This is a genomic window from Ruegeria sp. N10 (assembly GCF_056531545.1).
In genome coordinates this window covers 55147-111583 of record NZ_JBQFLY010000007.1, presented here as the reverse complement: position 1 = coordinate 111583, position 56437 = coordinate 55147, and the positions used below count along the sequence as shown (strand labels likewise).

The following is a 56437-nucleotide window of genomic DNA, read 5'->3' as shown; positions in this document are numbered from 1 at the left end:
GCGCACCCAGGGCCAGCAGACCGAAGATAACCGAGATGGTGATCTGGGCCGTAATCCGCATCAGCGGCAGAACCGTCGCCAGACGAGAGCCCCCGGCACCGCCGCCTTCACCGCTTGCTTCCTCGTCGACCGCTTCAGCCGCGGTCTGCTCTTTGGCCAGCCTGCGGTTGATCCATAGTGAGACGACCTCGTTCAGGATGTAGCCGACTGCGATGATCAGAAGGAATTCAATGACAGCGCCGCCAACTTCGGCACTGACACCGGCCGAGGCGACATTGCGTAGGTCAAGATGCCAGGTGCGGGCGATCATGAAGACAATGATCAGCCCGGCAATGACCCGCCCAATCCGGATGTAGCTGCGCTTGGCCGCGCGATGAGCGCGTTCGGCCAGCGGGCCTTCGCCAGACATCGGCGGCTGCAAATGGCGTACCAGCCCGCGGATCAACGTGTCGAGAGCAGGGGCAATCAGCAACCAGAACATTGTTGTGAAATGCGCACCACGACCCAACAATCTCAGCGTCGATGGATCGCGTTGCGCGACCAGGAATTCGACCAGCAGCCAGATTGTCACCGAAACGCCAATGGCGAAGTAGGGATAATAATGCGCAACTTCTTCATCGAATTTCGTGTGATCCGGATCTGTTCCCAGCATCATCTGAGACAGCCCTTCGCGCGCGGTCCATGCGATGATAGCGATATAGACATGGGTTGCCGCGTTCAGCCAGAAGCCAATGCGTGTATCGTCGCCTGTCACGCCATTAAGAGCGTTGAAGCGCACAACAAACAGCGTGAACCCGATCAGGATCAACAGCCCGATCAGATTGCGATGCAGATACTTTGCCCAATGATCGTCAATACTCACCAACCGATATTTGGGCTTCTCCGGTGCCAGAACAAAACGTGAGGCCGCAGCCCCCAGGCGCGGGATCCAGATCAGATAGAACACAAACGGACCGGCATAGGTGATCTGTTCGGGTGTCAGAATCCCGCGACCAATCGCGCGAATGACGACATAGAACACGATCAGCCCGGCAATTTCGCGACAGAACCTGCGGAACAGATAACTGACAGCTCCCTTGAGATCAGCCTCCTCCCCAACTTCGGTCGCTTCATGCCAGCGACGGGTCAGGAAAATGAACAGCTTCTCGGCTATTAAACCAGCAATCAACACAGAAAGAATAAGCCCAAACAGGGTAAAGACACCGTTCGTTCCAAACGTGTCGCTGAAATTGCCAAACGCAGTTATCTGTGCTGTGACGATATTTGGAAGCGTGGTCAGAACGTGTGTCCAGGACGACACCATCTCGGCCCATATTTCGCTTATTTCGGTTAGCGGGTCTTCCACGTTCGCCTTCTCGGCAGCCTGTTTTTCGGCAACCGCATCTAGGCGTTCCAAAAGAATTGCGCGCACCTGATCATCTGACATGCGGGCAACAAGACCGTCGACCTGTTCAGGCGTCAAATCGTCTGGAATGGTCACTGTGGATGTTGAGCCGGTGTCTTGCGCATATAGCGGAACCGCCAAAAATAGAGCGGAGACAATCGCCAACACAAGGCGGAATGGGTGGAACATGGATTTTCCCTCGAACACGAAATTGTTTCGTTTTTTTGGGATCATATGCTTATGCGTGTATTTTTCCCAGAGCTTTCGCTGACTTGATGCAACACCTTGAGCAAAAAAAAGGCCGAGCAATAAGCTCGGCCATAGTCCAACAGGGAGGTATGAAGATGATGAGCGTTTCAGCATCACCGTCTTCGAGTGCTCATTTAGGGGTCAGTTTGTGAACGTTCAAGGAAATTAACCCTGAAATGACCTCATGCCCGCTATGCTGTGTGTGCATAGCTATAGTTTCCCCATCTTTTTCAGCTGTTTGCGCTGTGCGATAATCTCGTCCTGCACAAAGTCACGGAACGCCCCGACACGTTTTGAATGTCGAAGTTCTTCGGGATAGGCCAGATACACCGGCACGTCAGCGGTTTCGATATCCGACAGAACCGGCACAAGATGCGGGAAATCCTGTGTGACGTAATCTGGCAGAACCCCAATCCCGAGATTGTGCAACACACCTTGAAGAACGCCAAAGTAGTTGTTCACCGTCAACAGCGAAGCAGGATTGTAGGTCATAAGATGGCGTACCATGGCCGCACTGGCACCTACTTGGGGTGCCGCGGGTGTCTGACAGATCAGCCGGTGATTTTGGATATCCTCCAGTGATTTCAGCATTCCACCATGGGCTTCGATATAGTTTTGCGTAGCGTAAAGCGCCATCTGAACCGTCATCAGGCGTTTGCGCACCAGATCTGCCTGACTGGGTTCCTTCATGCGAATGGCGACATCCGCTTCTCGCATGGGGAGGTCCAGAACACGTTCTTCCAGCATCAGGTCGATGTTGAGATCAGGGAATTGTTCATAAAGCTTGGGCAGGCGCGGGGCGAGCCAAAGCGTGCCAAATCCAAAGGTCGTCGTGACCCGAAGAACGCCAAAAACCTCTTCCTCGCTGTCGCGAATGCGCGCGGCTGCTGCGTCCAGCCGTTTTGACATGGCGGATGTGGCGTCGAACAACAGTTCACCCTGCTCGGTGAGAATCAACCCCCGGGCGTGACGGTGAAAAAGGGTGGCATCCAATGACTCTTCCAGCGCGCGGATCTGTCTGCTCACTGCGGATTGAGACAAATTGAGCTTGTCCCCGGCATGTGTGAGGCTGCCCGCATCGGCCACCGCGTGAAATATTCTAAGCTTGTCCCAATCCATCGCCGCAACTTTCGTTATCTTTTCGAACGCCTATATGAAACAGGTAACAAGTTCTACAATCAAAGGCCGAAATCGTTACGGTTCAGTGCATAAAACCTATACAGGTCAGAAATTATGACCTAAAATGCGCTGAGTACATGCACACTGATCTGGCGAGGGGAGACGTCTGATGAGTCAGCCACAGATTACGTTAAACGACCGGTTCGATCTTGAGAAAAGCCCCGTTCTTCTGAACGGAACACAGGCGCTTGTCCGGTTGATGCTGATGCAAAAGGCCAGAGACCGGCAGGCGGGACTGAACACTGCGGGGCTGGTGACTGGATATCGTGGCTCGCCACTGGGCGCTGTTGATCAGCAGATGATGCGGGCGCAAAAGCAGTTGTCCCAAAGCGATGTTACGTTTCAGTTTGGATTGAACGAAGATCTGGCGGCAACAGCGCTGTGGGGCAGCCAACAGGCCGGCTTGCGCGGCGACGGTAAGTTCGATGGGGTTTTCGGTCTTTGGTACGGCAAGGGGCCGGGCGTAGATCGGTCCGGTGACGTCATGCGCCACGCGAATATGGCCGGTACCGCCAAGCATGGCGGTGTGCTTATGGCGATGGGTGATGACCATACTGGCGAAAGCTCGACCGTGTTGCATCAGTCCGAATGGTCACTGGTGGATATGTATATGCCTGTCGTCAGCCCGGCGGGCGTGCAGGAAATCCTCGACTACGGAATTTACGGCTATGCCCTCAGCCGTTTTGCCGGGGTTTGGGTTGGGCTAAAGACCATGAAGGACACAATCGAGGTTACTTCGGTTGTGGATGGTCGCCCCGACCGAATGCAGGTTGTCGTACCTGATTTCGATATGCCGGAAGGCGGTTTGAATATCCGCCTTGGGGACACGCCGCACCTGCAAGAAACGCGCGTCATCGATTACAAGAGGTTTGCTGCCGAGACGTTTTCACATGCCAACAAGCTGGACAAGCGGATATGGGGCAAACCGGGTGCAAAGATCGGGTTTGTTGCGGCCGGTAAGAACTGGCTGGACCTGACCCATGCGCTCTCGCTTTTGAACATCGACGAGTCCGAAGCCGAGCGGCTGGGGATCACGACCTACAAGGTGGGACAAACCTTCCCGCTGGACATGGTCGGGTTCCACGACTGGGCCGAAGGACTGGACCTGATCGTGATCGTCGAGGAAAAGCGCAAGCTGATCGAAGTTCAGGTCAAAGAAGCTATCTTTGACGACCGTCGCGGCCGCCGGGTTTATGGGTGGTACAAGGGCGGCGCCGGTACGTTGCATCGCGACGAACTGTTCCCGACCCGCGGCGCGCTGGACCCGATCATGATTGCCGAAAAGCTGGGTGAGATCCTGATCGAAGAAGGGCGCGAAACCGATGGTATTCGTGTGGGTCTGGCCTCATTATCCGAAGCACGCCGGGCTGACAACGCACAGGAAATTGCAACGCGGCTTCCGTATTTCTGCTCGGGCTGCCCGCATAACAGTTCGACCAAAGTCCCCGATGGCAGCCGTGCCTATGCAGGGATCGGTTGTCATTACATGGTTCAGTGGATGGACCGGAACACCACCGGCTTTACCCAGATGGGCGGTGAAGGCGCGAACTGGATCGGTGAGGCACCGTTTTCGACCACCAAACACGTGTTCCAGAACCTTGGCGATGGCACCTATAACCACTCGGGCGTTCAGGCGATCCGCGCGGCGTTGTCAGCGGGCACGAACATCACCTTCAAGATCCTGTTCAACGATGCCGTCGCCATGACGGGCGGGCAGGAGAATGAAGGCGATCTGACCGCGGAACGGATCGTTGCCGAGGTCAAGGCCATGGGTGTCCGTGAGGTTGCTCTGGTCTATGACGAAAAGGAAGACGTGAACTTCAAGGCTTTGCCGTCGAGTGTTCAGACGTTCGAGCGTGCGGAACTGATGCAGGTGCAGGAGAAATTTCGCGAGATCGAGGGCGTCTCGGTCATCGTTTATGTTCAGACCTGTGCGGCCGAAAAACGCCGTCGCCGCAAACGCGGCACGTTCCCGGACCCGGACAAGCGTGTGTTTATCAATACCGATGTGTGCGAAGGCTGCGGCGATTGCGGGGTGCAGTCGAACTGTGTGTCGATTGTGCCCAAGGAAACAGAACTTGGGCGTAAGCGCGCCATCGATCAGTCAAGCTGCAACAAGGACTATTCCTGCCTGAACGGCTTTTGCCCATCCTTTGTCACGCTTGAGGGGGCGAAGATCCGTAAAGAGGCAACGACCGAAATCGACTTGCCGGACCTGCCGATGCCGGTGTTGCCCAAGATCAGCGGCACCCATAACGTGGTGATCACGGGTGTCGGGGGAACCGGTGTTGTCACGCTGGGCGCGATTCTTGCGCAGGCTGCCCAGATTGACGGCAAAGGCGCGGGCATGATGGAAATGGCGGGCTTGGCGCAGAAGGGCGGCGCGGTTCACATCCATTGCCGTCTGGCCAACGCACCCGAAGACATCAGCGCCATCCGTGTCGCAACCGGCGAAGCCCATGCGCTGATCGGCGGTGATCTGGTGGTGTCCGCTGGAGCCAAAACTTTGGGCCTGACGCGCACAGGCCGTACAGGCGCCGTTGTGAACAGCCATGAGACGGTAACAGGCGACTTTACGCGCAATACCGAGTTCCGCATTCCTGCCGATCAGCTGGAACTGGCCCTCCAGGCACGGTTAAAAGAAGGTGTCTCGCTGTTTGACGCGACCGAGTTGGCACGCGCCGTGATGGGCGACTCGATCTATTCCAACATGATGATCTTTGGCGCGGCGTGGCAGCGGGGGTTGTTGCCCGTCAGCCATCAGGCGATCTTTGATGCCATCGAATTGAACGGAACTACGATTGAACGGAACAAGCGTGCGTTCGATATCGGGCGTTGGGCGGTTCTGCATCCCGCTGAAGTGCAGTCCATTCTGTCCCCGACCGTGACCGAGATGCCCAGATCGCTGGATCAGAAGATCGAATTCCGCGCAAGCCATCTGACCGATTACCAAAGTGCGCGGCTGGCCAAACGGTATCGCAAGCTGGTCGACAGTGTTGAGGATGCGGATATCCGCGAGGCGGTGGCAAAAGGCTATCACAAGCTTTTGTCCTACAAGGATGAATACGAAGTCGCGCGCCTTCTTCTGACAAGCCGTGACAAAGCCGCTGCCGAGTTCGATGGCGATTTCAAGATGACGTTCCATCTGGCCCCACCTTTTTTGGGGGGATCGGGCAACAACGGCAGACCCCGCAAACGTGCGTTTGGCGAAGCCATCCTTGGCCCACTGAAGCTTTTGACCCGGTTGAAGGCACTGCGCGGTACGCCACTGGATATCTTCGGCTATTCGTCGGAACGCAGGATGGAACGTGCGTTGATCCGTCAATATGAAAAGGACATGCGCGAGGTTCTGCCGCTTGTATCGCAGACAACACGCGATGCGATTGCCGCCCTGGCTCGTTTGCCGCTGGATATCCGTGGGTTTGGCTCCGTATTGCGCGAGAACGAGGCCCAAGCAGCCAAACGGCGCGAGGAGTTGCTGGCCGTCATTCGCGGCGGAGGGACAGGGTTGCAGGCTGCGGCGGAATAAAACGTCACAAGCGTGTCACGATAGCTAGGCAAAATTGTTACTTGCACTTATTTTGCAGGCAGCAAACCGGAGACCCATATGCCTTCCCGTCATCATGCCGTTCGCGACATTTCCTATGCGCATTCCGCCGAAACCAAAGGTGGGCGGATGGTTATCAAGCTGATGGAGAACACGACGGGCCGTATGCGCCTGATCAAACGCGCGGACGGGTACGAGAAAGACGTTGCCAATGGGCGCGACTTTTGGGCTGTGATGGTCGAACGCTATGGGCTGACACTGGACGTGGCGGGGGGATCGCTTTCGAATATCCCGAAAGACGGTCCTCTGATCCTGATTGCCAATCATCCCTACGGAATTCTGGATGGCCTGATGATGGGACATATCCTGTCCGAGACGCGGGGTGATTTCCGCATTCTGGCCCATCGGGTGTTTCGCAAGGCCGAAGACCTGAATCGCATCATTCTGCCAATTTCGTTTGATGAAACGAAAGAGGCGATGCAGCTGAACCTTGAGACCCGCAAAACCGCACTCACATATCTGGGCGAAGGCGGGGCGATCGGCATTTTTCCCGGTGGGACGGTCAGCACCGGGGTTAAGCCGTTTTCCCACCCCATGGATCCGGGTTGGCGCGGGTTTACCGCGCGGATGGTTGCAAAATCGAATGCCACAGTTGTTCCGGTTTTCTTTGATGGCCACACCTCTCGTCTGTTTCAGATCGCTAGCCATCTGCACAGTACTTTGCGGATGGGCCTGCTGATCAAAGAGTTCAAGAAACGCGTTGATACACCGGTGAAGGTCGTAGTCGGAGAGCCGATCAGGCGCGACATTCTGGACCCGCTCAGCAAGGATACGCGCAAGATGATGGATTTCCTGCGCAAAGCCACGTATGAGCTGTCTCCAACGCCGTTGAAGTCTTATGACTACGGCTATGAGTTTGAGGAACGGCATCGCGCCTGAAGGATCTAATGGCAGTAGGTATCTTCGATTCCGGTTTGGGCGGTCTGACCGTCCTGAGTGCCGCACAGCAACGTCTGCCGGACGTTGATTTCCTGTATTTTGCAGACAGTGCACACGCGCCATACGGTGTGCGTGATGCCGAGGATATCTATCAGCTGACCCGCAAGGCGGTTCAAGATCTGTGGTCGCGTGGCTGCAATCTGGTGATTCTGGCCTGCAACACGGCCAGCGCCGCAGCGTTGCGGCGGATGCAGGAAGAAGGCGTGCCCAGCGGCAAACGCGTTCTTGGCGTTTTTGTCCCGTTGATCGAAGCACTGACCGAACGGCAATGGGGCGACAATTCTCCGCCGCGCGAAGTGGCCGTCAAACATGTGGCGTTGTTTGCAACGCCTGCCACCGTGTCCAGCAGGGCCTTTCAGCGGGAACTGGCATTTCGGGCCATCGGAGTAGATGTCGAGGCACAGGCATGTGGCGGCGTTGTGGATGCCATAGAAGACGGTGACATGATCCTGGCCGAAGCCTTGGTGCGCAGCCATGTGGATGCGCTGAAACGCAAAATGCCAGAACCTCAGGCTGCTATTCTGGGCTGCACGCATTACCCGTTGATGGCCGAAGCATTCCAGGCGGCGTTGGGTGACGATGTGCAGGTTTACAGCCAGGGTGCGCTTGTTGCTGACAGTCTGGCAGATTACCTGCAACGTCACCCCAACATGTTGGGCGAGGGCCCGAGTGGTTTTCTGACAACTGGCAAACCCAATGTAGTCAGCGACCGGGCGACGCAGTTCCTCCGACGACAAATCACGTTCCAGGCTGCCTGACTTAGGTCAAGGACGCAGCCACTTTGCTTCCCTTATTTCAAGGCCGTCACATCGGCGGTCGAAACATGTGACACTCAAGTGAAAGAGGTCTGACATGACCCATAAAATCGCAATTTTGGGCGCTTCGGGCTATACCGGCGCTGAACTGGTGCGGCTGATCGCCGAGCACCCGAACATGGATATCGTCGCGCTGGCCGCCGAACGTAAGGCTGGCATGACCATGGCGCAGGTTTTCCCGCATCTGCGCCACATGGATCTGCCTGATCTGTGCAAAATCTCCGAGATCGACTTTTCGCAGGTTGACCTGTGTTTTTGCGCTTTGCCGCACAAAACCAGTCAGGAAGTGATCCGGAACTTGCCGAAAGATCTGAAAATCATTGACCTGTCTGCCGACTTCCGGCTGGCCGACCCCGACGAGTACGAAAAATGGTACGGCAATCCGCATACCGCGCTAAAACAGCAGGAAGAGGCGATCTATGGTCTGACCGAGTTCTACCGCGAAGACATCAAGGGGGCACGGCTTGTTGCGGGCACCGGGTGCAATGCGGCGACCGGGCAATATGTTCTGCGGCCGCTGATATCTGCCGGGGTCATTGATCTGGACGATATCGTTCTGGACCTGAAATGCGCTGTGTCAGGGGCAGGGCGGTCATTGAAGGAAAACCTGCTGCACGCTGAACTGAGCGAAGGCAGCAACGCCTATTCCGTCGGAGGGACACACAGGCATCTTGGCGAGTTTGATCAGGAGTTTTCGAAACTTGCCAGTCGGGCTGTGCATGTGCAGTTCACGCCCCACCTTATCCCTGCAAACAGGGGTATTCTGGCCACAACCTATGTGAAGGGCGACCCGCACAGCATCTACGAAACGCTTGCCAAAGCCTACGCGGACGAGCCGTTCATCCAGATGCTGCCGATGGGTGAGACTCCTTCAACCCACCATGTGCGGGGGTCGAATTTCTGTCATATCGGTGTTGTGGCGGATAGGATTGAGCGGCGCGCAATTGTGATTGCGGCGCTGGATAACCTGACAAAAGGTAGCAGTGGGCAAGCCTTGCAGAACGCGAACCTGATGTTAGGTGAAGATGAAACTCTGGGCCTGATGATGGCCCCGCTTTTCCCGTGAGGATGGTATGAAAACGCTCAAGAAACGTCGGCGCGTACAAGTCATTCTGGTGGCAGTTGTTGCCTTGGTGGCGGCAACTGCGTTGATTGGTTGGGCATTGCAGGACGGGATCAACTTTTTCCGCTCGCCCAGCGAGGTGATTGCAGAGCCGCCGAAACCGACCGAAGTGTTTCGGATTGGCGGCTTGGTCGAAGAAGGCTCGATCATCCGCGGACAGGGCGAAACCATCCGTTTTGTTGTAACGGATGGCGGCGAAAGCGTTCCGGTCTCGTTCACAGGTGTTCTACCTGACCTTTTCTCGGAAAATCAGGGAATGATCGGCACGGGAAGTTACGTGAACGGCGTCTTTGAAGCGACTGAAATTCTTGCCAAACATGATGAGACCTACATGCCGAAAGAGGTCATGGACGCTCTGAAAGAGCAAGGTGTCTACAAAGGCGCGGAAGAAAGCTGAAGCCGTTTGACTCTGTTACGGAGCGTTGCGTGCATGGTGCATGCAGCGCTCCGTTTCGTCTTAAATCATTAATTTCTGTCGGAAACGGTGTGGCCACCTAACGTTACGAGGGTGGTATGCAAACGGTTCGGCAAATTGCCAAAGAGATTGTGGCCCGTGAAGGGGGCTTTGTTGATGACCCCGACGATCCGGGCGGGGCAACCAAGTTCGGGGTCACGATTCACACCCTGCGCAGGCTGGGTTTGGATCTGACTGGCGACGGTCGGGTTGACGAGGCGGATGTGCGCGCAGTGTCCGCTCGACAAGCGGTCGACATCTTTGTGCAGCACTATTTCGACAAGCCGCACATTGCGGAGCTTCCCGAAACCCTGCATGCTTCGGTTTTCGACATGTATGTGAATGCCGGTGCGCAGGCGGTGAAGATCCTTCAGCGGCTGCTACAGGAAATGGGGTTTAACGTCACCGCCGACGGCGTGATAGGCCCGCAAACCGTGGCGGCCTGCCAAAGCGCGGCGCAGCCAGAGCCCGATGTCCTGCGCGACGCCTACGGGATTGCGCGGCGAAACTACTATTTTCGCCTTGCTGATCAGCGGCCTGCATCCAGAAAATACGCGCGTAGCCGATCAGGCGGCAAAGGTGGCTGGATAAAACGGGCCGAAGAATTTCTTTCGCCGCGTTATCATCTTTCGGACAGCGAATTTACCAGAAGGATCGCGGCATGGGGCTGATTTCAGGTGTGCTGGCGCTTTTGTTTGGTAACGGGCGCAACGTCTTACAGGAAACCGCAGAACTCTATCGTGAAAACACCGAAGCAGGCGCAGTACGCGCCAATGAGATTCAAACTCAGGCCATGGTGCAGTTCGGTAGCGAATTTCAGGCACCTCAGAAGGGTCTTTTTGACCGTGTCATGGACGGCGTGAACAGGTTACCGCGCCCGGCGCTGGCATTGGGAACGCTTGGCTTGTTTGTTGCCGCCATGGTCGACCCAATATGGTTTGCCGCACGGATGCAGGGCATAGCCTTGGTCCCAGAGCCGCTGTGGTGGTTGCTGGGCGTGATCGTATCGTTTTACTTTGGCGCGCGTCACCAAAGTAAAATGCAGGATTTTCAGCGGGATATCCGCTCAACCATGACGCAACTGCCAACGGTCTTGAGCAATATCGAGGCCTTGCGCACCATGCAGAGCGACAGCCCCGGTGCTGCCGATCCCGGTCCGGATGCTGTACTGACCCGCGATGTCGTACTTCCCGAAGAAAACCAGGCTCTGAACGATTGGCGAAAGCTTCGCGGTATCTGACCCGCGACACTTTGTGCGTGCAGAACTAGCTAAAGGTCATGGCCCCCGGTTCCGCACCGGCGTATATTCCGGGGCATGATTACAGAACTTGGCCACTTCACCCTGATCCTCGCGTTCTTTGTCGCCATAGTGCAAAGCGTTGTTCCACTTATCGGCGCCTCAAAACGCTGGACCGGCTGGATGGCCTTTGCAGAGCCCGCCGCGATCGTCCAGTTCCTGCTGACGGCGTTTGCATTTGGTGCTTTGATCTGGGCGTTTGTAACGTCTGACTTTTCCCTCAGGATTGTGGTCGAGAACAGCCACACGGCAAAGCCGATGCTGTACAAGATCAGCGGAACATGGGGCAACCACGAAGGATCCATGCTGCTGTGGGTGCTGATCGTCACCCTGTTTGGAGCGATGGCGGCTTTCTTTGGTGGCGGCTTGCCACCGACACTCAAAGCCCGTGTTCTGGCCGTTCAGTCGGCCATTGCCGTGGCGTTTTTCGGTTTCATCCTGTTCACGTCGAACCCGTTTGACAGGCTTGCCATCGCTCCGTTTGACGGGCGTGACCTGAACCCACTGCTGCAAGATCCCGGGCTGGCCTTCCACCCGCCGTTTTTGTACCTCGGCTATGTCGGGCTGAGCATGGCATTCAGCTTTGCGATTGCTGCCCTGATCGAAGGGCGTATCGATGCAGCATGGGGCCGGTGGGTGCGCCCCTGGACGCTGGCGGCATGGGTTTTCCTGACTATCGGAATCGCGTTGGGATCCTGGTGGGCTTATTACGAACTGGGCTGGGGCGGTTTCTGGTTCTGGGACCCGGTGGAAAACGCATCCTTCATGCCCTGGCTGCTAGCGGCGGCGCTGTTGCACTCGGCAATTGTCGTGGAAAAGCGCGAAGCATTGAAAAGCTGGACCATTCTGCTGGCAATTATTGCGTTTGGATTTTCCCTGATCGGCACGTTTATCGTGCGTTCAGGTCTGCTGACCTCGGTACATGCTTTTGCCAATGATCCTGAACGCGGTGTGTTCATCCTGATCATTCTGGTCTTCTTCATCGGTGGCGCGCTTACCTTGTTTGCCGCGCGGGCGCAGGCGATGGAGGCCAAGGGCGTTTTTGGCATGGTCAGCCGCGAAAGCGCGCTGATCGTGAACAATGTCCTTCTTGCGGTCAGTTGTTTCGTTGTCTTTGTCGGGACGATGTGGCCGATGGTGGCCGAGATGATGTTCGACCGCAAACTCTCGGTCGGGGCGCCGTTTTTCAACGCGGCCTTTTCACCGTTCATGGTTTTGCTGGGTCTGATCCTGCCGATCGGGGCCATGCTGCCGTGGAAACGCGGTCGGTTGGGCAAAACGGCCTGGTCCCTGCGCTATGCCTTTGGTCTGGCGCTGGCGATTGCGTTGTTGGTTTGGGCAATGCAGACCGGTCGCAGCGCGCTAGGGCCCGTAGGCCTGTTTCTGGGGGCATGGATCACTTTCGGTGCCGCCATTGATTTGTGGAGCCGGACAGGCCGCAATGGCAGCTTCAAACGTCTGATCCGACTTCCGGGCGCCGATTGGGGTAAGGCAGTTGCCCATACCGGCCTTGGCGTGACGATCTTTGCGATTGCCGGTCTGACCGCGTGGGAGGCAGAAGATATCCGTGTGGCGCAGCTGAACCAGCCGTTCGAAGTAGGTCAGTTTACACTGACGTTGCAGGACGTGCGACGGGTACAGGGTCCGAACTATTTTTCAACCACGGCTGATGTTTTGGTGGAAAAGGGCGGTCGCGCCATCGGAACGCTGCATCCCGAGAAACGGGATTATCCCGTCGCACGCATGCCGACGACCGAGGCCGCGATTGACTATCGTTTTCTTGGTGACCTTTACGTCGTCATCGGGGATCAGCAGGCAGACGGTGGCTGGGTCATGAGAACCTATATCAAACCGCTGGCGAACTGGATCTGGGGTGGATGTATCCTGATGGCGCTCGGCGGTGTCCTCAGCCTGAGCGACAGGCGCTTCCGCGTCGCCGCAGGCGCGCGTAAATCCCCCGCTGGCGGAGTACCCGCAGAATGAAGCGCCTTGTTCTGATCCTGCTGCTGCTTGCAGCACCCGTGTTTGCGGTACAACCTGATGAAGTTCTGGACGACCCGGTTCTGGAGCAGCGGGCGCGCGACCTGAGTGTTGGATTGCGGTGCCTGGTGTGTCGCAATGAAAGCATTGACGAAAGCAACGCCGATCTGGCGCGCGATCTGCGTCTGCTTTTGCGCGAACGTTTGGTTGCGGGTGACAGCGACGAAGAGGCCATCTCGTTTATCGTTGACCGCTACGGCGAATATGTCCTGCTCAAGCCCACCACCAGTGGTTCGAACCTGCTGTTGTGGCTTGCCGGGCCGATCATGCTGCTGATCGCTGCCGCAGTCGGGCTGAACTTTCTTCGCACACGCGCAAGGGCGCAGGTTTCGGGTGAAACCGAAGCTCTAAGTGCGGAAGAACAGGAACGCCTTCGCCAAATTCTTGAAGACTGACGTTTGGTTCTGCTTTTCCCATCCTGCCCGGACAAGTAAGTGTGCTGAAACACGTGGCGCGAGGGAAAAGTTTTCATGAATTACGAAACGGTTCTATTGGACATATCGGATGGTCTGGCGGTTTTGACCCTGAACAGACCGGACAAGATGAACGCGCTGACCACTCGGATGCGGGCAGAGATTACCCACGCGATGAAAGATGCCGCGGTTAAAGCGCGCTGTATCGTTATCACCGGCGCGGGGCCGGCGTTTTGTTCCGGGCAGGATCTGGGAGATGCATCATCGACCGGCAAGATCGATCTGGAACGATCATTGCGCGACGAGTACGAGCCGATGCTGGAAGCCATCCACAGCTGTCCTGTTCCGACGATCGCGGCTGTAAACGGACCTGCTGCGGGGGCAGGGGCCAACCTTGCGCTGTGTGCGGACGTGGTTATTGCAACGGAGAGTGCGTATTTCCTGCAGGCTTTTGCACGTATCGGCTTGCTGCCCGATGCCGGGGGCACTTGGTTCATGCCGCGTCAGATGGGCTTGGCCAAAGCAATGGGGGCCGCCTTGTTTGCTGACAAGATCAGCGCCCGGCAGGCCGAAGAATGGGGCATGATCTGGGAAGCTGTCCCCGATGATGCGTTTGCCGCACATTGGCACAAAAGGGCAGAATATCTGGCCAAAGGTCCAACCGCCGCCTATGGCGCGATCAAGCGTGCCATCCGCGGGACCTACGAAAACACATTGCAGCAGCAGCTTGCAACCGAGGCGCATCTTCAAGGTGAATGTGGCCGGTCGCGGGATTTTGCAGAAGGTGTGGTGGCGTTCATGGAAAAACGCCCTCCGAAATTCGAAGGGCGTTGATAAGCGTTAGGCGCGGCGACGGCGACGCGTGCGGCGTTCCGGGCCTGCGTTGTCCTCGGTTCCGTCCGAAGCCGACGAAAACGGCCCCAGTGCCTGGGTGATCTGATCCAGTGTCGGGCGCTCGCCGCGCGAAGTGGTATCCAGCGCTTCGCGCATTTTGCGCAGATGATCAGGCATGGTCCCGCAGCACCCGCCGATGATTGTTGCGCCCGAATCCCGTGCCATGGCAGCATACCGACCCATCAGTTCGGGTGTCCCGTCATAATGGATATGGCCATCCACGTATTTCGGGATGCCCGCATTGCCCTTTGAGATCAGCGGACGCTCGGTGCCTTGCGCTGCAAAACCCAGAACCGTGCGCAGGATATCCGACGCGCCGGTTCCACAATTGGCTCCAAAAGCGATCGGTGGGTTTGGCAAGGTTTCGACCAAAAGCGCAAGATCGGCCGAGGTGACACCCATCATCGTGCGCCCGGCCGTGTCAAAGCTCATCGTGCCGCACCAGGGCATGTCGGCCAGCGCAAAGGCCTCGGCTGCCGCGCGGAATTCCTCTGGCGCGCTGATGGTTTCCACCCAAAGAACGTCAACTCCGCCCGCTTTCAAAGCCTCGGCCTGTTCATGGAACATTTCAACCGCGTCGGAATGCGACAGGCTGCCGACCGGTTCCATAATCTCGCCGGTGGGTCCAACCGATCCGGCCACGACGATAGGGCGCACGGCTTTGTCCGCGATTTCACGTCCAAGTTCTGCGCCGATACGGTTCAGCTCGCCCACGCGGTTCTGCGCATCATGCAGTTTCAGACGCGCCGCAGTGCCTCCAAACGTGTTGGTCAGAAACAGGTCGCTGCCCGCATCGACCGACCCCTGATACAGCGCCCTGATCTTGTCCGGAGCATCCACGTTCCACAGCTCAGGCGCGTCACCTGATTGCAGACCCATGTTAAATAAATTGGTCCCCGTTGCACCGTCCGCAAGGATGGCGTCTTTGGTGTCCAGAAGTTTGCTCAGCGCGTTTGTCATAGGGTTATTCCAGAAAAAGCGTATAAACGCTGCAAAAAAAACAGAGACGCCCCGTGTCTCATGACCAGGGCGTCAAATCAATTTCATAAAACTCATGAAGATCATGAATTCTGCATTTCAGGCAATCAGTGCTCGCCTTCCACCATCACCTGTTCTTTGGCTTCAACCAGAAGCTCGGCCATTTTCGAACGGATCGTGGCTTCATCCGCAAGATCACCCAAGTAGGCTTTGACCGCCTCGACAACATCGTCTTCGCCGACATGCTGTAGGTCGGTATGAACCAGTTCCTGGCCGTATTTCCGTGCCTGTTCAACAGTTTCGCCCTTCAGCGCAGACGCCCAGACAGCCATAAAGCGGTTGCGGCGCATCCGAGCGATGAACTGCATCTTTTCGTCATGGGCGAATTTGCTTTCAAACGCGGCTTCACGTTCGTCGAATGTGGTCATTGGTTGGGGACCCCTTGGATTACCGTTTCTCACTGATGATATGACAATAGGACACTCTGGGTGCAAGGTATTTGCGCTGCGTCAAAGGCCCTCGGGGCAGCGAACTTGCGGGAACGCAGGGCTTGCACTATGAGGACGCCAACGTGAAGGGACTCATTCCCTTTCGCCAGTCTGGAAAGGTCGCTTATGGCGCGTCGCAAGAAAATCTACGAAGGCAAGGCCAAAATTCTGTATGAAGGCCCCGAACCGGGCACCATCGTACAGTATTTCAAGGATGACGCCACCGCGTTCAATGCCGAAAAGAAAGACGTGATTGACGGCAAAGGCGTGCTGAACAACCGTTTGTCTGAGTTCTTCATGACCGGGCTGACCCAGATTGGTATTCCGAACCACTTCATCCGGCGCCTGAATATGCGCGAACAGCTGGTGCGCAACTGCGAGATCATTCCACTGGAAGTGATCGTGCGCAATTACGCGGCCGGTTCGATGTCGAAACGTCTTGGCATCGCAGAAGGGACGCAATTGCCACGTCCGATCGTTGAATATTGCTTCAAGGATGATGCTTTGGGCGATCCTCTTGTCACCGAGGAACACATCGCCGCGTTTGGCTGGGCCAGCCAGCAGGACATGGACGACATCCTCAGCCTCGCGCTGCGCGTGAACGATTTCCTGAGCGGCGTGATGCTGGCGGTGGGTATTCGTCTGGTTGACTTCAAGATCGAAATCGGGCGCGTGTTTGAAGGCGACTATCAGCGGCTGGTCGTTGCGGATGAAATCAGCCCGGACAGCTGCCGCCTGTGGGATATCAAGACCGGTCAGAAACTGGACAAGGATGTATTCCGCCGCGATCTGGGCAGCCTGACAGATGCCTATTCCGAGGTCGCCCGAAGACTGGGTGTGCTGCCTGCCAGCAACGTCACCAAGCCGACGCTGATCAACTAAATACCACGCCTTAGCAGCGCCGCCCCCTCAGGGCGGCGTTTTGCCTTTGCCAAGTTGTTGGCAGAGCAGGGTGTTTGCGTGTGGCCGGGCCGTTTGATCAGATGACTATTGCGAAGTTTCCAGCCACCTTGCCGGCAAAACTGCTCAGGTCCATCTGACAGCGCAGGATCGTCACCTACCTGCGGCAAACTGCGTTTGAAACAGGGTTGTCGAAACCCATCAGGCGCGCTATCCCCCGCGCAACGAAATGGGCCTTGTATGCGGCCCTCAGTTGGAGTTGCCAAAATGAAAGCACGGGTTCATGTGATGCTCAAGAACGGGGTGCTGGACCCGCAGGGCGAAGCAGTACGTCACGCATTAGGTGCAATGGGCTTTGATCAGGTCGAAGGCGTACGTCAGGGCAAAGTCATCGATCTTGAGCTTGCCGATGGCGCAACCGAGGCAGACGTGACCGAGATGTGCGAAAAGCTTTTGGCCAACACCGTCATCGAACGCTACGAGATCGAACTGGTCTGATTGATGCGGGCCGCGCGTCTGATCACCTATCGTCAACCGCTTGAGGTGTCGACGATCCCCGATCCGGTTCCCGCCGAAGACGGTGTTGTGGTGCGAGTGCTGGCCTGCGGTGTGTGCCGGTCCGACTGGCACGCGTGGTCGGGCTCAGACCCGGACGTTGTCCTGCCCATGACACCCGGTCACGAGTTTTGCGGCGAGGTGGTCTCGGTCGGTGCGCGCGTTAAACGGTGGCGTGTTGGGGACCGGGTGATTGCGCCCTTTATCCTTGCCTGTGGGCATTGCCCGGACTGCGCAAAGGGTCATCAGACAATCTGTCCGAACCAGGTCGTGCCCGGCTTTACCTGTGACGGGGCTTTTGCTGAATATGTTGCCGTGGCTCATGCCGATGCCAACCTGACATCCTTGCCCGACAGCATCGCGCCTGAAATAGCCGCCGCATTGGGGTGCCGCGTAACCACAGCATGGCAGGCGCTTGTTGGCCGGGCGCAGGTGCAGGGTGGCGAGTGGATCGCTGTATTTGGCGGTGGCGGTGTCGGAATATCAACGCTTCTTCTGGGCAAAGCGCTCGGCACGCGTGTTATTGTAGTCGATATCGCCGAGGACAAGCTGGCCTATGCCAAAACTCTGGGCGCCGACGCGGTGGTCAATGCCGCGACATGTGATGCCCCACAGGCGGTGAAAGACATCACCGGTGGCGGCGCCGATGTTGCGATCGAGGCGCTTGGCGTCGAAGCCACGACCGTTTCCGCCATGCGATCCCTGCGCAAAATGGGGCGCATGGTGCAAATCGGAATGCCCACGGGGGACCATGCGCAGATGTCGTTGCCGATGGATGTGCTCTATTCTGGTCAGCTCTCCGTATTTGGCACCCGTGGGATGCCAAGCTGGCGCTATCCGTCGCTGTTTTCGCTGATCGCGGGTCAAGGGGTCGACCTGAGCCCGCTGGTGACCCGGAAAATAACCCTGAACCAGGTAAGCGCCGAGCTTGCCGCTTTTGACCATCCAACGCCTCCGGGTGTTGCGGTTGTCACAGATTTTGTCTCGTAGGAGGGCCCGCCATGCGTGCAGCCGTAATCGTTTTCCCCGGATCCAACTGTGACCGAGATCTTGCCGTCGCCTTTGAGCAGGCCGGTTTTCAGGTCGATATGGTCTGGCACAAAGACGCGGCTTTGCCCGAAGGTATTGATATCGTGGGCGTGCCGGGCGGGTTCTCTTATGGAGATTACCTGCGTTGCGGCGCAATCGCGGCCCAATCGCCGATTTGCAAGGCCGTCGTCGAACACACGCAGCGCGGCGGTTATGCCGTAGGCATTTGCAACGGTTTTCAGGTTCTGACCGAAACCGGCATTTTGCCGGGCGCATTGCTGCGCAATGCTGGGCTGAAATACATCTGCAAGACCGTTGGCCTAAGGGTTGAGACCAGCGACTGCGCGTTTACCAGCGGCTACAACGCAGGCGATGTGATCGGTATTCCGATTGCGCACCACGATGGCAACTATTTTGCGGATGACGCGACGCTGGCCGCGCTGAAAGATCAGGACCGGATCGCTTTTACCTATGCCGAAAACCCGAACGGCTCGATCGGGGATATCGCCGGAATCCTGTCGGAAAACCGCCGCGTTCTTGGAATGATGCCGCACCCCGAACGCGCAGCCGATCAGGGTCATGGCGGCACAGACGGGGTGGCGTTGTTCCGCGCATTGTCAGGTGTGTTTGAAGCGGCGTGACTTGAGGTCTCGCCCGCCGGGGCGTAACCTTTTGCCATGAACACAGAAGTTCGATCTGGCTGGTCAAATATGTTGAAACCGTTTCGTGGTGCGCCGCTGGGCTGGCGGTTGCGGCTGGCGGTTCTTGTTCTGCTGGTCGCGACAATTGCAACGGTCTGGGTGACGAACCGGCTGTTGACTGACAGGTTCACCGAATCCACGCGCAACCGGGCAGAGCTGCGACTGACGCTGTATTCGGGCAACTTGCTGAGTGAATTGCGCCGCAACTCGATTGTTCCGCAATTGCTGGCCCGCGACCCGACGTTGATTTCGGCATTGCAGTCAGGCGATTACACCCTGTCTACCCAACGCCTTATTTCATTCGTGGAAGAGATCGGCGCGGCCTCACTGGTTTTGCTGGACAGCGACGGGCGCACAGTTGCCGCGACCGACCGAAACAGGTTGGGCGAAGGACATCGGAACACGCCATATTTTGTGGATGCGATCCGCTCGAACGCGACGATCTTCTCTGTTATTCCCAAGGACGCAGGCGGGTACAGCTTTGTGTATTCGCGCCGGTTGGAGAACGGGGCCGAGTTCCTGGGCGTAATCGTCGTCGAGGTTGACCTGCAAAAGTTCGAACGCGCTTGGGCAGGTATCTCGGACGCGGTGATGGTTACCGACAGCACCGGCAACATCATTTTGTCCACGGAACCCCGCTGGCGCGGGCTGGATGAGAACACGGCGATGCTGCGCCAACCGCCACAAGGGGCGATCCAGCGCGCGATCCGGGCAACAACCGATTGGACCGCGCTGCCGCCTGATGCCTATCTTCAGGGCGAAGCGGTGATGCGGATCGAGACGCGCATTCCGTTCCGCGGCTGGCAGATGACCTCGTTCACGACCTATGCCTCGATCCGGGAAAAGGTGAACAGCGTTCTGGCGCTGGAAATCATGGGGTTTGCGATTCTTCTGGCGCTCGCGTTCTATGCGTTGAGCCGCCGTGCCACGTTGCGCATGACCCTGTTCCAGCGCGAGTCGGCAGAGCTTCGCGCATTGAACGCACGGCTACAGCGGGAAATCGCTGAACGTGAACGGGTTGAAAAGACGCTGGATTTGGCGGAACAGACGCTTGCGCAAAGCTCGAAACTGGCCGCTCTGGGCGAGATGTCGGCAGCGGTCAGTCATGAGTTGAACCAGCCTCTGGCGGCAATGAAAACCTATCTGGCCGGGGCCCGTCTGCTGCTGCGCCGCAACCGCCCGGAAGAGGCCCTTGCCAGTTTTGGCCGCATCGATGGTCTGATCGAACGGATGGGCGCAATTACCCGGCAGCTCAAGTCTTATGCACGCAAGGGCGCGGATGCGTTTTCACCAGTAAATCTTGGTGAAGCGCTGGCCTCATCCCTGTCGATGATGGAGCCTCAACTGCGTCAGCGCCACGTGAAGATCACGCAGATCGTACCAGAGGAACCTGTGATCGTAATGGGGGATCGAATGCGCATCGAGCAGGTCATGGTCAACCTCTTGCGAAACGCGCTGGACGCCACCAAATCAGTGGTGGAGCCGGATGTGGAAATCATCCTGGCAGCAGGTGATATGGCAGTGCTGACCGTACGTGACAACGGGCACGGAATCGAGGATATCGAAAACCTGTTCGAGCCGTTCTACACGACCAAACAGCCCGGAGACGGTGTTGGTCTGGGGCTTGCCATCTCGTCAGGGATCGTGAACGACCATGGGGGACGGTTGACTGCGCGCAATGGCCAATATGGCGGTGCGGTGTTTGAAATGCAGTTGCCTGCACTGGGAAGCGACGGCCTTGAAGCCGCGGAATAACGAGGAATGACTATGGCACAAGCCATGAAAATTGCCATTGTTGACGATGAACAGGACATGCGCCAGTCGATTAGCCAGTGGCTCGCTTTGTCCGGCTATGACACGGAAACCTTCGCCAGCGCGGAAGATGCGCTCAAGGTGTTGGGACCGGATTATCCGGGGATAGTGATTTCGGACATCAAGATGCCCGGAATGGACGGCATTCAGCTTCTCAAAAAGCTGATGGGCGCTGACAGCACGTTGCCCGTGATCATGATCACCGGTCACGGCGATGTTCCGATGGCTGTCGAGGCGATGCGTGTCGGTGCATTCGACTTCCTTGAAAAACCCTTCAATCCCGACCGCATGTCCGAACTTGCCAAACGGGCAAGCAATGCGCGGCGTCTGACGCTGGACAACCGCGCGCTGCGCCGGGAATTGTCCGGCGGCACCCAGATCATGAACAAGCTGATCGGCGCCAGCCCGGTTATGGAACGTCTGCGCGAGGATATCCTCGATCTGGGTCAGGCGGATGGCCATGTGCTGATCGACGGAGAGACAGGGACCGGAAAGACGCTTGTTGCACACGCCCTGCACGCGGTTGGCAGCCGCGCCGGTAAGAAGTTCGTGCTGGTGTCCTGCGCGGCGCACGAGGAAGACGCGTTGGCCAAACGTCTGTTTGGGCCGATGATGCCTGAAGACGCCCAATTGCCCGCCATCGAAGAGGCGCGGGGCGGAACGCTGGTTCTGGAAGATGTCGAAGCGCTCAACGATTCCCTGCAAGCCAAGCTGCTCAGCGTGATGAACGAGCAGGGCACGCCGGCCGAGACACGCATCGTAGCGATCTCGAACCTGCAAGAGGCCGGAAAAACCTCCGAAGATGTCTTGCGACCTGATCTGTTCTATCGATTGGCCGCCTTGCGCATCACCATGCCGCCCCTGCGCCAGAGGGGCGAGGACATCCTGACCCTGTTTACCCGTCTGAGCGAGCAGTTCGCAGAAGAATACGGTTGTGATGCGCCTCAGGTAAGCGCTCAGGAAGCCGCGCAGCTGTTGCAGGCGCCCTGGCCGGGGAACGTGCGCCAGTTGATCAACATTGCCGAACGCGCGGTACTGCAATCGCGCCGTGGGTCCGGAACGATCGCCTCGCTGTTGATGTCGGATCACGAGGAAATGCAGCCGGTCATGACCACCGAAGGCAAGCCGCTGAAGGAATATGTCGAAGCCTTTGAACGGATGCTGATCGACAACACGATGCGGCGGCACAAAGGATCTATCGCGTCTGTGATGGATGAACTGTGCCTGCCGCGCCGAACGCTGAATGAAAAGATGGCCAAATACGGCCTCCAGCGGTCGGACTATCTGTAAACTGTGTGACGGGGGCTCTGCCCCCGTCGCCTTTGGCGACTCCCCCGGGATATTTTTGGCCAGATGAAGGCGATCCCGCATGCCGCGGTTGGGGGCGGTGCAGTTTGCCCATTGTCTTTTCCACAGGACTGCTTTTATTGTGTCCGGACGGGCCGGGCCAGTTTTGTGTCCATAAGCCCCGAATCATTGAGTTTCGCTGCTTTGCTGAAGGTGATGACATATTATTCGCCGCAAAGCAGACCGATTGTGCCCCTTTCGGGGCAATGTAGTACCTGAGCCCGGAACGTCTGGGCGAAAGGAATAAATGGGCAGGCTGCGGCTAACGCGCCTGTCGGAGAAGAACCGCGATGACGCGCGCGCAACGATTGAGTGACCGGGCAGGGGGCCACAGCGCCAGACCCTGCCGCGCGCCGTCCGATATCGCCCTGACAAGACACCTCCCCAAATGTGCCTGTCCACCTGGACGGGTCAGGACAACGCGTTTGGCGCGGTGCACCAAGGACACATGGCTAAGAAAATGCTTATCGATGCCACCCACGCGGAGGAAACCCGCGTCGTGGTGGTCGACGGAAACAAGGTCGAGGAGTTCGATTTTGAATCCGAAAACAAGCGCCAGCTTGCTGGCAACATCTATCTTGCAAAAGTAACACGGGTTGAGCCGTCGCTTCAGGCGGCCTTTGTGGATTATGGCGGGAACCGGCACGGCTTCCTGGCGTTTTCGGAAATTCACCCGGACTATTACCAGATCCCCATCGCCGACCGCGAGGCGCTGATGGAGGAAGATCGCGCCTATGCCGAGGCCATGAAGGCGCGGGATGAGGCCGACGAGGGCAAGCCGAAAAAGCGGCGTTCGCGCGCCCGATCAAAGGCCGCGGATCTTAAATCGGACGATCTGGTCGAAACGATTGAAGTTTCGACCGAGCCGACCGGTATGGAAACCATCGACCTTGACGATGCCGACATGGAGGTGCCCGAGGGGACATCGCCAATGGAAATCGTCGCTGAAACACCTGTTGAGGAGCCTGCGGACAACGAAGCGCCGGAAGCTGTGTCAGATGACACTGCTGAAGAAACGGCTTCGGAAGACGAGGCTCAGGCTGAAACGGTCGAGTCTTCACAAGACGATGCAGCAGGGGATTCTGATGACGCGGCGGATGCTTCAATCGCTGACGATGGCGATGAAGCGTCTGAATTGTCTGAGGATGACCCGGACGCAGATGATGGCGATGCGGATGAGGAACACGCTGACGCAGCCGCGAAAGATGACACGATTGAAACCGTAGCCGAGGAAGACGACAGCGAGGACATCCGCCCTCAGCGCAAGCCACGCCCACGCCGGTATAAGATTCAGGAAGTGATCAAAGTGCGCCAGGTGCTGCTGGTGCAGGTCGTCAAGGAAGAACGCGGCAACAAAGGGGCAGCCCTGACGACCTATCTGTCGCTGGCAGGTCGCTATTGTGTTTTGATGCCGAACACCGCGCGTGGCGGTGGGATCAGCCGCAAGATCACCAACGCGGTTGACCGCAAAAAGCTGAAAGAAATCGCGGCGGATATTGATGTGCCGACAGGGGCGGGTTTGATTATCCGGACTGCAGGCGCCAAGCGCACAAAATCGGAAATCAAGCGCGACTATGAGTACCTGCAACGCCTGTGGGAGCAGATCCGGGCATTGACCCTGGAATCCATTGCACCTGCGAAGATCTATGAAGAAGGCGATCTGATCAAACGGTCGATCCGGGACCTTTATAACCGCGATATCGACGAGGTTCTGGTCGAGGGCGAGGGCGGATACCGCATCGCCAAGGACTTTATGAAGATGATCATGCCGTCGCACGCCAAGAATGTGAAACGGTACGAGGACGCGCTGCCGCTGTTTGCGCGCTATCAGGTGGAAAGCTATCTGGCGGGGATGTTCAACCCGACCGTTCAGCTGAAATCTGGCGGGTATATCGTGATCGGCGTGACCGAAGCGCTGGTGGCAATCGACGTGAACTCGGGCCGGGCCACGAAAGAAGGCTCGATCGAGGAAACGGCGCTGAAAACCAATCTGGAAGCCGCGGAAGAAGTGGCGCGTCAGTTGCGTCTGCGTGACCTTGCCGGTCTGATTGTCATCGATTTCATCGACATGGACGAGCGCAAGAACAATGCGTCGGTTGAAAAGCGTCTTAAGGACAAGCTGAAAACCGACCGTGCCCGCATTCAGGTCGGCCGGATTTCGGGTTTTGGCCTGCTCGAGATGAGCCGTCAGAGGCTGCGTCCGGGTATGATCGAGGCGACCACGCAGCCATGCCCGGCATGCCATGGCACCGGCCTGATCCGTTCGGACGACAACATGGCGCTGTCGATCCTGCGTCAGATCGAAGAAGAAGGCACGCGCCGCCGCTCGCGCGAGGTTCTGGTGCGCTGCCCGGTCAGTATCGCGAACTTCCTGATGAACCAGAAGCGCGAGCATATTGCCCAGATCGAATCGCGCTATGGCCTGTCTGTACGGATCGAAGGCGATGTGCATCTGGTCAGCCCGGATTTCTCGATGGAGAAATTCAAGACCGCCAGCCGCATTGTTCCCGAAGCGACAGCTCCTGTCGTGTCGGTCGATGCCTCGCTGATGGATCTGGTGGATTCTTCGGAAGAGGAGGAAGCCGAAGAGGATATCGCGTCGATTGAAGATGATACCAAACCCAAGCGCAAGCGCCGCCGTCGTCGTCGCAAGAAAGGCGCGAGCAACGGTGACGCGGCGGAACAGGGCGCGGATGACGGCGAAGGGTCAGAGCAGGAGGATGCCGTAGGCGAATCCGCTGAAACGGAAACCGCTGTCGAGACAACCGAAGCCGAAGCAACGGAAGAGGAAAAACCCGCCAAGCCCAAGCGTAAGCGCGCTCCGCGTCGTCGTAAGAAAGATGCGGTAGCAGAAGAGGGTGCGGAACAGTCGGAAGCACCGGACACCGATGCCGGGGCCGATGCACCGGCGGTTGAAGAGGCGGCCTCAGACGCAGAAGCCGAACCTGCCGAGGCGGCTGTCGCCGAGCAAAGCGAAGCCGCTGAGGCTGTTGACGCTGCGCCGGAAGCAACAGAGTTTGCCGAGCAGACTGAGGAAGTCGCACAAGCTGAAGCGATCGTTGCGGTGGAAGAACCTGAAGTTCAATCTGCCGATGAGCCGATCGAAGACGCACCCGTGGAAGAAACACCCATGGCAGCAGAACCTGAACCGGTGCTTGAAACTGTGGCAGATGAACCTGAGCCAGAATCCGACAGGCCCAAACGGCGCGGATGGTGGTCGCTGGGCAACTGATGAAAGGGCGGGCAGATTTGCCCGCCTTTTTTATATCACAAAGTCAGTCGGTTTTTCGGATCAGATAGACCTGATGTTCGCCATCCAAATCCTGAGACAGCAATGTGTGGCCAGCTTCGGCGCAAAAATGCGGGACATCGATGATGGCTGCCGGGTCATCAGCCAGTACACGCAACACAGAACCTTGCGGCATGGATTTCAGCCGTTTGCGGGCCTTGAGGACGGGCAGGGGGCAAAGAAGGCCCAGCGCATCCAGCGTATCTGTAATCTCTGACATGATTTTCGGGATAGGGCGTAGTTGTAATATTGTCCAGATTCCAAGCACGAGGATGTGACTCATTGGCCCCGTGACGGACCGCCATTCATCACTTATGTGCTTAGACATGTTTGGAATAGAAATCATAGACGCGGGGCTGCTGCCCGCCATGTTTGTTGCCCTGCTGGGTGGACTGATCAGCTTTCTGTCGCCTTGTGTGCTGCCCATCGTGCCGCCCTATCTGGCATATATGAGCGGCGTCACGATCAACGAAATGCAGGATGAGGCCCGCGCCCGGCGCAAGGCAACCATGTCAGCGCTGTTCTTTGTGCTGGGTCTGTCGACGGTTTTTCTGCTGTTGGGATTTACCGCATCTGCCTTTGGAGTGTTCGTGCTGCAAAATCAGGTGCTTTTTGCCAAACTGTCCGGTGCCGTTGTCATTGTCTTTGGCCTGCATTTCCTGAATGTCTTCCGTATCCCCTTTCTGGACCGCGAAGCGCGGATCGAAACCGGCGATTCCGGTGGCTCGGTCTTTGGTGCTTATATTCTTGGGTTGGCCTTTGCTTTCGGCTGGACGCCCTGTATCGGCCCCCAGCTGGGCGCGATCCTGTCCCTTGCGGCAACCGAGGCCTCGGTGGCGCGCGGCACGCTGTTGCTGGGTGTTTATGCAGCCGGATTGGGTATTCCGTTTCTGCTGGCAGCCATGTTTCTCAACCGCTCTATGACCGTGATGAACCGGATCAAGCCCTATATGGGCGTGATCGAAAAGGTCATGGGAGGGCTGCTGCTGTTCGTGGGCATCATGCTGATCACAGGCCTGTTCACCCGCTTCAGCTGGTGGTTGCTTGAAACCTTCCCGGCGCTTGCGAATTTCGGCTGAGCGTCTGCCCCCCTTACCTTGACCTAAAGCCTGCGTTAACCTGCGCGGCAGAAGGTAAAGGCATGAGCAGTCAGAGAAATCAGTCACAGGTTCGCAAACGCCGGGTGTTCTACATCCCCGGTTATGACCCGATGCCGCCGCGACGATATCGCGAGCTTTACCGAACCGAGTCGCAGGCGCAGGCCCGGATCTCGGGATATGAGATCGCCATGGCCCCCAAGTCCGCAAAAGGTCTGTTCGGCTGGTCCGTGACATCATTGCAGGACGGTGCGTCTGTTGAGACAGAAATCGAAGTTCTGGTCTGGTCAGACATCGTGCGCGACAGCATGTCCGCGTCGATCCCTGCAACCTATGCGCAGTTGGCCCACACGGCGTGGATATACATTTCGACCGGCGCTTTGTGGCGCCTGATGCGGTTGCGCAAGGGCCCGGTGATTGCGGCCCTCTATCCGGTGGCGATGTTGGTGTCTCAGCTGCTGGTTGCGTTTGCAGTCGTGTGGGCATGTGTGGCGATGGCTGGCTGGTGGGGTCTGTTTCCGGGTATTGCCGTTGCGGTTGCGCTGATGCTGTGGTTCCGCAAGATCGACAACCGGTTGTTTGCCTACTACCTGATGCATGATTACGCCTATTCCGCACAGTTAAAGGGGGAAACTCCGCTTAAACTGAAGGAAAGGCTGGCCGCATTCCGCAAAGCGATTGAAGCCGCGCTGATATCCGGTGTGGATGAGGTTCTGGTGGTGGGCCACAGTTCGGGTGCGCATCTGGGGGTGTCTGTTCTGGCCGACCTGATCCGCGACAGGGCTGTGCCGAAACAGGGGGCAGAGTTGTCGTTCCTAAGCCTGGGGCAGGTGATGCCTATGGTATCCTTTCTGCCAAATGCGCATGGCCTTCGGTCCGACCTTCAATTCCTGTCCTCCAGTTCCGACATCACGTGGGTCGATGTCTCGGCCCCCGGGGATGGCTGCGCATTTGCGCTGTGTGATCCGGTGGCCGTCACAGGGGTGGCCGGGCCGGACAAACGCTGGCCGCTTGTCCTTTCAACCGCCTTTACCCAAACCCTGGCGCCTGAACGTTGGAAAGCCCTGCGCTGGCGGTTCTTCCGACTGCATTTTCAGTACCTTTGCGCCTTCGATAAGCCGGGTCTGTACGACTATTTTCGGATAACGGCAGGCCCTTTGACGCTGAAACAGCGGTTCCTTGGGCGCACACCCTCGCGCAGCCGGATTGAGACGCCAGTATCCAAATACACGTCGGTGCGCCCATGATCCCGCCCAAGCCCCAGCCACGCGCAGACAAGGTTTCCCTACTGCGTTACCTGAAACTGTTTCGTCAGGATCTGCTGTCTGCGCAGCCAGCGCGCCTTTATCGCGCGTGGATGGCCGAATTCAGGACACCCTTCTTTCGATCTTTCCTGATCAATCAACCGGACCTGATTGACACCGTCCTCAGGAAACGCCCCGAAGATTTCCCTAAATCGGGCCGGATCAGCGAAGGCCTGCGCCCCTTGCTTGGAAATTCGGTGTTTCTGACCAACGGAGAGACGTGGAAACGTCAGCGGCGCATCATTGACCCGGCATTTGAGGGCGGGCGGCTGAAAGACACGTTTCCCGCCATGCTGGCCGCGGCAGACGCATGTGTTGAGCGGTTGCGGCCCCATGCCGGCAAACAGATCGAAGTCGAAGAGCAGACAAGCCATGCCGCAGCGGATGTGATCTTTCGCACCTTGTTTTCGGTGCCGATCGACCACGCCATAGCTAACAAGGTGTTTGAAAAGTTCCGCAGCTACCAGCGCGAACAACCTCTGCTGAACCTTGCAGCTTTCGTTCCGCTGCCCAAATGGATGCCTCGGTTTCACTCCCGAACGACACGGAAAAACGCCGAAGATATTCGCAACCTGATCACTGACCTGACCCATGAGCGGGCTGAGGCGATCAAGGCCGGAACCGCACCCGACGATCTGGCAACCAAGATCATGACGACCGCTGACCCTGAAACCGGTCAGTTTTTCGGGCCCGAGGAAATGGTCGATCAGGTCGCGATCTTCTTTCTGGCAGGCCATGAAACCAGCGCATCGGCTCTGGCGTGGACAGTTTATCTGCTGGCAATTTATCCCGAATGGCAGGAAAGGATTGCTGACGAAGCTGCCGCTCTGGACGATCCGACATTTGCCTCGGTTTCCAAACTCAAGATCAGCCGCGACGTGTTTCGCGAGGCACTGCGCCTTTACCCACCGGTTCCCATGATGGTGCGAGAGGCCACGGGCCCACACCGTTTCCGAAACAGGGACGTTCCCAACGGGTCACAAATCGTCATCAGCCCTTGGCACCTGCACCGTCACGAACGGTTATGGGACAATCCCGACGGCTTTGACCCGACTCGCTGGAACAGTGAAAACGGCAAGACATGCCAGCGCGAAGCATATATCCCTTTCTCCGCAGGTCCCCGCGTTTGTACCGGGGCCGGGTTTGCCATGGTCGAAGGGCCGCTGATCCTGTCGATGCTGGTGCGAAATTTCAAATTCGAAACAATCAGCGGCAAAACGCCGGTTCCGGTGGCCCACCTGACCGTTCGATCCAGGGATGGCATATGGTTGCGGCTGATTGAGCGCTAACAAACTACCATCGGTCCTGACTGTGATGTATGCGGGGGGAGACATCGGAATCATCATTGAACGGGAAAACACTATGGCCAAAGCAGAACAGCGCGCGCAGATGATCAACGGCGCAGGCTTTATCGCGGCATTGGATCAAAGCGGCGGCTCGACCCCGAAAGCTTTGGCGTTGTACGGCGTTGACGCGTCGACCTACAGTTCGGACGCTGAGATGTTCGGTGAAATACAAAAGATGCGCGCGCGGATCATACTGGCAAATGACTTCACCAAGGACAAAGTCATCGGTGCGATCCTGTTCGAACGCACCCTCGGGGAAGAGATCGAGGGCCGCAAGGTCGCAGATTACCTTTGGTCGGTCAAAGGCATCGTGCCTTTTCTGAAAATCGACAAGGGCCTCGAGGATCAGGCCAACGGCGTTCAGCTGATGAAGCCGATCCCCGGTCTGGCCGACACGCTGGCAAAGGCAGAAGGCGTATTCGGCACCAAGGAACGTTCGGTCATCCACGAGGCTAATGCCGAAGGCATCGCGGCCGTGGTCGCCCAGCAATTCGACGTAGCCCGTGAAGTGACTGAAGCCGGGATGGTTCCAATCGTCGAGCCGGAGGTCAACATTCATTCAGAAACCAAAGCCGAGGCCGAGGAGATTCTGAAAGCTGAAATCCTGAAGAACCTCGACCAGCTGGTCGAAGGGCAGGAGGTCATGCTGAAGCTGACGATCCCGACACAGGCAAACCTGTATGACGAACTGGCCGACCATCCGCGCGTTCTGCGCGTCGTCGCGCTGTCAGGCGGGTATTCGACCGAAGAGGCCTGTAACCTGCTGGGTCAAAACGGCAAAATGATCGCGTCTTTCTCTCGCGCACTGACCGAAGGTCTCTCGAAACAGCAGTCAGACGCCGAATTCAACGCCGCTTTGGGCGGCAATATTGACAAGATTTTCAAAGCCTCTGTCTGATCCTCAGACGGGTTTCGTGAAAGAGCGGCGCAACTGTGCCGCTTTTTTTCTGCTGATACAGCCCTCGGCATGGTCATTGACCAGTCCCATGGCCTGCATGAACGCAAACACCGTCGTGGGGCCAACAAACTTCCAGCCCCGTTTCTTGAGGTCCTTCGACATCGCCACCGACTCGGGCGATGTGGATGCCGATTGCGGGGGCGGCGGCGTTTCCGCCTCATACCGCCAGACATAAGCAGCCAGCGATCCTTCAGACGCCACCAGCTCCTGCGCGCGGCGGGCGTTATTGATCACCGCCTCGATCTTGCCCCGGTGGCGAATGATCCCATCATTTTGCAGCAGACGTTCAACATCGGCTTCAGAGAATTCGGCCATCTTGTTGAAATCAAATCCATAAAACGCTTCTCGGAAATTCTCGCGCTTGTTCAGGATCGTGCGCCAGCTAAGACCCGACTGAAAACTTTCCAGGCACAGTTTCTCGAATAACCGCTGATCATCCGAGACCGGAAAACCCCATTCGTTGTCATGATAGTCAAAGAGTTCCGGCGCGGCCTGGCACCAGGAACACCGAGGTTGACCGTCTGGCCCCAATACTGTGTTGCTCATGTATGTACCCCTTTTGTTCCTCGGGGACGTTACACCCAACGACCAAGATCTGACAAGTGTTAAACCTTGTCTCGGTACCAGTTCAGAATAAACACGCGAATAGCCGAGGCCAATCCGGTTTCCGGGTCGCGGTCAACATCAATCTGCGCGGCCAGTGCATTGATTGGCTGATCTTTTTCTTTCGCAATGTCGCGAAATGCCCGCCAGAATTCATCTTCAAGCGAGACAGATGTCCGGTGGCCCTTGAGGGTCAATGAACGTTTTACCGGGCGACCGCTCATTCATCCAGCTCGTGATTGTCAAGGTCACGCTTCTGCTTGTCCTGCTGAAGCCTGACGATTGCTTTCTCGGACTTGGAGCGCCCAAAGGCGACGGCATTCTCATCTGCGCGGGCCTTCTTCTCGGCCCGCGCCTTTTCTTTTCGATACCGGTTCAGGTTGACCGGCTTGCCCATTAGTCTTTCGGGCCGATCATCTGTTCGGGGCGTACAACGGCATCAAAGGTTGCCTCGTCCACAAACCCCAGCGCAATGGCTTCTTCCTTGAGGGTTGTGCCGTTCTTATGCGCGGTCTTGGCGACCGTGGTGGCGTTGTCATAGCCGATGGTCGGGGCCAGCGCCGTCACCAGCATCAGCGATTCCTTCATCAGCTTGTCGATGCGCGGCTCATTGGCCTTGATGCCCAGCAACATCCGCTCGGTAAAGCTGTCGGCGGCGTCGCCCAGCAGCTGGATCGATTGCAACAGGTTGTAGGACATCATCGGGTTATAGACGTTCAGCTCGAAATGGCCCTGACTGCCTGCAAAATTCATCGCGGCGTTGTTGCCCATTACATGCGCAGCAACCTGTGTCAGCGCCTCGGCCTGGGTCGGGTTCACCTTGCCGGGCATGATGGACGAGCCGGGCTCGTTTTCGGGCAGGATCAGTTCGCCAAGCCCCGAACGCGGGCCAGAGCCCAGGAAACGGATGTCGTTGGCGATCTTATAGCAGCTGCCCGCAATGGTCGCCAAAGCCCCGGACATAAAGACCATGGCGTCATGAGCGGCCAGCGCTTCGAACTTGTTTGGCGCGGTCACAAAGGGCAAGCCGGTGATCTGCGCCATATGGCCCGCCACAGCTTCGCTCCAACCGTTTTGGGTGTTCAGGCCGGTGCCTACGGCGGTGCCGCCCTGCGCCAGCTCATAGATGCCGGGAAGCGCTGCGTGAACGCGTGCAATCCCCTGACGGATCTGGTGGGCATAACCGCTGAATTCCTGCCCCAGTGTCAGAGGTGTTGCATCCTGCGTATGAGTCCGGCCAATCTTGATGATGTCCTTGAACTCATCAGCCTTCTGCTCAAGACCAGAGGCCAGCTTTTCAAGCCCGGGCAGAAGGACGTCACGAACACTCATCGCCGTGGCAATGTGCATCGCAGTTGGAAAGGTGTCATTCGACGACTGACCCATGTTGCAGTGATCGTTCGGATGCACGGGGTCTTTTGAACCGATGACACCGCCCAGAATTTCGATGGCGCGGTTCGCGATGACCTCGTTCGAGTTCATGTTCGATTGGGTGCCGGAACCCGTCTGCCAGACGACCAGCGGAAAGTTGTCGTCAAACTGGCCGTCGATCACCTCACCCGCAGCCTGAATGATGGCATCGGCAATTCTGGCATCCAGCTTGCCGGTTGCCTTGTTCTCCATCGCGCAGGCTTGCTTGATCACGCCCAGCGCACGCACAATGGCAATGGGTTGTTTTTCCCAACCGATCGGAAAGTTCATGATCGAACGCTGCGTTTGCGCGCCCCAATACTTGTCGGCAGGAACCTCGAGCGGGCCAAAGCTGTCGGATTCGGTGCGGGTCTGAGACATCTGTCACTCCGTCTGGTATGCTGTTGTATGCCGTTTAGCCGCAGCTAAGCCGTGACGCAATCGGCCAGTTGCGCGCACCTTAAACCCAAGGGCGTCAAAGGTATAGGCGCGGGGTGCGTCACTTTTATTGTTATCGTCGGGGAATGTGCCATTGTGCGCGGCCCCCTCTCAGCTACAATAGGTTAGTAGCCGCCTTGGAGGACAAGATGTCGAATTTCCATCGCATTACGCTTGAAAAAGCGATCGTGTTATTTGCTGTCTGTGCTTTGTGGCTGTCCGTTTTGGGCGCATCTGCGCGCGCCGCGGACATTACCCCGTTCCTGGGGGATTATGTGGGCTCGGCAAATGTCGTGGATGCGGACGGAACCTCAACTCCAAGGGATATGAGCGTTTCAATTTTCGAGACCAAAAACGGGTTCAACGTCAGCTGGCAAACCACCACCTACAAGCTAGACGGGCGGGTAAAAGAACAGCAGTTCTCGATTGACTTCGTGCCCTCGGACCGCCCGGATGTGTTCTCGGCCGCGATGAAACGCAATGTGTTCGGTCATGAGGTTCCGCTGGACCCGATGAAAGGTGAACCCTTCGTATGGGGACGTATCGTTGGCGACACACTGACCGTGTTTTCGTTGTTCATCGACGTGGACGGCGGATATGAATTGCAGCAGTTCGATCGAACACTAGCCGAAGACGGGCTGAACCTGTCATTTTCACGCTTCATAGACGGCCAGAAATCCCGATCAGTCGAAACATTTCTGATGAAACGCTGAACCCCGCGCCGGGCGGGGCTCAAAGGCTTATTTGCGGAAGCTGTCCAGCGACACGACATCGGCGTCGTGATGTGCCTCTTCTTCCTCTTCGACCTCGATCAAGTCATCTGCAACATAATCGTCATCATCTTCGTCGTCCGGGCTTTCGAACCGCAGTCCAAATTCCACCGATGGATCGACAAAGGTCTTGATCGCGCCATAAGGAATATAGAGCGGTTCCGGTGCGTCCCCGAAATTGAGAGTAATGGCGAATCCGTTCTCTCCAACTTCGAGGTTTTCAAACCAGTGCTGCATGACGATTGTCATTTCTTCCGGATACCGGTCGCGCAGCCAATCCGCGATGTCCACGCCATCTTCGCGTGTGTCGAAGGTAATGAAAAAGTGATGCGCTCCGGGCAGACCGGATTTCGATACATCCGTCAGCACAGTCTTGATAAGCCCGCGCATGGCGGTGTGCATCAGGTTGCCGTAGTCGATGCCTTGCGACATGTGTCATCCTCAAAAGTGGTTAAGCTCAGCATAGGGGTTTTGTTCGGAAACGAAAGGGCAGGTATGATCGGATTGGTCAGATATTATGCGCAGCCAGCCCTGCCAGTGACATCAGAACCAGCACCGTACCGATCCCCAATTTTAGTCTAAATATCAATATTCCAGCAATAAAGGTTAACGCAAGCGCCGGGATATCGAGCGAAGACAGCCGGGGCACGGGTATTGCCGCCGGACCCAAATTCATATCTGGCACCGATTCGAAAAGAACATTCAGGGCAAACCACACGGAAAGGTTGAGAATCACTCCGACAACAGCGGCGGTGATGCCGTGAAGGGCGGCAGACAGGCGGGGACGCGTGGCCAGACGGTCAAGATAGGGGGCCGTCAGGAAAATCCACAAAAAGCAGGGCACAAACGTTGCCCATAGTGCGACAGCGCCCGCAGCAAGCGCCAGTGAGAATCCACCGTTGATCTGCCCCGTCAGCATGGCGACAAACTGTGTAACCAGTATCAATGGTCCGGGGGTGGTTTCCGCCAGCCCCAATCCGTCGATCATCTGGTCTGCACTGATCCAGTGGTACTGATCCACAACGGTTTGCGACATATAGGCCAGAACGGCATAGGCACCACCAAAGGTCACAACGGCCAGACGGGCAAAGAACCACCCCAAATCGCTGAGCAATTGGTGCCCGCTGAGTGTCAACGCAACAAGCGGCCCCAGCCAAAGCGGCAACCAGATCGCTATCGTCCGGGCCGAGCGGGCAAGGTGCGGCGTGTCCTGAGCCGTGGCTGCCTCAGCGGGTCCTTGATGACGCAAATACCCCCACAGAGCCGCGATCAGAATGATCAGCGGGAAGGGCAGGTTGAACAGAAAGATCGACAGAAACGACAGGCCCGCGATGACACGATGTTCCATATCCGTCAGCGCCTTACCTGACAGCTTGCGCAGGGCTTGCAGGACGATCACGATGACGGTCGCCTTGATGCCGGTAAATGCGGATTGCACCAATGGAACGTCGCCAAATGCTGAATAAAGCGCGACTAGAAAAGCAATGACAAACGCCCCCGGCAAAACGAACAGGCTGCCCGCAATCAGCCCGCCCACGAAACCGCGCAAGCGCCAGCCAGCATAGGTTGCCAATTGCATTGCCTCTGGACCGGGCAGCAACATGCACAAGGAAAGCGCGCGCAGATAGGTCTGTTCATCCAGCCAGGGCCTGCGCTCGACCAGTTCTTGATGCATCAGCGAGATCTGGGCGGCGGGGCCGCCAAATGACAACAGGCCGATCCGTCCGAATACCTTGAAAAGGTCCAGTGCCGAAGGTCTCATGCGCCATGACCCGATGGCCAGTCATGCTTTTCATCAAACCCGTCGCGTGCCCAGCGGAACAGAGCATCATAAAGGTGCAATCCGGCTTCAAGTTGAGCATGGTCATCGCGATACTGGCGGGACAAACCTACCGAGAACGCCAGCAACCCAGCGGCTTCCGGGGCCAGATCATGCTGGTCGGTATCCGCAGCGCGAATGATCCGGGCCATACGCTCAAGCGCCTCGGTTCGCAGGTCAAATGCCCGGATCATCGTGTCAAATGTGCAGCCGCTGTCCTGATGCGTCCAAAATGTACTCGGAACGTCAAAGGGGGTGGCATCAAAATGATCAACGACTCCCTGAACTTCTTCCGACGCGACGAAAAGGAACCGTGCCTTGCGGTCAACAAACCGGCGGATCAGCCAGGGGCAGGCGATGCGGTCAATTTTGGGTCTTTGGCGCGTAACCCACAATGTGCTGCCATTAACGCGCGCCGGTAATACCGACTGGGGTATCAACGGCGCCTCACGCTGTTCGTGCCACCCTTCATACCCACCTTCCAGATGTTCGGCGTTTTTGCCCGCCCCTCGTAGCCAGGACGCTACCCCCTGACTGAGCTTTTTGCCCTTGTGGCAGATTATTACACAAGGGTCGTTGCCAATCAGACGACTCATCGCGTCGATTTCCGTGTGCGGACAGCGAATTGATCCCGGAATCAGCCGCGGATCCTTACTGAAATCCGCATCAGTGCGTATATCGATCAGAACAGGCGCCTGAGGCGTTCCGATTAACCGGCTCAATTGGGTCGGTGTAATGGCGTTAAGAGCAGCCATAGCATGTCTCCTTTAGTCATTCGGATCCATGCGAAGCTTGGGCTGACGCCTCACGGGGTGTTCGCAAGCTGACCCCCTGCGTCAGTGCTACCGCGCAAGAACATAGGGGGTCAAGATTGCGGTTTGAACCGTCAGGACCAGTCGAGCCGCTGACCGGTCATGCACACGGGAAGGGTATCGGCGGGAAACTGCCCCATCTCTTCAAAAAACGAGATGAAATCGAAATGATTATACGCTTCGACCATCTTATTGTCTTTGAACCGGGCCATGACCTGACCGGTCACCTCCAAAGGGGCACCGTTATCGGCCCGGCACGTCTGCACATGCAGGATTGCGGATACCCAATCGCCGTTTTCGATGATCTTGGGCAAATCCACCTTGATATCCCCTAAGACATGACGAAACGCCGTGACGAGGTCCCGAAAATCGTCTGCACCCACCTGCATTTCGGGGATCAGCCCCTCGGCCATGGTTTCGGGCGCAAAGAACTGATCGATCGCCTCGGTGTTTCCGTTTTCCCAAACCTCAGAATACCAGGATCTGAGTATCTCCGAATTTGTCATCCCAACGCTCCTGTCCAGCTGCGAACACGATGGCAAAAAGGAATGAACAAACTCTGAATCTGCGCAAGGGCGGCATAAATATCAGACATATTGGGGGGAAGTGCAGGTTTCTGTTGCCAGGTACCTGCGAACCCCGCCTTACGCGGCTAGGCGCAAGGACTTAAGTTTCGGTCTTGTTACTGCTTACGCAGCAACTGCAACCGGAGCACGATTGTCGTTTGCAATTGTACTGTTTTCGCCGGTAACGGTGGCAGACCGCCGAGACAAAGCTTACCCCTTTAGACGTTCGTCGATCCTGTTTCGGCCCCATGATCCTCAAACGAAGGATTTTGGTGGAGCCGCCGGGTACCGCCCCCGGGTCCGATCCGCTTATTACGAGCGCGTTTATGTCCATAGTCCCGAAGGACACCTCATATATAGGTGAGGTGAGCGGCGGATGCAAACCCGGATTGCACATCTTTGTTTGCCGTTATTACAAAGCGTTACGAAGTTCTGTTGAAGTTGGTCGCGATCAAGCACATCTCCAGCACCCGTTCGATTCCACCGAAAGTAGCTGCCTTCAAGAAAGGCGGGTTATCCAGCGCCAATGGCAGGAACCGGTCTAGCGCGGCACCGGCATTGATTACGCCCAAGGACAGTGTGTTCCGGCCCAAAGGAAAGCGACTAAACCGCCGACCACAGCCCCAAAAGACCAACCAAAACAAGGCTCAGCGCCCAGATGAGTTCAAGGTTGAACCAGCTGCGGGACAAGAAACGCAGCCCCAGCCAACGATAAACGGCGAAGGCCAGAAACCCTCCGCCCAGAACCATGGCGGCGGTGTGCAAGGCCGCGACCCCCAGAACCAGCAGACCGTTGGTTGTCATGATTTTGGAAATCGCCTGATGACCGGCATCCAGTTCATCCAGCTGGCACAAACCCAGATAAATCGGAACCAGCATGAGGGCGGCCCCATGGGCAACGGCCACGAGAAACGACCACAGCGCCAGTTTGCTGGGTGGTATACGCGACAGAAAACGGGGATGGCGGCGGGTGATTGCAATGTAAAGCCCCATCGCGATGACAATCAACGCAGCCCAGATGCGGATTTCCTTTTGATAATCGACCAGAACGGCCATCAGCGCAAAGGGCAGAAGGACACCCAGCATGGCAACGAAATGCCCACCGGCCAAGGCCGCCAGTGCGCGCCACAGGGCGGATTGGCGCTGCTCCATCAGGGCCGAGGAAACCGCCAGCGGCCAGCCCATCCCGGGGTTCAGCCCGTGATACGCGCCGCTCAGAACAACGGCCAGCCAAAGGCCAGCCGTTGATGTCATCAGGGTTTCCAATTCAGACCGAGGGGTAACAGAAACTGTCGGTTGAACAATCTCCGCCCTCCAGCCGGATTTGGTGGCTGCGATATCCTTTGGGGAAATCGACCCAGAATTTCGGGTCCAAAACCAGCCCGCCATTCTCGCCCACATCCGCCTTGACCATGGCCGCGCCGCCTTCTTCGGGATAGAACTGATCGTCCCACGTGGAATAAAGCGAATTGGTCCAATAGACGCGTTTACCATCGCGGCTGATCTCGACCATTTGCGGCCCATAGCCAAAAGTCTGACCGTTCGGATGTTTGGTCTTTTTGACAATCCCTCCGATTTCGACCTTCCCGGCAAGGGTCGGGTTCATCGGATCGGACACATCATATTGATGCATCTCGCCGGTGCCCCAGCAGGCGACATAGAGGTATTTGTCATCCAGACTCAGGTCGATATCGGTGACCAGTGGTGGTACGGCGGCAAACCCCTTGAGAAGATCAGGAAGATCATCTGGATCAGCGGGTTGCGGGTCGATGGTGATCGTTTTCTTGGCTTCGAACGTGCCGTCGTCATTGCGCCACCACGTAAAGATTGCGCCTTGAAGGTTGGTGGTATCAACGACAACGCCGCAGAACCCGTGTTGTTTGACCGGGTCATGCGCGGGCCGGATTTCCAACGCCATCTGGTGGTTTTCGCCCAGATCGATGGTCTGAATATTGGTCCGGTTGCGCAGGTTCCAGAAATGGATGCGATGACCGTATTTGTTCGAAAGCAGATCCTCTGCCACCAGCCCGTTTTCAAATTGTGGGGGAAGGCCCCATTCGGAACTGACCATGTAATCGCGTGGCAGATTCCACCAGAAATCATAATGCTTGTCCTGCACGCCGCGCTCGATCTCATAGCGCCCGATGATCTCGAAGCTTTCACAATCCATGATGAAAATACCCGGAGGACCATCCGTGCCGTCCTCGCCGCCGCCGCCCAGCGTGCTGACATAGATGCCTTCCGGCCCGCAATGGATCGTGTGCGGTCGTGAATACCCGGTTTTATCAAAGACTTCCTCGGGTTCGATGATCTTGTGAATCTTCGCCTCAAGCGGGTTCTTTACATCGATGATGTATATCCGGCTGGAACGGATACCGGGGATGATCAGATAGCGACGTTCCAGAAACGCATGACCGCTGAGCGGTGACAGCGATGAGGAACAGGCATTCCAACCGAAATGGTGAAACTCGTCGCCTTTTTCGGGCATGATCACCTGATGCACGATCTTCCCGAAATCGGCCGAGGATGGATCGACATTCACAACTGCCAGCCCGTCAGGTTGCGAAAAGTCGGGGCTGAGCATCAGCGTGAAAGCAAGCGTTTCAGCAGGGCCTTCCATTGCCAGCTTGGCTGACGGATAAAAGGTTGGGTCCGGTCTTTTGTTCATAACGTCCTCCCGTAAATCATTGTCATTCAATTCATATTGAGAGTTCCGGTCTTGACGCCGGATGACATTCTGCCTGCTCGTACCTTTGCCTTTGAAAGTTTGTTTCCGTTTAAGCCCTCAGGCCGGTTTCCGTTTGCGTTCGGCCACATCGTGGGCCAGTTGCTGTGTGTAATGTTCCAGATCGACCAGCGCGGCGTCGACGGTATCTGCGTCTCTGGCCTCAAGCGCGTCTGCAATTCTGGTGTGCAATGCGATGATTTCTTCGCGCGAACGTGCCGTGAAGGTAATCATGTTCATCAAAGGCTGCATCGCCTCGACCGCGCCAGCCAGTTGATAGGACAGGACCGGGTTGTCGGCCCCGTCCACCAGGGCCCTGTGAAACGTGACGTCTGAGGCACAAAATGCCTCATCCGTCAGGCCGGGCTGGGACTGGCGAAAGATTTCCGCCCGCATCGTGGCAAGCTGATCCGCCGTTCGTCTTTGGGCAGACAGGGGGGCACAGGCGCGCTCCAGCGCATAGCGGGCCTCGCAGGCCGTATCAAAGCTGACCGCGTTCATCGACAGCAGCAGGGTCGAGGTTGTGATCTGCTGCGAATGGGCATCTTCGAAACTCAGGCGGTTCACGAACGCACCTCCGGTAGCGCCACGCTGCGTGCGGATCAGGGACTGCGCCGCCAGTCGTTTCAAAGCCTCACGCACCGTTGGGCGCGAGACCTGAAATTGCTCGGAAAGTTCCGCTTCCGAGGGCAGGCGCGCATCCACGATCAACTCGCCTGAAACAATCGCGTCCCGGATGGCTTGCGCAATCTGGGCAGACAGGTCGGCGGTTTTCCGAGGCGCGGTTTTCATGTTGAGAAGACCCTGAGCAAATTTTTATTTGTCTGACATTTAAAAGTCTGACATTTGAAAAGCAAGAGAGTTGAGTCGGGAGGCCGAAGTGAGTCGTACTTGGCTGCGCAGCGGAATGTGGCTGGGCTTTTATGTCCTGATCCTGTGGGCGTGGTGGGTCATGTTCGCGATGGGCCGCGACATGGACCTTGACCTGATTGGTCGTCCGGGGCCCATGGGGCAGGCGATGGCTGCGATGGACCCGCGCATGGATATGTACATGCCGATGGCCGAGTTTGGCACGCTGTTCTGGATGTGGGCGATCATGATGGCGGCCATGATGCTGCCGACACTTGTGCCAACCCTGCGCAGCTATGACGACCTGATCCACGGTGCCAATGGCACCCGTGCCGGTTGGCTGGGTGTACTTGCAGGGTATTCGTTGGTTTGGGTCGGGTTTGCGGCTGTGATCGCGGGAACGCAGCGGGCCCTGCTGTTTGGTGGCGTGATTGATATGCTGGGCATTGCCAGGTCCGGCTGGGTTGCGGGCGGGTTGATGATCGCGGTTGGCGCGTTTCAGTTCTCGCGCGCCAAAGAGGTCTGCCATGGCGTGTGCCACGCCCCTATGGCCTATTTCCTGGGCCATTGGAGAACTGGATTTGCGGGCGGCGTCCGCATGGGGCTGGGCCTTGGTTCCTTCTGTGTCGGATGCTGCTGGGGTTTCATGGCGCTTGGTTTTGTGGGCGGTGTCATGAGCCTTTTGTGGATGGGTCTTGCGACCCTATTCATGGTTTTGGAGAAACTTCCCCAGATCGGTCATGCTGTAACCCGACCGGTGGGAATTGTATTGATTGCGGGCGGTCTTGTCCTGCTCGTTTACCCTATTAACTACGGAGGATAAGCCAATGGCAAAGAACAGAAAACCAGATGCCGACCGGTTGCCTGTCAGCCAGCGTATCGACAGCCGGATGCCCAATCCGAAACGGCGCGAGATGAGCCCGACGGACTGGACCATCAAGGGTGAGTTGATCCTGAACTGCTCGTGTGATGTGTTCTGTCCCTGCGTCGTTTCACTGGGCGCGCACCCTCCGACCGAAGGGCATTGTCATGCCTGGATGGGTATTGTCGTTGATGAGGGCCATTACGAGGGCGAGGACCTGTCGGGTCTGAATGTCGGCCTGCTGGTCGATATTCCCGGCCGGATGGGCGAAGGCCAGTGGAAAGTGGCGGCTTACGTAGATGAGCGCGCCAGCGGCAAAGCCTATAACGGGCTGCTGCAAATCTTCAGCGGGCAGGCGGGCGGTACCACCGGTCTGTTCACCATGCTCGTCAGCGAAATCATCGGGGCCGAACGGGCGCCGGTTCAGATCGAGCGTGATGGCACCAAACGCCGCATCATGATCGGTCGCAAGATTCAGGGCGAGATCGAGATGCTGGCGGGCAAAGACCCCGAACATCCCGTGATGGTTTCAAACTCAAAGTACTGGATGGGTCCTGACATCATCGTAGCCCGCGGCACCAAGTCGAAAGTGCGCGACTACGGGCGCGTTTGGGATTTTGGCGGCAAGTCCGCTGAAATCTGTCCGATCGATTGGCACGGGCCCAAGTGATGATCACAGGCGCACTTGCGCAAGAGATGGCGCGGTAAAATCACTGGCAAAACTCGCAGTTGGCCGAGTTTCTGCAATAGTTGTCGCATCAGAAACTGACTGTTGATTGGGCCAATCAAAAGGTGCTTAGTCGTAAAAGAGGTCGACATCACAATGTCTTACGAAAACTGTGTCATCCATATCTTCAACCATCAGACCCACCACCGGGATCAATTGCACAAAATGCTGACCGAAGTTGGTTCGCAAACGCCCGTCAGCGACATCGTCTTTATGCCCAAGGAGGTTTGAATGCCGCAGATTTCCGCCTCTCGCCGCTTGCGGCGCACACCGTTTTCAGAAGGGGTCGAGGCCGCAGGGGTCAAGGGATACACGGTTTACAACCGCATGTTGTTACCCACGGTCTTCGACAGCATCGAAGCCGATTACCGGCATCTGAAATCCCATGTGCAGGTCTGGGATGTCGCATGCGAGCGGCAGATCGAGCTGCGCGGACCGGACGCCGCGCGCTTGATGCAGATGCTGACCCCGCGCGATTTACGGGGGATGTTGCCGGGGCAATGTTTCTATGTCCCCATCGTGGACGAAACCGGAGGCATGCTGAATGACCCGGTTGCGGTAAAACTGTCCGAAGACCGCTGGTGGATTTCAATCGCTGACAGCGACCTGTTGTTGTGGGTCAAGGGAATCGCCGTTGGATATAGTCTGGATGTGCTGGTGGACGAACCGGATGTGTCACCTCTTGCTGTTCAGGGTCCCAAAGCCGACGACCTGATGGCGCGTGTCTTTGGCGACCGGGTGCGCGACATCCGGTTCTTCAAATTCGATATGTTCCAGTTTGAAGGTCGCGATCTGGCTGTGGCGCGATCGGGCTATTCCAAACAAGGCGGGTTCGAGATTTATGTGGAAGGCAGCGATATCGGCATGCCCCTTTGGAACGCCCTGTTTGCAGCAGGGGAAGATTTGCAGGTGCGCGCCGGATGCCCGAACGTGATCGAACGGATTGAAGGTGGTCTGCTGTCTTATGGCAATGACATGACCGACGACAACACCCCGCATGAGTGCGGTTTGGGCAAGTTCTGCAACACACATACCGCGATTGGCTGTATCGGTCGGGACGCGTTGCTGCGTGTGGCCAAGGAAGGGCCTGTTCAGCAAATCCGCCCCGTCGCCATTGCCGGCGATCCTGTACCGGGCTGCGACCGCCCATGGGGCCTTTACGCGGACGGCAAGCGTGTGGGGCAGGTGACCTCGGCCGCGTGGTCACCCGATTTCAACACCAACGTCGCCATTGGCATGGTAAGCCTGAGCCATTGGGATGCGGGAACGGAGCTGGACGTAGAAACACCAGATGGAATGCGCCGCGCGACCGTGCAGCCGCATTTCTGGATTTAAAGGGGGGTTTTGGGGGCGCTGCCCCCGTCGCTGCGCGACTCCCCCGGGATATTTGGGGCCAGGTGAAGCAACGGGCCGGTTACAGAAACACGAAAGGAATTGAGAGATGTTCAATGCACTTGTGATGGACAAGGACGAAGAAAGCGGTTTGGCGAGCGCGTCGGTCAGACAGCTTTCGCTGGATGATCTGCCGCACGGCGACGTCACGGTCGCGGTTGAATATTCCACAGTGAACTATAAGGATGGTCTGTGCCTGTCCCCCAAAGGGGGTGGTTTGGTGCGGGCGTATCCGCATGTCCCCGGAATTGATTATGCCGGTACTGTCGAGGCATCGACCGATGCGCGTTACAAGCCGGGTGACAAGGTTGTTCTGACCGGGTGGCGGGTAGGCGAGGCGCATTGGGGTGGTTATTCGCAGAAAGCCAGTGCCAAGGCGGACTGGCTGGTTCCTCTGCCGGATGGGCTTGATACCCGGCAGGCGATGGCTGTTGGTACCGCCGGGTTTACCGCGATGCTGGCCGTGATGGCGTTGGAGGATCACGGGCTGACCCCCGATCGCGGCCCGGTTCTGGTAACCGGGGCGGCCGGTGGTGTCGGGTCGGTGGCCACTGCCATTCTGGGTCATCTCGGCTATCAGGTGGCTGCCGTGACCGGGCGACCCGAAACCGGAGATTATCTGAAATCGCTGGGTGCAACGACAATAGTGCCCCGCGATGAGCTGAATGAGACTACCAAGCGCCCGTTGGAAAGTGAAACCTGGGCGGGTTGCGTGGATGCCGTGGGCGGTGCGATGCTGGCGCGTGTGCTTGGGCAAATGAAATACGGCTGCTCGGTCGCGGCCGTGGGTCTGGCGGGCGGTGCGGCGTTGCCTGCAACGGTGATTCCCTTCCTGCTGCGCGGTGTGAATCTTTTGGGCATCGACAGTGTCATGCAGCCCTATGAAAACCGGGTTCGTGCCTGGAAAAGGATCGCCACCGACCTGCCCATGGACAAGCTCGAGTCGATGGTTCAACCGGCGGCCTTGTCTGATCTTCCGCAACTGGGTGCCGATATCCTGAAAGGGCAGGTCAAAGGGCGCGTTGTTGTCGATGTGAATGCCTGAGCGCAGATGACAGCCTAAACCCGATACGATGCCGTGTCGGGTTTTGCGAAGGCGCGTTTGGTACAAAATGATCGCAACACCTCTGGCCATTGGTACAAAACCGCCTCATGATTGCTATACATCCCAAATGTGATGGCGTAAGACCCATCCAAAGAGTACCTGAATACGGGGAGTGAGCAGCATGTCTGACGACTTCGAACTGGACACCGATGACCTGAAACGCCGCATGGATGGCGCAATGGCCAATCTGAGAACCGAATTTGCCTCGCTGAGAACCGGGCGCGCCTCGGCTTCGATGCTTGAGCCTATTATGGTAGACGCTTACGGCTCGACGACACCGATCAACCAGGTGGGCACCGTCAACGTCCCAGAGCCGCGCATGGTCACTATAAATGTGTGGGATAAGTCATTGGTAGGAAAGGTTGAAAAAGCCATTCGCGAAAGCGGATTGGGCATCAACCCGCAGCTGAACGGCACAATCATAATGCTGCCGATTCCCGAGTTGAACGAAGAGCGTCGCCGTGAACTGGGCAAGGTCGCTGGCCAATATGCGGAAAGCGCCCGGATCGCGATCCGCAATGTGCGCCGGGACGGCATGGATCAGATCAAGAAGGCAAAAGCGGACGGTATGTCTGAAGACGACCAGAAGCTGTGGGAAAGCGAAGTGCAGGATCTGACGGATGCGATGATCAAGGCTGTAGATGCGGCGCTTGAAACCAAGCAAACTGAAATCATGCAGGTCTGATCTGGTCTGATGCCGAAAGATCCCCAAACTGATCCGGTCTGCGGCCCGCGCCATGTCGCTATCATCATGGATGGCAATGGCCGTTGGGCGCAGGCGCGTGGTCGCCCCAGGCTGTTTGGGCACCATGCCGGTGCGCGCCGTGTTCGCGAGGTTGTCGAGGCCTGCCCACATCTGGGGATCAAGTACCTGACTGTGTTTGCATTCTCGACCGAGAACTGGAAGCGAACGCAGGTTGAGGTGGCCGGGTTGATGAGCCTGTTTCGGCGCTACATCATCAAGGAGACACGGACCCTGGCGGATAATGGCATCCGGGTTCGGTTCATAGGTGATCGGGTAAGGTTGGATTCAAAACTGATCGAATTGATGGATTCACTGGAAGAAGAAACCAAGGACAACGACCTTGTTCATTTGACGGTCGCCCTGAATTATGGCGGTCGGGACGAGGTGGCGCGCGCCACCAAACGTCTCGCGCGGGATGTGGCCGACGGGCGGCTTAAACCCGAGGATGTGGATGAAGAAACGTTGCCTAAGTATCTGGATACACGCGTTCTTCCGGATCCCGACCTTGTCATTCGAACCAGTGGCGAAGCACGGATTTCAAATTTTCTGCTGTGGCAGTCCGCCTATTCCGAGTATGAATTTATAGATACGTTGTGGCCGGATTTCACCGCAGCAGAACTCGAAAGGCTATGTCGCAACTATGGGGCCAGAGAGCGCCGGTACGGGGCGGTTCTGGCATGAGTGATGGCCGGTGGTCTGATCTGACGAGCCGGGTCCTTTCTGCCGCCGTTCTGGTTGCGATAGGGGCGATCGAAGTCTGGCTTGGCGGTCTCTGGTTCGAGGTCTTCATTGCAGCTGCTTGTGGCCTGATGACCTGGGAACTGGTTCGGATGATTGACCCTGAAAGCCAGGGTGTGGCCGTGCAGTTGGGCGTTCTGAGTGCGTTTGCCGTTATCCTCAGCTACCACCTGCCGGCGCTATACACGCTCCCTGTCGTGCTTGCGCCAGCTTTGGTGGGTATGGGACAGATCAGCCGCTCGAAAACCTTGTACGGCTTGTTCGCGGTCTGGATTGTTGCGGCTGGTCTGGGTTTCATTTCCATTCGCGAAAACTCGGGTTTTGGCTGGATGGTCTGGCTGATAGCGGTGGTGGTGGCCACGGATGTGGCGGGCTATTTTGTGGGCAAAATGGTCGGAGGGCCCAAGTTCTGGCCAAAGATCAGCCCTAAGAAAACATGGTCGGGAACGGCAGGCGGATGGGCTGCCGCGGCCTGTGTCGGTATCGCCTTCGCAAGCCACGCGGGTTTCGGATTTGCCTTTGTTGTTGTTTCCGTTTTCGCATCAATGGCCAGCCAGGCGGGTGACATAATCGAAAGCGCGATCAAACGTAAGTTCGGGGTCAAGGACAGTTCGAACCTGATCCCCGGCCATGGCGGCTTTCTGGATCGGTTCGACGGCATGATGGGGGCTGCGGTGTTTGTTCTGATCGCAGGTCTTCTGTACACGCCGGGTGAGATGTAATGCGACGGATTTCCGTTCTTGGCGCCACGGGTTCGATCGGGCAAAACACGCTTGATCTGATTTCGCGTAATCCCGAAGACTATGATGTGGTGGCGCTTACCGGCGGCGCGAATATTCAACAGCTTGCCGATGACGCTCGTCGGTTGCGCGCCGATTTGGCTGTCACGGCACACGAAGACAGGTTGGAGGACCTGCGCGTCGCCTTGGCGGGCAGTGGGGTCGAAGTGGCGGCCGGGCCGCGCGCAATTGCCGAGGCTGCCGCGCGTCCGGCGGATTGGGTCATGTCAGCAATCGTCGGGGCAGCAGGCCTTGCGCCTGGGATCGAAGCCCTGAAACAAGGGAAGACACTGGCCTTGGCCAACAAGGAAACACTGGTCTGCGCCGGATCACTGGTTCTGGAAACTGCAAAAAACTATGACGCGCGTTTGCTTCCGGTCGACAGTGAGCATTCTGCCGTGTTTCAGGCGCTGGTCGGCGAAGATATCAAAACGGTCGAACGCGTGATTATCACCGCAAGTGGCGGAGCGTTCCGCGACTGGCCGCTGAAGGATCTGGCAACCGCCACCGTCGAACAAGCGTCCAGCCATCCGAATTGGGATATGGGACAGCGGATCACAATCGACAGTGCCTCGATGTTCAACAAGGCGTTGGAAGTAATAGAAACAAAAGAATATTTCGGAGTATCTCCGGATCAAATCGAAGTTTTGGTTCATCCTGAATCCATTGTCCATGCAATGGTCGGGTTTCGAGATGGCGCAATGATGGCACATATGGGCGCCCCCGACATGCGCCATGCCATAGGGTATGCGTTGCACTGGCCGGAAAGGCAGAAGCTGCCGGTTCAGCGGCTGGACCTGGCAAAGCTGGCTCAGCTACGCTTTAACGAACCGGATCTCACACGCTATCCAGCCCTAAAACTTGCTTGGGACGTCATGGAGTGCGGTGGGCTGGCCGGCGCGGTATTCAATGCCGCCAAGGAACGCGCGCTGGATCACTTCATTGCGCGCCGGATCGGCTTTCTTGATATGGCGGATACCGTTTCTGCCGTATTGGACAGGTTTGACGCAACGGGTGGCCTTATTGATGCCCCGATGACACTTGATAACGTACAGCAAACCGACCATCTGGCACGTCAGTGGGTCGATAACACTGTGATGGAACGAGCAGGATAGAATTTTGGACGTACTTTCCCTGATCCCGCAATTCGGCAATCTGCTGTGGACGATTGTTGCCTTTGTTATTGCGCTGTCGGTCATTGTGGCCGTGCATGAATATGGCCACTACATTGTGGGCAGGTGGTCAGGTATTCATGCCGAAGTCTTCTCGCTCGGGTTCGGGCCGGTGCTCTGGAGCCGCAAGGATAAGCGCGGAACCAAGTGGCAGATCGCAGCATTGCCTTTTGGTGGATATGTAAAGTTTCTGGGCGATGCCAATGCAGCCTCGGGCAAGGATGAAGAGGCGATGGAAGACATCGCGACCCAAAATCCTGAGGAGTTGCGCCGCACCATGCACGGCGCCCCGTTATGGGCACGGGCAGCAACTGTCGCGGCTGGCCCGGTCTTTAATTTCGCCATGTCCATTCTGGTTTTTGGCCTGATCTTCTGGTCACAGGGCGTTTCGCGTGAACCCCTGACCGTTGGCGCGTTGCAGCCTTTGCCAGGCACCGTGCAGGAATTGCGCGAGGGAGATGTGATTACGGCTATCGCCGGTCGTCCGACACCGGACTATGACGAAGAAGGCGCATGGAAGGAGTTCATCGACGACCTTCCTGTTCAACCGGTTCTGGATTATTCTGTGATCCGGGACGGTGAACCTCTTGAGGTTCAGGCCCCATGGATGTTCCCGCCGCTGATCCGCCAGGTTGCCCCGCGTAGCGCGGCTATGGATATCCAGCTGAAGCAAGGGGATGTCATCACCTCGGTCAATGGTGAACCGATCTTTGCCTTCGATCAGCTAAAGGATCATGTCGAAGGATCAGACGGTCGCGTCTTACTGCTTGAGGTCTGGCGAGATGGGTCCGAGTTGGAATTTGCCCTGGCGCCCCGGCGCACGGATGAACCGCAGCCTGATGGTGGTTTTGTCACCCATTGGCGCATCGGAATCGTCGGTGGCATGATGCTGGAGCCTGCTACGGTACCGGCTGGTCTTTTCGATTCCCTAAAGGGCGGTGTCATCCAGACAGGCCGCATCATCGAAGGGTCCTTGTCCGGCATGTGGCACATGGTGACGGGCGCAATCAGCACCTGCAACATCTCGGGGCCAATCGGAATTGCCGAAACCTCGGGGGCGATGGCCAGCCAGGGGGCGCAGAACTTTATCTTCTTCATTGCTGTCCTTTCGACGGCCGTAGGCTTGTTGAACCTGTTTCCCATTCCGGCGCTGGATGGCGGGCATCTGGTTTTCTACGCCTACGAGGCCATTGCCGGGAAACCACCCAGCGACCGGGCGTTGCGCATACTCATGGGCATTGGAATTGCGATCATTCTGACGCTGATGCTGTTTTCGGTCAGCAACGACCTGTTCTGCTGAATGTGGCGGCTGGAGCAAATTCCAGCCGCATTCCCGCCATATTTCAGCGCTAGAGTATTCCCGTCAAAAGGGAACAGTCATGTCCAAAACGCTGAAAAAATCGTATCAAAGCTTTAGCTTCCTGTTCATGTTGAATTGGGACGTTATGCTGAGCTTTGCCGTTACAGCGTTGGCAATGGCTGGGGCCGCCTATCTGGCGGGAATGTGATTCTCGGCTAAATCGTAGGTCTGTTGTCCCGTGGCTGTCTGCCTGACTGCTTCGATATCGCCTTTTGACAAGCTCATTCAATCCCGTTACTCAGCATTAAAGTCTCAAAATTCTGGGTAGAGCATAAAATGACTGACAGGCGAGACGCAGGCACATCCTGCGGGGGGCATAAGCCGATAAACAATATTTTGTGGCAGGCGCTAACGGTTTTTTTCCTTTTTGTTGCGGTAAGCTTACTGGCGTTTCCACATGCGGCATCGGCGCAAAGCTACACGATCAACTCGTTTGATGTTGAGGGGAATCGCCGGATCGAAACCGGGACAATCATCGCTCGTACCGGAATAGAACCGGGCCAGACCGTAACGGCCGGACAGCTTAACGATGCCTATCAGCGTTTGCTTGACAGTGGTGTATTTGAAACAGTCGAACTGACACCGCGCGGCACGACTCTGGTCATTCAGGTTCAGGAATACCCAACGATCAACCAGATCAGCATTGAAGGGAATGCTCGCGTCAAAGACGACGTTCTTCTGGACGTGATCTCGTCGCAACCACGCCGGGTTTTTACGCCTCAGGCGGCCGAAGCGGATGCTGACACGATCGCCGAAGTGTATTCGGCCCAGGGTCGTGTCGCGGCAACTGTCATTCCTCGCATCATCCGTCGCAGCGACAACCGGGTCGATCTGGTCTTTGAAGTGGCAGAAGGCACGACCATTGAGGTCGAGCGCGTCAGCTTTGTCGGCAACCGCGCCTTTTCGGACCGGAGGCTGCGCCGGGTACTGGAAACCAAACAGGCAACGTTTCTGCGGACATTCTTCCGCAACGACACGTTTATCGGCGACCGCATCGAATTCGACAAACAAGTCATTCGTGATTTCTACCTGTCGCGGGGCTATATCGATTTCCGTGTGAACAGCGCCAACGTCGAATTTACCCGCGAACGGGATGCCTTCTTTCTGGTGATGAACGTCACCGAAGGCCAAAAGTTCTCGTTTGGAAAGATAACGACGGTTAGCGAAATCGCCGGGGTCGATGCGGCGCCGTATCAGGATGCGCTGAAAATCAAACCTGGCGTGACCTATACGCCGACGCTGGTGGAAAACTCGATCGCGCGGCAAGAGCGCCTTGGGTTGAAGCAGGGCGTTGATTTCCTGCGTGTTGAACCGCGTGTGACGCGCAATGACCGAGATCTTACCCTGGACGTCGAATTTGTTCTGACGAAGGGTCCGCGTATTTTTGTTGAGCGGATCGATATCGAAGGCAACACCACCACGCTGGACCGTGTGATCCGCCGTCAGTTCGACACCGTCGAAGGTGACCCGTTCAACCCGCGTGAAATCCGTCAGGCCGCGGAACGCATCAATGCGCTTGGGTTCTTTGCGGTTGCGGAAGTTGAGCCTCGGGAAGGGTCGTCACCCAGCCAGGTCATTCTGGATGTTGATGTCGAAGAACAGCCTACAGGCTCTCTGAGCCTTGGCGGCAGCTACTCGGTCACAGACGGCTTCGGGATTGCAATCGGCCTGAACGAGGCGAACTTCCTGGGACGCGGTCAGAATCTTGGTGTGTCCATCTCGACAGCACAGGATTCAGAACAGTACACGATTAACTTTACCGAGCCCTATTTGCTGGGCCGAAAGCTGCGTTTCGACCTTGGACTGGGTCTGTCGGCAACCAATTCCGGCTTTGCAAGTTACGACACGAGCTCGTTGTTTTTCACACCTCAACTGACCTATGCAATCGGCGAACTTTCTGCTCTTCGGTTGCGCTATGACTGGGACCGCAGCGAGATGACCCAGCAGAGCGATCAGGTCAACGGTGCGGTGATTGCGTCTGAGATTGCGCAGGGGAAACGGACATCCAGCTCGCTGGGACTGTCATACATCTATGACAGCCGGATCGGTGGTCTGGACCCGAATTCAGGCGTTCTGTTCGAGGTTGGCGTCGACGCGGCGGGTCTTGGTGGCGATAACAAATACTTCAAAACCACCGCTCGCGGGATCGCCCAAACACGGGTCTGGAACGAAGAAGTCGTTCTGCGTGCAACACTGGAACTGGGTGCGTTTAATTGGACTGGCGATGGTTTCAGCCGCGCTGTTGACCGCTTTGTTTTGGGGCCTCGTACCTTGCGCGGGTTTGAACCGGCCGGTATTGGCCCGCGTGATTTGTCCAATGGCCAGGATGATGCCATCGGTGGCAACTATTACTGGGTCGCGCGTTTTGAAACCGATTTCCCCTTGGGTCTGCCCGAGGAGCTGGGCCTGCGGGGCGGTCTGTTCTATGATGTTGGAAACCTATACAACATCAACGATGTGAACACCGCAGGGGCAAATATCGTTGGTGCAGACGGGTCCATTCGTCACGTAATCGGCATCTCGGTCCTGTGGGAAACACCGTTTGGACCTTTGCAGTTCAACTTCTCGAAGGCTCTGAAAAAGGAAACGTTCGACAAGGAACAGAACTTTGACCTGACCATTCAGGCTCGGTTCTGATCTGCGATGACGAACAGGTTCTTTACCTTGATACAGGGCCCGCTTTGGGCCCTGTGTGCATTTTTGATGCTGTTTCAGGCCCCTTCGGCTGAAGCACAGCAACTGGGTGTTCCGCAAGCCAGCGTGGTCACATTGTCCGGCGAGCAGCTGTTCAAGAATTCGGCATTCGGGCAGCGTGTTTTGCGCGAGATCGAAAAAGAAAGCGCGATGCTTGCGGAAGAAAATGAACGGATCGTCGCGGAACTCAGCCGCGAGGAAAAAGACCTGACTGAAAAGCGTGCAACCATGCCAGCCGAAGAGTTTCGACCTCTGGCCGAAGCTTTCGATGTCAAGGTGCAGTCCCACCGTGATGGGCAAAGAGCAAAGCTTGACGCGTTGGCGCGTCGCAGCGAAGAGGCGCAACAGACGTTCTTTGAAATAGTTCGTCCGATCCTTGTTGATTTGCTGCGCGACTTTGGGGCCAGCGTGATCATCGAACGTTCCAATGTCGTTGTAAGCACGTCAGATATCACAGAAGCTGCGATAACCCGTGTAAACACGGCAATTGGCGATGGCAGCGGGCTGCAAAAGGACAAGAGCGAATAGGTTCGCTTGCCCTTACGAGGCTGTATTGCTAACCACGCTGAAAAAGAAACATTCAGAACGGGATACCTGCATCATGACAACGGAACCCAAAAGCGCCGATATTCAGTTGATCCAAAGGATCCTGCCGCATCGTTATCCGTTTTTGCTGGTCGATAAGGTGGTTGACATCTCTGGCTATCAATCGGCCCGCGGTATCAAGAACGTCACCATGAACGAGCCGCATTTCCAGGGGCATTTTCCGGGAACTCCGATCATGCCAGGTGTTACCATCGTTGAGGCGATGGCGCAGACCGCAGGCGTGATGCTGGGCGTGGGTATGGATGTCATCGACACCGAGTTGCTGATCTATTTCATGAGCATCGACAAGTGTAAATTCCGCCGGAAAGTTGTTCCTGGCGACGTGCTAGAAATGCATGTCGAAACGGTTCGCGGCAAGAAGGGTGGCAAGCTTTTCAAATTCAACGGCCGCGCAACTGTTGATGGTGAAGTAGCCGCCGAGGCAGAATTCTCGGCCTATGTCGATTGGGATATGGAAAAAACAACATGAGCGGTATCCATCCCAGCGCGATTATCGAAGACGGGGCGCAGATCGGGCAGGATTGCATCATCGGTCCTTTCAGCTATGTGGGCGCCAATGTAAAACTGGCTGATCGGGTCGAGTTGAAGTCTCATGTCGTTGTGACCGGTGATACATCGATTGGCGAAGACACCGTGATCTTTAATTTTTCGGTGATCGGTGAGATTCCTCAGGACCTGAAATTCGGCGGTGAAAACACACGCCTTGAAATCGGTCAGCGCAACCGCATTCGCGAGCATGTAACGATCAACACCGGAACCGAAGGCGGCGGTGGCGTAACCCGGATCGGGGATGATTGCCTGCTGATGGCAGGTGTTCATGTGGCCCATGACGTACAGATCGGCAACCGGGTTATCATGGTGAACCACGCGGGCGCAGCCGGTCACTGTATCGTCGAGGATGATGTAATCGTCGGTGGCATTTCGGGCCTGCACCAATGGGTGCGCGTTGGACGTGGGGCTATCATCGGTGCGCTCACCATGGTGCCCAAAGACGTCATTCCCTACGGACTGGTACAAGCATCCAGGGGTGAGCTTGAAGGTCTGAACCTCGTGGGTCTCAAGCGTAAAGGTGTTTCGCGCGAAGACATCTCGGCATTGCGTGCCGCGTTTAAGGAGTTGTCTGAAGGCGAAGGAACGTTCATGGATCGCGCCTACCGTCTTGGTCAGGGTAACGACTGCGACTATGTGCAGCGGATCGTTGATTTTGTCACCGGACACAGCGATCGGTCGTTCCTGACACCGAGGAAATAGGAACATGCTTGCGTTGATTGCGGGAACCGGGGCGCTGCCGACCGAATTGGTTGCCCAATTGGCGGAACGTCCGCTGATCTGCGCGATGGAAGGTTTCCTGCCGGATGATCTGGTCGCAGATATCGTGTTTCCGCTTGAACAGCTTGGCAGTTTTATCGCCGGGCTTCAGGCGAAGGGCGTGACCGAGATCTGCATGGCCGGCGCAGTTCGGCGCCCGAAGGTTGATCCTAAACGTATTGACGCGGCAACGATGCCATTGGTTCCGGTGATCCAGCAGGCCATGCTGTCGGGTGATGACGGAGCATTGCGGGCTGTCATTGGCCTGTTGGAAGGCGCAGGATTGCGGGTGTGTGCCGCGCATGAAATCGCCCCTGGCCTGTTGCCGCCTTTGGGCTGTCTGACTGATGTGCACCCATCCGAGAGTGATATGGCAGATGCAGACCGCGCTGCCGGAATTCTGCGGGCCATGGGAACTGCGGATATAGGTCAGGCCTGTGCCGTTTCAAAAGGGCAGGTGTTGGCAATCGAAGGCATCTTTGGAACCGCTTGGATGCTTCAGTCCCTGACACAACGCCCGGATGCGGGGGGCGGCATACTGTTCAAAGGCCCAAAGCCCGATCAAGATCGGCGTGCTGATCTGCCTGCCATCGGGCTCGACACCGTCACGGATGCGGTCGCGGCAGGCTTGTCTGGCATCGTTCTGGAAAAGGGCGGTGTGCTGGTTTTGGAAAAAGAACAGGTCATCGCCGAATGTAACCGTCTTGGGCTGTTCCTGTATATCCGCGAGCGAGCGGTCTGATGCGTGTTTTTCTGGTCGCCGGTGAACCTTCGGGCGATCGGCTGGGCGCCGCGCTGATGGAGGGGCTGAAAACCCTGATCCCCGATATTGAATTCGACGGCGTGGGCGGACCATTGATGGCGGCTCAGGGGCTGACCAGCCGGTTTCCGATGTCGGAACTTTCGGTGATGGGTTTGATCGAGGTTCTGCCGAAGTTTTTCCACCTCAAGCGTCGAATCTCGGAGACCGCGCAAGCAGTGTTGGACACGCGGCCGGACGTTCTGATCACCATCGACAGCCCCGATTTCAGCCTGCGTGTCGCCAAAATCGTCAAAGTCGCCAGTGATATCCGCACCGTGCATTACGTCGCGCCCAGTGTCTGGGCCTGGCGTCCGGGGCGAGCGGATAAAATGGCAAAGGTCATCGACCATGTGCTGGCACTGCTTCCGTTTGAGCCGCCATACATGGAGCGGGCAGGGATGGAGTGCGACTTTGTCGGCCATCCAGTTGCCAGCGAACCGACGGCAACACAGGCTGAGATTGCAGCATTCCGGAGCAGGTACGACCTAGGGGATGCACCAGTCCTGCTGGCTCTGCCCGGATCGCGCCGGGGTGAGATCGAGCGTCTGGCAGACACGTTTGGTGAGGCATTGCGGCTGTTTTTGACGGATCATCCCAGTTATCGCGTCGTGGTTCCAACCGTGGGTGCAACAACTGATCTGGTCAACGATATGACGCAAAACTGGCCGGGCGCACCAATAGTGCTCGACCCGCGCCAAATCGGGGCCGGGCAAGCCACCATCGAAAAACGCGCGGCCTTTGGCACAGCACGTATTGCGCTGGCCGCTTCGGGTACGGTTTCTTTGGAACTGGCCGCGCAGAATACACCCATGGTGATCGCCTACAAACTCAATTGGCTGACCCAGAAAATGGCTGAACGCATGGTCAAGCTGGACACTGTTACATTGGTCAACCTGGTATCTGAAACACGCGCCGTGCCTGAATGCCTGCTGAACGATTGCCAGCCAGAAAAGATCGCCAAGGCCCTGCATGATGTGACCAGTGCCCCCGACGCTCAGCAACTTGCGATGAACCTGACAATGGAAAGGTTGGGGCGCGGAGGAGAAGCTCCGGGATTGCGGGCGGCACGAGCTGTGCTGGACAGAATGCAGATTGAGCATGCTTGATCACACGCTGTTCGCCGCTTCAGCCGGGATTGCCATGATTTCCACCAATCTGGACAATCTGGCCGTCTTGCTGGGTTTGATACTGGTGATCGAGCAGCGCCGCGCCATCATTGGCTTTGCCGTCGCGCAAACAATTGTTCTGACATTGGCCATGACCGTCGCTTTGGGCGTTGACCAGAGCGGCGCGCCGTTTTGGATCGGGTTTCTGGGTCTTGTGCCACTGGCCTTTGGTCTGCGCGGTATCTGGAGGCAGCTTTTCGGGGCCAATTCTGAAGGAACCGAGGCAAAAGGGGCCGTAACATCGGTGGTTACCCTGTTCCTGAGCCTGTCGATTGACAGTTTCGCGGTCATGACACCGCTATTGGCGGAGTCTGCCCCTTCATACCGTGTTGCCGCCTTGATCGGCGCAGCACTGGCCGCTTCAGTTCTGGTCGTAGTTGCCGCCTGGGGCGCACCTCGGGCCAAAAGCCTTGGGCCACGCGTCGCCCGTATGGATCGGATCGCCCCATATATCATGGTCTGCGTCGGGCTTTACATCCTCTTCAATTCGCCCACGGATGCCCTGTAACAGATCTGTTTCGGCATTCCGTCTCGGGTTTGTTATCCGCGACCGTCTGTTGCAGCCGTGCGGACTTAAGATATCCTCGCTGAAAAGGAGATTTCATCATGACCCGCATCCCCCCTTTGTCAGACCCTGAGATGGCAGACGAGACACGCGCGTCACATGCGGCTTTGGGTGCTTATGGCCCGTTCGACAATTGGGCCCGGGTTGCCGCACATTGTCCACCGGTTCTGGAACATGTCGCCGGCATGTTGACGGCGTTGCGGGAACAGCAAACTTTGCCGCGTCG

General features: G+C 57.1%; 57 protein-coding genes and 1 other RNA gene (2 of these 58 running past the window's edge). 41 read left to right on the top strand and 17 right to left on the bottom strand.

Annotated elements, in window-relative coordinates:
* Positions 1-1573, bottom strand: partial view of a mechanosensitive ion channel family protein gene (locus ACR0JI_RS11655; RefSeq protein WP_480472585.1) — the 5' portion only. Its footprint begins 674 nt before the window's first position; only the first 1573 of its 2247 coding nucleotides appear in the window; the start codon lies at positions 1571-1573; its stop codon lies off the left edge, out of view.
* 270 nt (positions 1574-1843) lie between these two features.
* Positions 1844-2752 carry a LysR family transcriptional regulator gene (locus ACR0JI_RS11650; protein ID WP_480472587.1) on the bottom strand — a complete coding sequence of 303 codons (909 nt, stop codon included), beginning with the start codon at positions 2750-2752 and terminating at the stop codon, positions 1844-1846.
* 169 nt (positions 2753-2921) lie between these two features.
* Here ACR0JI_RS11650 and ACR0JI_RS11645 point away from each other — a divergent pair, with 169 nt between their 5' ends.
* The 10 genes from ACR0JI_RS11645 to ACR0JI_RS11600 all read left to right on the top strand — a co-directional run bounded on the left by ACR0JI_RS11645 (position 2922) and on the right by ACR0JI_RS11600 (position 14334).
* Positions 2922-6341 carry an indolepyruvate ferredoxin oxidoreductase family protein gene (locus tag ACR0JI_RS11645; protein WP_480493258.1) on the top strand — a complete coding sequence of 1140 codons (3420 nt, stop codon included), beginning with the start codon at positions 2922-2924 and terminating at the stop codon, positions 6339-6341.
* A 78-nt stretch (positions 6342-6419) separates the two neighbouring features.
* Entirely contained in the window at positions 6420-7298 is an 879-nt protein-coding gene (locus ACR0JI_RS11640) for a lysophospholipid acyltransferase family protein (RefSeq protein WP_480493256.1), read from the top strand.
* Positions 7299-7306: 8 nt separating this feature from the next.
* The gene (locus ACR0JI_RS11635) at positions 7307-8116 is read left to right on the top strand and encodes a glutamate racemase (RefSeq protein ID WP_480472593.1); all 810 of its coding nucleotides are present in this window, start codon (positions 7307-7309) and stop codon (positions 8114-8116) included.
* 94 nt (positions 8117-8210) lie between these two features.
* On the top strand, positions 8211-9239 hold the full coding sequence (gene argC, locus ACR0JI_RS11630; protein WP_480472595.1) for an N-acetyl-gamma-glutamyl-phosphate reductase: 1029 nt from the start codon (positions 8211-8213) through the stop codon (positions 9237-9239).
* 7 nt (positions 9240-9246) lie between these two features.
* Complete coding sequence (gene ccmE, locus ACR0JI_RS11625) at positions 9247-9693, top strand: cytochrome c maturation protein CcmE (protein ID WP_209504023.1); 447 nt, start codon at positions 9247-9249, stop codon at positions 9691-9693.
* A gap of 116 nt (positions 9694-9809) precedes the next feature.
* Positions 9810-10421, top strand: a complete 612-nt coding sequence (locus ACR0JI_RS11620; protein ID WP_480472597.1) for a holin-associated N-acetylmuramidase — start codon at positions 9810-9812, stop codon at positions 10419-10421.
* Positions 10412-10990 (top strand): holin family protein, encoded by a 579-nt coding sequence (locus tag ACR0JI_RS11615; RefSeq protein ID WP_480472599.1) that lies wholly within the window; start codon positions 10412-10414, stop codon positions 10988-10990. The genes ACR0JI_RS11620 and ACR0JI_RS11615 overlap by 10 nt, the downstream gene beginning before the upstream one ends.
* Positions 10991-11065: 75 nt before the next feature.
* Positions 11066-13030 carry a heme lyase CcmF/NrfE family subunit gene (locus tag ACR0JI_RS11610; RefSeq protein ID WP_480472601.1) on the top strand — a complete coding sequence of 655 codons (1965 nt, stop codon included), beginning with the start codon at positions 11066-11068 and terminating at the stop codon, positions 13028-13030.
* On the top strand, positions 13027-13482 hold the full coding sequence (locus ACR0JI_RS11605) for a cytochrome c-type biogenesis protein (protein ID WP_480472603.1): 456 nt from the start codon (positions 13027-13029) through the stop codon (positions 13480-13482). Before ACR0JI_RS11610 ends, ACR0JI_RS11605 begins: the two co-directional genes overlap by 4 nt.
* Before the next feature lie 75 nt (positions 13483-13557).
* On the top strand, positions 13558-14334 hold the full coding sequence (locus tag ACR0JI_RS11600) for an enoyl-CoA hydratase-related protein (RefSeq protein ID WP_480472605.1): 777 nt from the start codon (positions 13558-13560) through the stop codon (positions 14332-14334).
* 6 nt (positions 14335-14340) lie between these two features.
* On the opposite strand, the gene bmt is transcribed toward ACR0JI_RS11600, so the two are convergent.
* Positions 14341-15354, bottom strand: coding sequence for a betaine--homocysteine S-methyltransferase (gene bmt, locus ACR0JI_RS11595; RefSeq protein WP_480493254.1), 1014 nt, complete (start codon positions 15352-15354; stop codon positions 14341-14343).
* Between the two features lie 125 nt (positions 15355-15479).
* Positions 15480-15800 (bottom strand): DUF1476 domain-containing protein, encoded by a 321-nt coding sequence (locus ACR0JI_RS11590; protein ID WP_480472609.1) that lies wholly within the window; start codon positions 15798-15800, stop codon positions 15480-15482.
* A gap of 186 nt (positions 15801-15986) precedes the next feature.
* On the opposite strand from ACR0JI_RS11590, the gene purC reads away from it, so the two are divergent.
* The 7 genes from purC to ACR0JI_RS11555 all read left to right on the top strand — a co-directional run bounded on the left by purC (position 15987) and on the right by ACR0JI_RS11555 (position 25436).
* Positions 15987-16742 carry a phosphoribosylaminoimidazolesuccinocarboxamide synthase gene (purC, locus tag ACR0JI_RS11585; protein ID WP_209504015.1) on the top strand — a complete coding sequence of 252 codons (756 nt, stop codon included), beginning with the start codon at positions 15987-15989 and terminating at the stop codon, positions 16740-16742.
* Positions 16743-17027: 285 nt separating this feature from the next.
* The gene (gene purS, locus ACR0JI_RS11580; RefSeq protein ID WP_117872765.1) at positions 17028-17258 is read left to right on the top strand and encodes a phosphoribosylformylglycinamidine synthase subunit PurS; all 231 of its coding nucleotides are present in this window, start codon (positions 17028-17030) and stop codon (positions 17256-17258) included.
* A gap of 3 nt (positions 17259-17261) precedes the next feature.
* Positions 17262-18305, top strand: coding sequence for a zinc-dependent alcohol dehydrogenase family protein (locus ACR0JI_RS11575; RefSeq protein WP_480493253.1), 1044 nt, complete (start codon positions 17262-17264; stop codon positions 18303-18305).
* Positions 18306-18316: 11 nt separating this feature from the next.
* The gene (purQ, locus tag ACR0JI_RS11570) at positions 18317-18985 is read left to right on the top strand and encodes a phosphoribosylformylglycinamidine synthase subunit PurQ (RefSeq protein ID WP_480493251.1); all 669 of its coding nucleotides are present in this window, start codon (positions 18317-18319) and stop codon (positions 18983-18985) included.
* 69 nt (positions 18986-19054) lie between these two features.
* Entirely contained in the window at positions 19055-20800 is a 1746-nt protein-coding gene (locus tag ACR0JI_RS11565; protein WP_480493249.1) for a sensor histidine kinase, read from the top strand.
* 12 nt (positions 20801-20812) lie between these two features.
* The gene (locus tag ACR0JI_RS11560; RefSeq protein ID WP_480476731.1) at positions 20813-22147 is read left to right on the top strand and encodes a sigma-54-dependent transcriptional regulator; all 1335 of its coding nucleotides are present in this window, start codon (positions 20813-20815) and stop codon (positions 22145-22147) included.
* Between the two features lie 505 nt (positions 22148-22652).
* Entirely contained in the window at positions 22653-25436 is a 2784-nt protein-coding gene (locus ACR0JI_RS11555; RefSeq protein WP_480493247.1) for an Rne/Rng family ribonuclease, read from the top strand.
* Positions 25437-25479: 43 nt separating this feature from the next.
* Here ACR0JI_RS11555 and ACR0JI_RS11550 read toward each other — a convergent pair whose 3' ends face one another.
* A complete protein-coding gene (locus tag ACR0JI_RS11550; RefSeq protein ID WP_480472617.1) occupies positions 25480-25713 on the bottom strand; it encodes a sulfurtransferase TusA family protein in 234 nt (77 codons plus the stop codon).
* A 106-nt stretch (positions 25714-25819) separates the two neighbouring features.
* Here ACR0JI_RS11550 and ACR0JI_RS11545 point away from each other — a divergent pair, with 106 nt between their 5' ends.
* The 4 genes from ACR0JI_RS11545 to ACR0JI_RS11530 all read left to right on the top strand — a co-directional run bounded on the left by ACR0JI_RS11545 (position 25820) and on the right by ACR0JI_RS11530 (position 30138).
* A complete protein-coding gene (locus tag ACR0JI_RS11545; protein WP_480493245.1) occupies positions 25820-26572 on the top strand; it encodes a cytochrome c biogenesis CcdA family protein in 753 nt (250 codons plus the stop codon).
* Between the two features lie 62 nt (positions 26573-26634).
* Positions 26635-27837: a hypothetical protein gene (locus ACR0JI_RS11540; RefSeq protein WP_480493243.1), complete on the top strand. Its 1203-nt coding sequence runs from the start codon at positions 26635-26637 to the stop codon at positions 27835-27837.
* Positions 27834-29183 carry a cytochrome P450 gene (locus ACR0JI_RS11535; protein ID WP_480493242.1) on the top strand — a complete coding sequence of 450 codons (1350 nt, stop codon included), beginning with the start codon at positions 27834-27836 and terminating at the stop codon, positions 29181-29183. The genes ACR0JI_RS11540 and ACR0JI_RS11535 overlap by 4 nt, the downstream gene beginning before the upstream one ends.
* 73 nt (positions 29184-29256) lie before the next feature.
* Complete coding sequence (locus tag ACR0JI_RS11530) at positions 29257-30138, top strand: fructose bisphosphate aldolase (protein ID WP_480493240.1); 882 nt, start codon at positions 29257-29259, stop codon at positions 30136-30138.
* 3 nt (positions 30139-30141) lie between these two features.
* Here the strand turns inward: ACR0JI_RS11530 and ACR0JI_RS11525 are convergent, their stop codons facing one another.
* Genes ACR0JI_RS11525 through fumC form a run of 4 tightly spaced genes read right to left on the bottom strand, consistent with a single transcriptional unit; the run spans position 30142 to position 32592 of the window.
* Positions 30142-30744, bottom strand: a complete 603-nt coding sequence (locus ACR0JI_RS11525) for a DNA-3-methyladenine glycosylase I (protein WP_480493238.1) — start codon at positions 30742-30744, stop codon at positions 30142-30144.
* A gap of 59 nt (positions 30745-30803) precedes the next feature.
* A complete protein-coding gene (locus ACR0JI_RS11520; RefSeq protein ID WP_209504003.1) occupies positions 30804-31025 on the bottom strand; it encodes a ribbon-helix-helix domain-containing protein in 222 nt (73 codons plus the stop codon).
* Positions 31022-31198 (bottom strand): DUF4169 family protein, encoded by a 177-nt coding sequence (locus tag ACR0JI_RS11515; RefSeq protein WP_480493237.1) that lies wholly within the window; start codon positions 31196-31198, stop codon positions 31022-31024. The genes ACR0JI_RS11520 and ACR0JI_RS11515 overlap by 4 nt, the downstream gene beginning before the upstream one ends.
* Positions 31198-32592, bottom strand: coding sequence for a class II fumarate hydratase (fumC, locus tag ACR0JI_RS11510; protein ID WP_480472631.1), 1395 nt, complete (start codon positions 32590-32592; stop codon positions 31198-31200). Before fumC ends, ACR0JI_RS11515 begins: the two co-directional genes overlap by 1 nt.
* A gap of 206 nt (positions 32593-32798) precedes the next feature.
* Here fumC and ACR0JI_RS11505 point away from each other — a divergent pair, with 206 nt between their 5' ends.
* Entirely contained in the window at positions 32799-33362 is a 564-nt protein-coding gene (locus ACR0JI_RS11505; RefSeq protein WP_480472633.1) for a hypothetical protein, read from the top strand.
* A 27-nt stretch (positions 33363-33389) separates the two neighbouring features.
* Here ACR0JI_RS11505 and ACR0JI_RS11500 read toward each other — a convergent pair whose 3' ends face one another.
* The 8 genes from ACR0JI_RS11500 to ACR0JI_RS11465 all read right to left on the bottom strand — a co-directional run bounded on the left by ACR0JI_RS11500 (position 33390) and on the right by ACR0JI_RS11465 (position 40133).
* Positions 33390-33851, bottom strand: a complete 462-nt coding sequence (locus ACR0JI_RS11500; protein WP_480472635.1) for an SspB family protein — start codon at positions 33849-33851, stop codon at positions 33390-33392.
* A gap of 76 nt (positions 33852-33927) precedes the next feature.
* Positions 33928-35181, bottom strand: a complete 1254-nt coding sequence (chrA, locus tag ACR0JI_RS11495) for a chromate efflux transporter (RefSeq protein ID WP_480493235.1) — start codon at positions 35179-35181, stop codon at positions 33928-33930.
* Positions 35178-35993: a chromate resistance protein ChrB domain-containing protein gene (locus ACR0JI_RS11490; protein ID WP_480493233.1), complete on the bottom strand. Its 816-nt coding sequence runs from the start codon at positions 35991-35993 to the stop codon at positions 35178-35180. The genes chrA and ACR0JI_RS11490 overlap by 4 nt, the downstream gene beginning before the upstream one ends.
* Positions 35994-36124: 131 nt before the next feature.
* The gene (locus ACR0JI_RS11485) at positions 36125-36556 is read right to left on the bottom strand and encodes an ester cyclase (protein WP_480472641.1); all 432 of its coding nucleotides are present in this window, start codon (positions 36554-36556) and stop codon (positions 36125-36127) included.
* Positions 36557-36655: 99 nt separating this feature from the next.
* Positions 36656-37002: a transfer-messenger RNA gene (gene ssrA / locus ACR0JI_RS11480) on the bottom strand.
* Between the two features lie 217 nt (positions 37003-37219).
* Complete coding sequence (locus tag ACR0JI_RS11475; protein ID WP_480493231.1) at positions 37220-37870, bottom strand: hypothetical protein; 651 nt, start codon at positions 37868-37870, stop codon at positions 37220-37222.
* Between the two features lie 13 nt (positions 37871-37883).
* A complete protein-coding gene (locus ACR0JI_RS11470) occupies positions 37884-39284 on the bottom strand; it encodes a selenium-binding protein SBP56-related protein (RefSeq protein ID WP_480472645.1) in 1401 nt (466 codons plus the stop codon).
* A gap of 117 nt (positions 39285-39401) precedes the next feature.
* Positions 39402-40133 (bottom strand): FadR/GntR family transcriptional regulator, encoded by a 732-nt coding sequence (locus tag ACR0JI_RS11465; protein ID WP_480493229.1) that lies wholly within the window; start codon positions 40131-40133, stop codon positions 39402-39404.
* Between the two features lie 115 nt (positions 40134-40248).
* Here ACR0JI_RS11465 and ACR0JI_RS11460 point away from each other — a divergent pair, with 115 nt between their 5' ends.
* The 19 genes from ACR0JI_RS11460 to ACR0JI_RS11370 form a co-directional block, all read left to right on the top strand.
* Positions 40249-41013 carry a DUF2182 domain-containing protein gene (locus ACR0JI_RS11460; protein WP_480493554.1) on the top strand — a complete coding sequence of 255 codons (765 nt, stop codon included), beginning with the start codon at positions 40249-40251 and terminating at the stop codon, positions 41011-41013.
* A 4-nt stretch (positions 41014-41017) separates the two neighbouring features.
* On the top strand, positions 41018-41722 hold the full coding sequence (locus ACR0JI_RS11455) for a DUF1326 domain-containing protein (protein ID WP_480493227.1): 705 nt from the start codon (positions 41018-41020) through the stop codon (positions 41720-41722).
* A 153-nt stretch (positions 41723-41875) separates the two neighbouring features.
* Positions 41876-42010: a DinB family protein gene (locus tag ACR0JI_RS11450; RefSeq protein ID WP_480472651.1), complete on the top strand. Its 135-nt coding sequence runs from the start codon at positions 41876-41878 to the stop codon at positions 42008-42010.
* Complete coding sequence (locus tag ACR0JI_RS11445; RefSeq protein ID WP_480493225.1) at positions 42011-43114, top strand: dimethylsulfoniopropionate demethylase; 1104 nt, start codon at positions 42011-42013, stop codon at positions 43112-43114.
* 106 nt (positions 43115-43220) lie between these two features.
* Positions 43221-44216: an acryloyl-CoA reductase gene (gene acuI, locus ACR0JI_RS11440; protein WP_480493223.1), complete on the top strand. Its 996-nt coding sequence runs from the start codon at positions 43221-43223 to the stop codon at positions 44214-44216.
* Between the two features lie 181 nt (positions 44217-44397).
* Complete coding sequence (gene frr, locus ACR0JI_RS11435) at positions 44398-44961, top strand: ribosome recycling factor (RefSeq protein ID WP_480472657.1); 564 nt, start codon at positions 44398-44400, stop codon at positions 44959-44961.
* A 9-nt stretch (positions 44962-44970) separates the two neighbouring features.
* Complete coding sequence (locus tag ACR0JI_RS11430; RefSeq protein ID WP_480472659.1) at positions 44971-45702, top strand: isoprenyl transferase; 732 nt, start codon at positions 44971-44973, stop codon at positions 45700-45702.
* On the top strand, positions 45699-46481 hold the full coding sequence (locus ACR0JI_RS11425) for a phosphatidate cytidylyltransferase (protein WP_480472661.1): 783 nt from the start codon (positions 45699-45701) through the stop codon (positions 46479-46481). Before ACR0JI_RS11430 ends, ACR0JI_RS11425 begins: the two co-directional genes overlap by 4 nt.
* A complete protein-coding gene (gene dxr, locus ACR0JI_RS11420) occupies positions 46481-47653 on the top strand; it encodes a 1-deoxy-D-xylulose-5-phosphate reductoisomerase (protein WP_480493221.1) in 1173 nt (390 codons plus the stop codon). Before ACR0JI_RS11425 ends, dxr begins: the two co-directional genes overlap by 1 nt.
* 4 nt (positions 47654-47657) lie before the next feature.
* The gene (gene rseP, locus ACR0JI_RS11415; protein ID WP_480493219.1) at positions 47658-49010 is read left to right on the top strand and encodes an RIP metalloprotease RseP; all 1353 of its coding nucleotides are present in this window, start codon (positions 47658-47660) and stop codon (positions 49008-49010) included.
* Between the two features lie 79 nt (positions 49011-49089).
* Entirely contained in the window at positions 49090-49218 is a 129-nt protein-coding gene (locus tag ACR0JI_RS11410; protein ID WP_267364732.1) for a hypothetical protein, read from the top strand.
* Between the two features lie 128 nt (positions 49219-49346).
* Positions 49347-51707 (top strand): outer membrane protein assembly factor BamA, encoded by a 2361-nt coding sequence (gene bamA / locus ACR0JI_RS11405; RefSeq protein WP_480493218.1) that lies wholly within the window; start codon positions 49347-49349, stop codon positions 51705-51707.
* Positions 51708-51713: 6 nt separating this feature from the next.
* Positions 51714-52292 (top strand): OmpH/Skp family outer membrane protein, encoded by a 579-nt coding sequence (locus ACR0JI_RS11400; protein WP_480493217.1) that lies wholly within the window; start codon positions 51714-51716, stop codon positions 52290-52292.
* Positions 52293-52365: 73 nt separating this feature from the next.
* Entirely contained in the window at positions 52366-52839 is a 474-nt protein-coding gene (gene fabZ / locus ACR0JI_RS11395; RefSeq protein ID WP_267364735.1) for a 3-hydroxyacyl-ACP dehydratase FabZ, read from the top strand.
* Positions 52836-53621, top strand: coding sequence for an acyl-ACP--UDP-N-acetylglucosamine O-acyltransferase (gene lpxA / locus ACR0JI_RS11390; protein WP_480493216.1), 786 nt, complete (start codon positions 52836-52838; stop codon positions 53619-53621). Before fabZ ends, lpxA begins: the two co-directional genes overlap by 4 nt.
* Positions 53622-53625: 4 nt before the next feature.
* A complete protein-coding gene (locus ACR0JI_RS11385; protein ID WP_480493215.1) occupies positions 53626-54420 on the top strand; it encodes an LpxI family protein in 795 nt (264 codons plus the stop codon).
* Complete coding sequence (lpxB, locus tag ACR0JI_RS11380) at positions 54420-55586, top strand: lipid-A-disaccharide synthase (RefSeq protein ID WP_480493214.1); 1167 nt, start codon at positions 54420-54422, stop codon at positions 55584-55586. The genes ACR0JI_RS11385 and lpxB overlap by 1 nt, the downstream gene beginning before the upstream one ends.
* Entirely contained in the window at positions 55579-56154 is a 576-nt protein-coding gene (locus ACR0JI_RS11375; RefSeq protein WP_480493212.1) for a hypothetical protein, read from the top strand. Before lpxB ends, ACR0JI_RS11375 begins: the two co-directional genes overlap by 8 nt.
* 98 nt (positions 56155-56252) lie before the next feature.
* Positions 56253-56437 carry the beginning of a carboxymuconolactone decarboxylase family protein gene (locus ACR0JI_RS11370; protein WP_480493210.1) on the top strand. It continues 361 nt past the right edge of the window, so 185 of the gene's 546 nt are visible here — the first part of the coding sequence; its start codon is at positions 56253-56255; the stop codon falls past the right edge of the window.

Bases quoted from the DNA above. Each gene is read 5' to 3' on its own strand.
- ACR0JI_RS11650 (WP_480472587.1), bottom strand. From the start codon at position 2,752: ATGGATTGGGACAAGCTTAGAATATTTCACGCGGTGGCCGATGCGGGC.
- ACR0JI_RS11645 (WP_480493258.1), top strand. From the start codon at position 2,922: ATGAGTCAGCCACAGATTACGTTAAACGACCGGTTCGATCTTGAGAAA.
- ACR0JI_RS11640 (WP_480493256.1), top strand. From the start codon at position 6,420: ATGCCTTCCCGTCATCATGCCGTTCGCGACATTTCCTATGCGCATTCC.
- ACR0JI_RS11635 (WP_480472593.1), top strand. From the start codon at position 7,307: ATGGCAGTAGGTATCTTCGATTCCGGTTTGGGCGGTCTGACCGTCCTG.
- argC (WP_480472595.1), top strand. From the start codon at position 8,211: ATGACCCATAAAATCGCAATTTTGGGCGCTTCGGGCTATACCGGCGCT.
- ccmE (WP_209504023.1), top strand. From the start codon at position 9,247: ATGAAAACGCTCAAGAAACGTCGGCGCGTACAAGTCATTCTGGTGGCA.
- ACR0JI_RS11620 (WP_480472597.1), top strand. From the start codon at position 9,810: ATGCAAACGGTTCGGCAAATTGCCAAAGAGATTGTGGCCCGTGAAGGG.
- ACR0JI_RS11615 (WP_480472599.1), top strand. From the start codon at position 10,412: ATGGGGCTGATTTCAGGTGTGCTGGCGCTTTTGTTTGGTAACGGGCGC.
- ACR0JI_RS11610 (WP_480472601.1), top strand. From the start codon at position 11,066: ATGATTACAGAACTTGGCCACTTCACCCTGATCCTCGCGTTCTTTGTC.
- ACR0JI_RS11605 (WP_480472603.1), top strand. From the start codon at position 13,027: ATGAAGCGCCTTGTTCTGATCCTGCTGCTGCTTGCAGCACCCGTGTTT.
- ACR0JI_RS11600 (WP_480472605.1), top strand. From the start codon at position 13,558: ATGAATTACGAAACGGTTCTATTGGACATATCGGATGGTCTGGCGGTT.
- bmt (WP_480493254.1), bottom strand. From the start codon at position 15,354: ATGACAAACGCGCTGAGCAAACTTCTGGACACCAAAGACGCCATCCTT.
- ACR0JI_RS11590 (WP_480472609.1), bottom strand. From the start codon at position 15,800: ATGACCACATTCGACGAACGTGAAGCCGCGTTTGAAAGCAAATTCGCC.
- purC (WP_209504015.1), top strand. From the start codon at position 15,987: ATGGCGCGTCGCAAGAAAATCTACGAAGGCAAGGCCAAAATTCTGTAT.
- purS (WP_117872765.1), top strand. From the start codon at position 17,028: ATGAAAGCACGGGTTCATGTGATGCTCAAGAACGGGGTGCTGGACCCG.
- ACR0JI_RS11575 (WP_480493253.1), top strand. From the start codon at position 17,262: ATGCGGGCCGCGCGTCTGATCACCTATCGTCAACCGCTTGAGGTGTCG.
- purQ (WP_480493251.1), top strand. From the start codon at position 18,317: ATGCGTGCAGCCGTAATCGTTTTCCCCGGATCCAACTGTGACCGAGAT.
- ACR0JI_RS11565 (WP_480493249.1), top strand. From the start codon at position 19,055: ATGTTGAAACCGTTTCGTGGTGCGCCGCTGGGCTGGCGGTTGCGGCTG.
- ACR0JI_RS11560 (WP_480476731.1), top strand. From the start codon at position 20,813: ATGGCACAAGCCATGAAAATTGCCATTGTTGACGATGAACAGGACATG.
- ACR0JI_RS11555 (WP_480493247.1), top strand. From the start codon at position 22,653: ATGGCTAAGAAAATGCTTATCGATGCCACCCACGCGGAGGAAACCCGC.
- ACR0JI_RS11550 (WP_480472617.1), bottom strand. From the start codon at position 25,713: ATGTCAGAGATTACAGATACGCTGGATGCGCTGGGCCTTCTTTGCCCC.
- ACR0JI_RS11545 (WP_480493245.1), top strand. From the start codon at position 25,820: ATGTTTGGAATAGAAATCATAGACGCGGGGCTGCTGCCCGCCATGTTT.
- ACR0JI_RS11540 (WP_480493243.1), top strand. From the start codon at position 26,635: ATGAGCAGTCAGAGAAATCAGTCACAGGTTCGCAAACGCCGGGTGTTC.
- ACR0JI_RS11535 (WP_480493242.1), top strand. From the start codon at position 27,834: ATGATCCCGCCCAAGCCCCAGCCACGCGCAGACAAGGTTTCCCTACTG.
- ACR0JI_RS11530 (WP_480493240.1), top strand. From the start codon at position 29,257: ATGGCCAAAGCAGAACAGCGCGCGCAGATGATCAACGGCGCAGGCTTT.
- ACR0JI_RS11525 (WP_480493238.1), bottom strand. From the start codon at position 30,744: ATGAGCAACACAGTATTGGGGCCAGACGGTCAACCTCGGTGTTCCTGG.
- ACR0JI_RS11520 (WP_209504003.1), bottom strand. From the start codon at position 31,025: ATGAGCGGTCGCCCGGTAAAACGTTCATTGACCCTCAAGGGCCACCGG.
- ACR0JI_RS11515 (WP_480493237.1), bottom strand. From the start codon at position 31,198: ATGGGCAAGCCGGTCAACCTGAACCGGTATCGAAAAGAAAAGGCGCGG.
- fumC (WP_480472631.1), bottom strand. From the start codon at position 32,592: ATGTCTCAGACCCGCACCGAATCCGACAGCTTTGGCCCGCTCGAGGTT.
- ACR0JI_RS11505 (WP_480472633.1), top strand. From the start codon at position 32,799: ATGTCGAATTTCCATCGCATTACGCTTGAAAAAGCGATCGTGTTATTT.
- ACR0JI_RS11500 (WP_480472635.1), bottom strand. From the start codon at position 33,851: ATGTCGCAAGGCATCGACTACGGCAACCTGATGCACACCGCCATGCGC.
- chrA (WP_480493235.1), bottom strand. From the start codon at position 35,181: ATGAGACCTTCGGCACTGGACCTTTTCAAGGTATTCGGACGGATCGGC.
- ACR0JI_RS11490 (WP_480493233.1), bottom strand. From the start codon at position 35,993: ATGGCTGCTCTTAACGCCATTACACCGACCCAATTGAGCCGGTTAATC.
- ACR0JI_RS11485 (WP_480472641.1), bottom strand. From the start codon at position 36,556: ATGACAAATTCGGAGATACTCAGATCCTGGTATTCTGAGGTTTGGGAA.
- ACR0JI_RS11475 (WP_480493231.1), bottom strand. From the start codon at position 37,870: ATGACATCAACGGCTGGCCTTTGGCTGGCCGTTGTTCTGAGCGGCGCG.
- ACR0JI_RS11470 (WP_480472645.1), bottom strand. From the start codon at position 39,284: ATGAACAAAAGACCGGACCCAACCTTTTATCCGTCAGCCAAGCTGGCA.
- ACR0JI_RS11465 (WP_480493229.1), bottom strand. From the start codon at position 40,133: ATGAAAACCGCGCCTCGGAAAACCGCCGACCTGTCTGCCCAGATTGCG.
- ACR0JI_RS11460 (WP_480493554.1), top strand. From the start codon at position 40,249: ATGTGGCTGGGCTTTTATGTCCTGATCCTGTGGGCGTGGTGGGTCATG.
- ACR0JI_RS11455 (WP_480493227.1), top strand. From the start codon at position 41,018: ATGGCAAAGAACAGAAAACCAGATGCCGACCGGTTGCCTGTCAGCCAG.
- ACR0JI_RS11450 (WP_480472651.1), top strand. From the start codon at position 41,876: ATGTCTTACGAAAACTGTGTCATCCATATCTTCAACCATCAGACCCAC.
- ACR0JI_RS11445 (WP_480493225.1), top strand. From the start codon at position 42,011: ATGCCGCAGATTTCCGCCTCTCGCCGCTTGCGGCGCACACCGTTTTCA.
- acuI (WP_480493223.1), top strand. From the start codon at position 43,221: ATGTTCAATGCACTTGTGATGGACAAGGACGAAGAAAGCGGTTTGGCG.
- frr (WP_480472657.1), top strand. From the start codon at position 44,398: ATGTCTGACGACTTCGAACTGGACACCGATGACCTGAAACGCCGCATG.
- ACR0JI_RS11430 (WP_480472659.1), top strand. From the start codon at position 44,971: ATGCCGAAAGATCCCCAAACTGATCCGGTCTGCGGCCCGCGCCATGTC.
- ACR0JI_RS11425 (WP_480472661.1), top strand. From the start codon at position 45,699: ATGAGTGATGGCCGGTGGTCTGATCTGACGAGCCGGGTCCTTTCTGCC.
- dxr (WP_480493221.1), top strand. From the start codon at position 46,481: ATGCGACGGATTTCCGTTCTTGGCGCCACGGGTTCGATCGGGCAAAAC.
- ACR0JI_RS11410 (WP_267364732.1), top strand. From the start codon at position 49,090: ATGTCCAAAACGCTGAAAAAATCGTATCAAAGCTTTAGCTTCCTGTTC.
- bamA (WP_480493218.1), top strand. From the start codon at position 49,347: ATGACTGACAGGCGAGACGCAGGCACATCCTGCGGGGGGCATAAGCCG.
- ACR0JI_RS11400 (WP_480493217.1), top strand. From the start codon at position 51,714: ATGACGAACAGGTTCTTTACCTTGATACAGGGCCCGCTTTGGGCCCTG.
- fabZ (WP_267364735.1), top strand. From the start codon at position 52,366: ATGACAACGGAACCCAAAAGCGCCGATATTCAGTTGATCCAAAGGATC.
- lpxA (WP_480493216.1), top strand. From the start codon at position 52,836: ATGAGCGGTATCCATCCCAGCGCGATTATCGAAGACGGGGCGCAGATC.
- ACR0JI_RS11385 (WP_480493215.1), top strand. From the start codon at position 53,626: ATGCTTGCGTTGATTGCGGGAACCGGGGCGCTGCCGACCGAATTGGTT.
- lpxB (WP_480493214.1), top strand. From the start codon at position 54,420: ATGCGTGTTTTTCTGGTCGCCGGTGAACCTTCGGGCGATCGGCTGGGC.
- ACR0JI_RS11375 (WP_480493212.1), top strand. From the start codon at position 55,579: ATGCTTGATCACACGCTGTTCGCCGCTTCAGCCGGGATTGCCATGATT.